The 57,671-nt window shown below is 57.9% G+C and carries 47 protein-coding genes and 2 pseudogenes (2 of these 49 running past the window's edge); 29 read left to right on the top strand and 20 right to left on the bottom strand.

Annotation, left to right across the window (positions count from 1 at the left end; all coding sequences use genetic code 11):
- The 5 genes from recD to RHM56_RS19795 form a co-directional block, all read left to right on the top strand.
- A protein-coding gene (gene recD / locus RHM56_RS19815; RefSeq protein WP_322235229.1) for an exodeoxyribonuclease V subunit alpha crosses the window boundary here: on the top strand, positions 1-1,411 show its 3' portion. Its footprint begins 674 nt before the window's first position; only the last 1,411 of its 2,085 coding nucleotides appear in the window; the start codon falls outside the window, past its left edge; its stop codon occupies positions 1,409-1,411.
- Between the two features lie 159 nt (positions 1,412-1,570).
- Positions 1,571-2,143, top strand: coding sequence for a YfiR family protein (locus RHM56_RS19810; protein WP_322235227.1), 573 nt, complete (start codon positions 1,571-1,573; stop codon positions 2,141-2,143).
- Complete coding sequence (locus RHM56_RS19805; RefSeq protein ID WP_322235225.1) at positions 2,140-3,396, top strand: diguanylate cyclase domain-containing protein; 1,257 nt, start codon at positions 2,140-2,142, stop codon at positions 3,394-3,396. Before RHM56_RS19810 ends, RHM56_RS19805 begins: the two co-directional genes overlap by 4 nt.
- A gap of 20 nt (positions 3,397-3,416) precedes the next feature.
- Positions 3,417-3,923, top strand: coding sequence for an OmpA family protein (locus RHM56_RS19800; protein ID WP_322235223.1), 507 nt, complete (start codon positions 3,417-3,419; stop codon positions 3,921-3,923).
- A 448-nt stretch (positions 3,924-4,371) separates the two neighbouring features.
- Positions 4,372-4,815 (top strand): hypothetical protein, encoded by a 444-nt coding sequence (locus RHM56_RS19795; RefSeq protein ID WP_322235221.1) that lies wholly within the window; start codon positions 4,372-4,374, stop codon positions 4,813-4,815.
- 209 nt (positions 4,816-5,024) lie between these two features.
- Here RHM56_RS19795 and RHM56_RS19790 read toward each other — a convergent pair whose 3' ends face one another.
- From RHM56_RS19790 to RHM56_RS19780, 3 genes are all read right to left on the bottom strand, one after another.
- Positions 5,025-5,426: a Rap1a/Tai family immunity protein gene (locus tag RHM56_RS19790; protein WP_322235219.1), complete on the bottom strand. Its 402-nt coding sequence runs from the start codon at positions 5,424-5,426 to the stop codon at positions 5,025-5,027.
- A 298-nt stretch (positions 5,427-5,724) separates the two neighbouring features.
- Positions 5,725-6,498 carry an MltR family transcriptional regulator gene (locus RHM56_RS19785; RefSeq protein ID WP_322235217.1) on the bottom strand — a complete coding sequence of 258 codons (774 nt, stop codon included), beginning with the start codon at positions 6,496-6,498 and terminating at the stop codon, positions 5,725-5,727.
- A gap of 270 nt (positions 6,499-6,768) precedes the next feature.
- The gene (locus tag RHM56_RS19780; protein ID WP_322235214.1) at positions 6,769-7,716 is read right to left on the bottom strand and encodes a LysR family transcriptional regulator; all 948 of its coding nucleotides are present in this window, start codon (positions 7,714-7,716) and stop codon (positions 6,769-6,771) included.
- 129 nt (positions 7,717-7,845) lie between these two features.
- On the opposite strand from RHM56_RS19780, the gene RHM56_RS19775 reads away from it, so the two are divergent.
- Positions 7,846-9,360 carry a CoA-acylating methylmalonate-semialdehyde dehydrogenase gene (locus tag RHM56_RS19775; RefSeq protein WP_322235211.1) on the top strand — a complete coding sequence of 505 codons (1,515 nt, stop codon included), beginning with the start codon at positions 7,846-7,848 and terminating at the stop codon, positions 9,358-9,360.
- A gap of 10 nt (positions 9,361-9,370) precedes the next feature.
- Complete coding sequence (mmsB, locus tag RHM56_RS19770; protein WP_322235208.1) at positions 9,371-10,258, top strand: 3-hydroxyisobutyrate dehydrogenase; 888 nt, start codon at positions 9,371-9,373, stop codon at positions 10,256-10,258.
- A gap of 53 nt (positions 10,259-10,311) precedes the next feature.
- Here the strand turns inward: mmsB and RHM56_RS19765 are convergent, their stop codons facing one another.
- From RHM56_RS19765 to RHM56_RS19755, 3 genes are all read right to left on the bottom strand, one after another.
- Positions 10,312-10,656 carry a cupin domain-containing protein gene (locus tag RHM56_RS19765; protein ID WP_016783536.1) on the bottom strand — a complete coding sequence of 115 codons (345 nt, stop codon included), beginning with the start codon at positions 10,654-10,656 and terminating at the stop codon, positions 10,312-10,314.
- Between the two features lie 164 nt (positions 10,657-10,820).
- Positions 10,821-12,224 carry an amino acid permease gene (locus RHM56_RS19760; RefSeq protein ID WP_322235207.1) on the bottom strand — a complete coding sequence of 468 codons (1,404 nt, stop codon included), beginning with the start codon at positions 12,222-12,224 and terminating at the stop codon, positions 10,821-10,823.
- 138 nt (positions 12,225-12,362) lie between these two features.
- Positions 12,363-13,247 carry a LysR substrate-binding domain-containing protein gene (locus tag RHM56_RS19755; RefSeq protein ID WP_322235205.1) on the bottom strand — a complete coding sequence of 295 codons (885 nt, stop codon included), beginning with the start codon at positions 13,245-13,247 and terminating at the stop codon, positions 12,363-12,365.
- 179 nt (positions 13,248-13,426) lie between these two features.
- Here RHM56_RS19755 and RHM56_RS19750 point away from each other — a divergent pair, with 179 nt between their 5' ends.
- The 5 genes from RHM56_RS19750 (at position 13,427) to RHM56_RS19730 (ending at position 19,302) form a co-directional block, all read left to right on the top strand.
- Positions 13,427-14,191, top strand: a complete 765-nt coding sequence (locus tag RHM56_RS19750) for a sulfite exporter TauE/SafE family protein (protein WP_322235201.1) — start codon at positions 13,427-13,429, stop codon at positions 14,189-14,191.
- Positions 14,192-14,360: 169 nt separating this feature from the next.
- Complete coding sequence (locus tag RHM56_RS19745) at positions 14,361-14,951, top strand: NAD(P)H-dependent oxidoreductase (protein ID WP_322241818.1); 591 nt, start codon at positions 14,361-14,363, stop codon at positions 14,949-14,951.
- Positions 14,952-15,021: 70 nt separating this feature from the next.
- Complete coding sequence (locus RHM56_RS19740; RefSeq protein WP_322235198.1) at positions 15,022-15,933, top strand: LysR family transcriptional regulator; 912 nt, start codon at positions 15,022-15,024, stop codon at positions 15,931-15,933.
- A gap of 116 nt (positions 15,934-16,049) precedes the next feature.
- Entirely contained in the window at positions 16,050-17,717 is a 1,668-nt protein-coding gene (ggt, locus tag RHM56_RS19735; protein WP_322235196.1) for a gamma-glutamyltransferase, read from the top strand.
- 142 nt (positions 17,718-17,859) lie between these two features.
- Positions 17,860-19,302 carry a SulP family inorganic anion transporter gene (locus RHM56_RS19730; RefSeq protein ID WP_322235193.1) on the top strand — a complete coding sequence of 481 codons (1,443 nt, stop codon included), beginning with the start codon at positions 17,860-17,862 and terminating at the stop codon, positions 19,300-19,302.
- A gap of 132 nt (positions 19,303-19,434) precedes the next feature.
- Here RHM56_RS19730 and RHM56_RS26000 read toward each other — a convergent pair whose 3' ends face one another.
- Both RHM56_RS26000 and RHM56_RS25995 read right to left on the bottom strand, forming a co-directional pair.
- On the bottom strand, positions 19,435-20,148 hold the full coding sequence (locus RHM56_RS26000) for a methyl-accepting chemotaxis protein (RefSeq protein WP_416194921.1): 714 nt from the start codon (positions 20,146-20,148) through the stop codon (positions 19,435-19,437).
- 141 nt (positions 20,149-20,289) lie between these two features.
- Positions 20,290-21,222: pseudogene (locus tag RHM56_RS25995) on the bottom strand (methyl-accepting chemotaxis protein); the annotation flags it as partial.
- Between the two features lie 548 nt (positions 21,223-21,770).
- Here RHM56_RS25995 and RHM56_RS19720 point away from each other — a divergent pair.
- Positions 21,771-22,454, top strand: coding sequence for a histidine phosphatase family protein (locus tag RHM56_RS19720; protein WP_322235189.1), 684 nt, complete (start codon positions 21,771-21,773; stop codon positions 22,452-22,454).
- A gap of 177 nt (positions 22,455-22,631) precedes the next feature.
- Here the strand turns inward: RHM56_RS19720 and RHM56_RS19715 are convergent, their stop codons facing one another.
- From RHM56_RS19715 to RHM56_RS19705, 3 genes are all read right to left on the bottom strand, one after another.
- Positions 22,632-23,138 carry a hypothetical protein gene (locus tag RHM56_RS19715; protein WP_322235187.1) on the bottom strand — a complete coding sequence of 169 codons (507 nt, stop codon included), beginning with the start codon at positions 23,136-23,138 and terminating at the stop codon, positions 22,632-22,634.
- Between the two features lie 91 nt (positions 23,139-23,229).
- Entirely contained in the window at positions 23,230-24,696 is a 1,467-nt protein-coding gene (locus RHM56_RS19710) for an ArnT family glycosyltransferase (protein ID WP_322235185.1), read from the bottom strand.
- Positions 24,697-24,875: 179 nt separating this feature from the next.
- Positions 24,876-26,171: a carbohydrate porin gene (locus RHM56_RS19705; RefSeq protein ID WP_322235182.1), complete on the bottom strand. Its 1,296-nt coding sequence runs from the start codon at positions 26,169-26,171 to the stop codon at positions 24,876-24,878.
- A 236-nt stretch (positions 26,172-26,407) separates the two neighbouring features.
- Here RHM56_RS19705 and RHM56_RS19700 point away from each other — a divergent pair, with 236 nt between their 5' ends.
- The 10 genes and pseudogenes from RHM56_RS19700 (at position 26,408) to RHM56_RS19655 (ending at position 34,354) form a co-directional block, all read left to right on the top strand.
- Positions 26,408-27,544 carry a phosphoribosyltransferase domain-containing protein gene (locus RHM56_RS19700; protein ID WP_322235179.1) on the top strand — a complete coding sequence of 379 codons (1,137 nt, stop codon included), beginning with the start codon at positions 26,408-26,410 and terminating at the stop codon, positions 27,542-27,544.
- Positions 27,534-28,292 (top strand): trehalose phosphatase, encoded by a 759-nt coding sequence (locus tag RHM56_RS19695; RefSeq protein ID WP_322235177.1) that lies wholly within the window; start codon positions 27,534-27,536, stop codon positions 28,290-28,292. The genes RHM56_RS19700 and RHM56_RS19695 overlap by 11 nt, the downstream gene beginning before the upstream one ends.
- Complete coding sequence (locus tag RHM56_RS19690; protein WP_322235174.1) at positions 28,285-29,391, top strand: cysteine protease StiP domain-containing protein; 1,107 nt, start codon at positions 28,285-28,287, stop codon at positions 29,389-29,391. Before RHM56_RS19695 ends, RHM56_RS19690 begins: the two co-directional genes overlap by 8 nt.
- On the top strand, positions 29,391-30,350 hold the full coding sequence (locus RHM56_RS19685) for an HpcH/HpaI aldolase/citrate lyase family protein (RefSeq protein ID WP_322235171.1): 960 nt from the start codon (positions 29,391-29,393) through the stop codon (positions 30,348-30,350). Before RHM56_RS19690 ends, RHM56_RS19685 begins: the two co-directional genes overlap by 1 nt.
- Complete coding sequence (locus RHM56_RS19680; protein WP_322235169.1) at positions 30,347-31,021, top strand: HAD-IB family phosphatase; 675 nt, start codon at positions 30,347-30,349, stop codon at positions 31,019-31,021. The genes RHM56_RS19685 and RHM56_RS19680 overlap by 4 nt, the downstream gene beginning before the upstream one ends.
- Positions 31,022-31,101: 80 nt before the next feature.
- Entirely contained in the window at positions 31,102-31,248 is a 147-nt protein-coding gene (locus tag RHM56_RS19675; protein ID WP_322235166.1) for a hypothetical protein, read from the top strand.
- Complete coding sequence (locus tag RHM56_RS19670; RefSeq protein WP_322235164.1) at positions 31,245-32,414, top strand: TerD family protein; 1,170 nt, start codon at positions 31,245-31,247, stop codon at positions 32,412-32,414. Before RHM56_RS19675 ends, RHM56_RS19670 begins: the two co-directional genes overlap by 4 nt.
- Positions 32,415-32,441: 27 nt before the next feature.
- Positions 32,442-32,567: pseudogene (locus tag RHM56_RS19665) on the top strand (TerB family tellurite resistance protein); the annotation flags it as partial.
- 7 nt (positions 32,568-32,574) lie between these two features.
- A complete protein-coding gene (locus RHM56_RS19660; protein ID WP_322235161.1) occupies positions 32,575-33,618 on the top strand; it encodes a TerC/Alx family metal homeostasis membrane protein in 1,044 nt (347 codons plus the stop codon).
- Between the two features lie 157 nt (positions 33,619-33,775).
- Positions 33,776-34,354 carry a TerD family protein gene (locus tag RHM56_RS19655; protein ID WP_322235159.1) on the top strand — a complete coding sequence of 193 codons (579 nt, stop codon included), beginning with the start codon at positions 33,776-33,778 and terminating at the stop codon, positions 34,352-34,354.
- 129 nt (positions 34,355-34,483) lie between these two features.
- On the opposite strand, the gene RHM56_RS19650 is transcribed toward RHM56_RS19655, so the two are convergent.
- The 4 genes from RHM56_RS19650 to tnpA form a co-directional block, all read right to left on the bottom strand.
- On the bottom strand, positions 34,484-37,453 hold the full coding sequence (locus tag RHM56_RS19650) for an autotransporter outer membrane beta-barrel domain-containing protein (RefSeq protein WP_322235156.1): 2,970 nt from the start codon (positions 37,451-37,453) through the stop codon (positions 34,484-34,486).
- A 283-nt stretch (positions 37,454-37,736) separates the two neighbouring features.
- Complete coding sequence (tnpC, locus tag RHM56_RS19645) at positions 37,737-39,263, bottom strand: IS66 family transposase (protein WP_322235154.1); 1,527 nt, start codon at positions 39,261-39,263, stop codon at positions 37,737-37,739.
- 62 nt (positions 39,264-39,325) lie between these two features.
- Positions 39,326-39,661, bottom strand: a complete 336-nt coding sequence (tnpB, locus tag RHM56_RS19640; protein ID WP_322235152.1) for an IS66 family insertion sequence element accessory protein TnpB — start codon at positions 39,659-39,661, stop codon at positions 39,326-39,328.
- Positions 39,658-39,984 carry an IS66-like element accessory protein TnpA gene (gene tnpA / locus RHM56_RS19635; RefSeq protein WP_322235150.1) on the bottom strand — a complete coding sequence of 109 codons (327 nt, stop codon included), beginning with the start codon at positions 39,982-39,984 and terminating at the stop codon, positions 39,658-39,660. Before tnpA ends, tnpB begins: the two co-directional genes overlap by 4 nt.
- Before the next feature lie 403 nt (positions 39,985-40,387).
- On the opposite strand from tnpA, the gene RHM56_RS19630 reads away from it, so the two are divergent.
- From RHM56_RS19630 to garD, 6 genes are all read left to right on the top strand, one after another.
- The gene (locus tag RHM56_RS19630; RefSeq protein ID WP_322235147.1) at positions 40,388-40,906 is read left to right on the top strand and encodes an Hcp family type VI secretion system effector; all 519 of its coding nucleotides are present in this window, start codon (positions 40,388-40,390) and stop codon (positions 40,904-40,906) included.
- Positions 40,907-40,974: 68 nt separating this feature from the next.
- Complete coding sequence (locus RHM56_RS19625) at positions 40,975-41,871, top strand: DUF4123 domain-containing protein (protein WP_322235145.1); 897 nt, start codon at positions 40,975-40,977, stop codon at positions 41,869-41,871.
- Positions 41,871-45,515 (top strand): toxin VasX, encoded by a 3,645-nt coding sequence (locus RHM56_RS19620; protein WP_322235143.1) that lies wholly within the window; start codon positions 41,871-41,873, stop codon positions 45,513-45,515. Before RHM56_RS19625 ends, RHM56_RS19620 begins: the two co-directional genes overlap by 1 nt.
- A gap of 311 nt (positions 45,516-45,826) precedes the next feature.
- Positions 45,827-46,624 carry a hypothetical protein gene (locus RHM56_RS19615; protein WP_322235140.1) on the top strand — a complete coding sequence of 266 codons (798 nt, stop codon included), beginning with the start codon at positions 45,827-45,829 and terminating at the stop codon, positions 46,622-46,624.
- Positions 46,625-46,918: 294 nt separating this feature from the next.
- Complete coding sequence (kdgD, locus tag RHM56_RS19610; protein ID WP_322235138.1) at positions 46,919-47,830, top strand: 5-dehydro-4-deoxyglucarate dehydratase; 912 nt, start codon at positions 46,919-46,921, stop codon at positions 47,828-47,830.
- Positions 47,831-47,942: 112 nt separating this feature from the next.
- Positions 47,943-49,496, top strand: a complete 1,554-nt coding sequence (garD, locus tag RHM56_RS19605; RefSeq protein ID WP_322235135.1) for a galactarate dehydratase — start codon at positions 47,943-47,945, stop codon at positions 49,494-49,496.
- 147 nt (positions 49,497-49,643) lie between these two features.
- Here the strand turns inward: garD and cobA are convergent, their stop codons facing one another.
- From cobA to RHM56_RS19580, 5 genes are all read right to left on the bottom strand, one after another.
- The gene (gene cobA, locus RHM56_RS19600) at positions 49,644-50,393 is read right to left on the bottom strand and encodes a uroporphyrinogen-III C-methyltransferase (RefSeq protein ID WP_322235133.1); all 750 of its coding nucleotides are present in this window, start codon (positions 50,391-50,393) and stop codon (positions 49,644-49,646) included.
- Positions 50,394-50,403: 10 nt separating this feature from the next.
- Positions 50,404-53,121 (bottom strand): molybdopterin-dependent oxidoreductase, encoded by a 2,718-nt coding sequence (locus tag RHM56_RS19595; protein ID WP_322235131.1) that lies wholly within the window; start codon positions 53,119-53,121, stop codon positions 50,404-50,406.
- Positions 53,121-53,438, bottom strand: a complete 318-nt coding sequence (gene nirD, locus RHM56_RS19590; protein ID WP_322235130.1) for a nitrite reductase small subunit NirD — start codon at positions 53,436-53,438, stop codon at positions 53,121-53,123. The genes RHM56_RS19595 and nirD overlap by 1 nt, the downstream gene beginning before the upstream one ends.
- Entirely contained in the window at positions 53,435-55,888 is a 2,454-nt protein-coding gene (gene nirB, locus RHM56_RS19585; RefSeq protein WP_322235128.1) for a nitrite reductase large subunit NirB, read from the bottom strand. The genes nirD and nirB overlap by 4 nt, the downstream gene beginning before the upstream one ends.
- A 347-nt stretch (positions 55,889-56,235) precedes the next feature.
- Positions 56,236-57,671 carry the 3' portion of a bifunctional protein-serine/threonine kinase/phosphatase gene (locus RHM56_RS19580; protein WP_322235125.1) on the bottom strand. It continues 235 nt past the right edge of the window, so the window shows 1,436 of its 1,671 coding nt (coding positions 236-1,671); its start codon lies off the right edge, out of view; it ends in the stop codon at positions 56,236-56,238.

The following is a 57,671-nucleotide window of genomic DNA, read 5'->3' as shown; positions in this document are numbered from 1 at the left end:
CGGCACCGGTAAAACCACCACCGTGGTGCGTCTGCTCGCGCTGCTCCAGGCCCCGGCCGTCGAAGCGGGCGCGCCTTTGCGCATCCGTCTGGCGGCGCCCACGGGCAAAGCCGCCGCCCGCTTGACCGAATCCATCAGCCTGCAAGTCAAATCATTGGAAGTGGATGACAAGGTTCGGCAAAAAATCCCCAGTGACGTAACCACCGTTCACCGGTTGCTCGGCAGCCGTCCTGGCACGCGCCACTTTCGTCATCACGCGGGCAATCGTCTGCCGCTCGACGTCTTGGTGGTCGACGAGGCATCGATGATCGACCTCGAAATGATGGCTAACTTGCTCGACGCGCTGCCCGACCATGCGCGGCTGGTATTGCTGGGTGATAAGGACCAGCTAGCGTCGGTAGAGGCGGGCGCCGTGCTGGGTGATTTGTGCCGCGATGCCGAGGCGGGCTGGTACAGCCCGCAAACACGTGAATGGCTTGAGCACGTCAGTGGCGAAAGCCTCGCCGCCAGTGGTTTGCAACAAGACCTGGACGGCACCCATCCGCTGGCCCAGCAAGTGGTTATGTTGCGCCACTCACGGCGTTTTGGTGAGGGCAGCGGCATCGGCAAACTGTCGCGGCTGGTCAACCAACAACAGTCGCAAGAAGCGCGCGTGTTATTGGCTGCCGGTACTCATACCGACCTCTTCACGCTGCCACTCAAGGGCGAGCAAGACCGTGCCTTCGAGCGCTTGGCACTGGAGGGGCGAGGCGCCGATGCCAAAGGCTACCGGCATTATCTTGAAGTCTTGCGCGATCAGCGCCCGCAGGCCTACGCAGGGCTTGAAGACCCTTGTTGGGCTGATTGGGCGGGCAAGGTGCTGGAAGCGTTTGAAGCGTTCCAGGTGCTCTGCGCCGTGCGCAAAGGGCCTTGGGGTGTGGAAGGGTTGAATGAACGTATTACCCGGTCTTTGTTCGCCCGCAAGCTGATCGACAGCGACCAGCACTGGTACGAAGGGCGACCGGTCTTGATGACCCGCAACGACTACGGCCTGGGCCTGATGAACGGGGACATTGGCATCGCCCTCAAGCTTCCTGAGCGTGACGGCCAGACTCAACGCCACGTGTTGCGCGTTGCTTTTGCCCGTAATGATGGGCAAGGCGGCATCCGTTTTGTGCTGCCCAGTCGTCTCAATGATGTCGAAACGGTCTACGCCATGACCGTGCACAAATCCCAGGGCTCAGAGTTTTCCCACACCGCACTGGTGCTGCCCGAAGCGCTCAACCCGGTACTGACCAAAGAACTGATCTACACCGGCATCACTCGGGCCAAACACTGGTTCAGTCTGGTCGAGCCGCGAGCGGGCGTGTTTGAAGAGGCCGTGCAGCGCAAGGTTAAACGCTTGAGCGGCTTGATGCTTGGGCTGGGGTAGTGCGTAGCAGGCCCCAGCTTATCTGTGGAGGCTGGCAAGCCAGACCTCCCACGAAGTCGTAACCAGAACATTGGAATACTGTGACTCAAGTCACAGTCCTGGCAGGGGCTGTGGTATCGTTTGGCTATTATTCCTACAACGATTACCGAGATCTCCTGCATGGATGTGGCTGTCTCCTCGACAGAGCAGGGTTTTGGGTGGCTGCGACGCCTGTCCCTTTGCCTGTTGCTGTTGAGCACTCCCTGCCTGGCCCAACCTGAAGCCCCCATTAACGTGGCTGATCAGCGCGCCAAGGCTGTGACCCAAGTGGTCCTTGGCATCCTCAGCTATGCACGTTGGCCCGCCGAGCCTGCGCAGTTAAAACTGTGTGTTATCGGCCCTACCGAATACACCGACGACCTGCTTAAAGGCGCAACTCAGTCCAGTGGACGACCGGTACATGTCTCTCGTTTGCTGGTAAATAATCCGAGAATTGCCAGCGCCTGCAATGCGGTATACCTGGGCAAATTAGGCGCGCAAGAGCGCAGCGAGTTGTATGACTCCTTGGCTGGCCAAGCCGTGCTAAGCATCAGCGAAGATGGCAATCAATGCACCGTTGGCAGTTTGTTTTGCCTGCACGTCAAGGATGAGCACGTGGCGTTTGAGGTGAATCTCGACTCTGTTGCCCGCAGCGGAGTTCGCATTCACCCAAGCGTGTTGCAATTGTCACGCCGCCGGGTGGTACAGCCATGAGCCCGAGCAACCCACAGTACAACCGGCGCAGGCTGCGCTCGGTGCTGCGCCGTGGCCACCTGAGCGTGGCGTTGGTCGCCGTGGTGCTGGCCAGCACATCCTTGACGCTATTGGGTGTACTTGCACTCAAGGTGTACGCCGATCACAACCTGCATTTGATTGCCCGGGCCATCAACTACACCGTCGAAGCGGCGGTGGTGTTTGATGACAAGAGCGCTGCGTCCGAAGCCCTGGATTTGATCGCGTCCACAGAAGCGGTGGCCGAGGCCGAGGTCTACACCGTCGATGGAGAGTTGCTGGCGCACTGGCGACGCCCGGAGAGTGGCCTGTTGTCGAACGTCGAAATGGTATTGGCCGACAGCTTGCTCAAACAGCCGATCACAGTGCCGATTGAGCATCAGGGCCAGCACGTTGGCATCGTGGTTGTGCGTGGGCATGGCGCCCATATGCTGCGCTTTTTACTCAGCGGGCTGTTTGGGGTCATCGTGTGCACAGCGCTCAGCGCCTGGAGTGCGCTCTATCTTTCGCGGCGCTTGCTCACGGGCATCACCGGGCCTTTGCAGCAACTGGCTGAAGTGGCCCATGCCGCACGCGCAGAGCGTGCCTTCGACCGCCGGGTGCCGGCTGCACACATTGCCGAACTGGACAGTTTGGGTAACGACTTCAATGCGTTGCTGGATGAGTTGGAGTCATGGCAAAACCATCTGCAAACCGAAAACCAGGCGCTGGCGCATCAGGCCAGCCACGATTCGCTCACCGACCTGCCTAACCGCGCCTACTTTGCCGCGCGACTGGCGCGCACGTTGCGCACGTTGGGTCAGCGCACCGATAAAGTCGCCGTGTTGTTTCTTGATAGCGACCGCTTTAAAAACATCAACGACACCTACGGCCATGCCGCAGGCGATGCGGTGCTGGTCGCAGTGGCCACCCGCATACGCGCCCAGTTGCGCGAAGGCGACGTGGTCGCGCGTTTGGGCGGCGACGAATTTGCGATCATGCTCGCCCCGCTGCACAAAGTCGAAGACGCGCAACGTATCGCCGACAAGATCATTGCCAGCATGCATGAACCGATTGAGCTGCCAGGGCACACCTGTGTCGTGACCTCGCTCAGTATCGGCATCGCCGTTTACCCCGAACATGGTGCGACCCCGGACTTGCTGTTGTGTGCAGCGGACGCGGCGATGTACCAGGCCAAACGCCTCGCCCGAGGCGGACAACACGTTGCCGAGTCGGAGTACTCCGCAACCCAGTAACCATCAGGAGCTTAACCCCCATGCATACAGTGACTCGTCGTTATCAACAATTTTTCGGCGTTGTCTGGATACTGGCAGCGCTGGTGTTGACCGGCTGCCAGACGCCTGCCCCCCAGAAAGGCCTGACGGCGGCGCAGATTGCCGTACTTAAGCAACAAGGTTTTGAACTGACCGACGAAGGCTGGGCGTTTGGCTTGTCGGGCAAAGTACTGTTTGGCAGCGACCTGGAAGTGCTCAATACCCAAAGCCAGGCAATCGTTGAGCGAATTGGTACTGCCTTGCTGGCAGTCGACATCCAGCGCGTGCGGGTCGACGGCCACACCGACTCCTCGGGGCAGGACGCCTACAACGAACAACTGTCCGTGCGCCGCGCCAACAGCGTGGTCAAGGTACTGACCAAAGTCGGCATGCGTCCTGAAAATATTGAAGTACGCGGGCTGGGCAGCAGCCAGCCAGTGGCGTCCAACAAAACCCGCGCCGGTCGCACAGAAAATCGCCGCGTATCAATCGTCGTCATTGCGGATTAAAGGTCAGCCATATTGATTTGGGAGATTCTATGTTGCGCCGCAAGCAGGCTTTGTAGCAGTTGCCGTAGGCTACGTCCGATTGCGAAGCGATCGTAAATTCAGAGCGCTCGGTTTTTCTGATAAACCGCGCTAGATGGTCATACGATGCAGACACAGCTTGGCGGGCTTAGCCGCTGCAAGTTTTATGAGCGACATAGATCCCCTGTAGCCGCTGCCGAGGGACGAGGCTGCGATCGGTCGCACAGCGGCCGTAAAATCTGAGCACTCGTATTACCTGTTACGCCGAGGCGCCTGATTCATGACGGCTGAGTCGTTTATGGTATCCATGTAGGTGTTTTCTTGTTTTTGAAGGTTATGGTTATTGTTGCTGTATTAGCAGTAAAAGGCCGTATAGGTTGACTAACCTTACAGAGCCCCACTGGACTGGGCAGATCTAGGCAGGTGACTAATGACAACAAAAGATACAAAAATTGTTGAGGTATGGAGGCAGGCTACGATTCCTGTCGTTTTCAAGCGGGAAAAGTCTCCACTTCTAATTAAGCTGCCCTTTGCCAAAGATAATTTTGATTGGCTGCGCAACAGCAGTCGGAATAAACCCGAATGGAGCGCGCAGTACAAATCGTGGCAGGTTCCAGCCGCTTGGTTCGAGGACTCCGTGAAGCGTCTGCTCGGGCGCTTCAAGAAAGTCTATGTGATTCAGCTTTACCGTGAGTACCAGGTGTGCGCGCCAGCTTGTTGGAATGCTCACGGTTTGCATTGTGAATGCTCATGCATGGGTGCTAACCACGGTACAGGGCAACCTGCGGGAAAATGGTACGAAGTATCCGAGACGTTTGCAGCGCAATGGGGTCCCAAAAAATACGCTTGCCGTTTAATGGTATCGACGGTTTGAGTTTGAGACTTTTATGAGCCCAAACTTATTTATGGTTCCGCTTGGACCTTTCTGACTAACGCCGGATTTTGTTGCTTGATAACACTAGCTTTCACTCCAGAACTTCAGGCAACGCCCCACCTTACTTTTCAGGCTGAAAATCCAAACTCGTAAAAGACGAGGCCATTTTTACGGCGGGAATTTGAGTTTCGATAGGTAAACGGCCTTTATCATTTCTTGCAGGGGTATACCGTATGGAAGGCGAGCATTGTTAGCACGCTGCTGTCGAGGGCAAGTGTTTCTGGATGTGCATTCAAGTAGTTAACCACGGTTCGTACTTGTGGGCCGACCTTGATTTCAGTGACTGGGAAACACGTCTTCATGGTTTCGTTGAGCGATCCGTTGAGGCTTTCCATGGTCGTCTTCACGCCACCGACTATCCCTATGCACTGTCCCATTTCCAAGAGATTGTCTGCGTCACTGGGCTTCCCGTCCGCGATGTCGAGAAATGATTTGCAGGCAGTCAGAAGGGTGTTGCCATCGTTTATCAGTTGAGGTCCTGTTGCTGCATTGCATGGTGAGGCTAATGCACCAAGTAGTGCCAACGCCGCCGCTATCCCTGCTGTCTTCATGCTGGTTCTCTTTGTGTGTGGTGTCAAAAACTGAAATGAGCCCGCCAAGAGCATGCTTGAATTCAGTGAGAAACGGGTCAGTTGATCAGAAGTACTCGCACTGGCCTATATATTCGTGATGATGACTATGCGGTGTGTGAGGACCTGTGTGTCACTGCACTCCGCAGTTTGGCTATCCACCGTGTCATCTACCGTTTTCTTGGCCTCTGGTCGAAGGCTTCGGGAATGTCGTGTGCGTTCTACTCGGTGGCTGTGTTTAGTTACCTGCTGGGGGGTGTGCCCTGTTCGGTATGCGGCGTTATGCGGACAACTGTGCAACCCTCTGATTCAACTGTTCAATAAGCTCCGAAATCTCTCGATGGTAGGCTGAATGCGCCGACTGCCTTGTGATTACTTCAAGCCTCTGAGACCAAACGATCACTCTGGAGATATAGAAAGACCTCTCGTCTCCCTTCGCGGTCATTAATTTCTTCTCCACTTCATCAAGTGCAGATCTTGCAGCCTGAATCTGCTGAGCGGCATCATCGCCGTGTATGCCGGTAATAAGACCACTCGCAATGAGTCGGGCAGAGCGTTGTTCTTCAAGAACTCGATTGGTGCTTACTTGCAGCTCAAGAAGCAGAGAGGGCAATGAGCTGCGTAATTTAAGAAGCGGCGTAGTCGGGTAATCGTCATCCAAGGTGCTGAAATTGAGCGCTCTGATGTGACCCGCGACCGATGGATCATCAAGACTGATGGGACGCCACGTATGGGAGAAGGAGTTTCGGATTTTTCGCAGATGCTCCAAGTCAGTAAATTGATCCTTCGTTATTAGACCGAGTGCATATGTAGCTTTTATCCGCGCTGAAAAGGTGCCGAGTGGGGCGTTGAAGCCAGTGAGCAATTGTTGCGAAGCATCATGGGGCAATAGGAAAGTCCGTAATAAATTCCCCAGCGTATCTTCGGCGAACGCAGCGACCGTAAGTATCAGCGCTCGGGCATCCAGTTCAGACAAAGAGGCGTTCATCTCGTTGTAGTCTGAAAATCCTGAAGGCTGATTGGTTTTGTCCCTTCTTCTGTCGATTTTTATCATCTCGGTCCTGAGCAGATTGGCATAAGGGCAAAGCATAGCCTGAGGGGCAGCCCTTGAGAATCTGATAGAAAAATCTGAGTGACCACCTCAGTACACGAATGTGCAGGCGTCCCCGCCATGGTTGCCCTCGCGTAGTCTTTATCCCATGCCTGTGCGTCTCTGAATGTCGACGTCGGGGTGTTACAAATTGAGTACCAAGTCCTGTTACAAACCGTTGGAAAAGGCTTGCCGACCTCGTTACGATTCCGCCACCTGATTCCTTGAAAACTGTCAGTCTGCAAACCTCATCCCCCGCGTTTCCCCGAGCAGCAGCGGCGCATTAAGCTCCGTCACGCTTCGGATGTAGTCCCACAGCAACGTAATCCGTTTCAACTTTCTCAAGTCCTCCCGGCAGTACATCCAGAATTGCCGCGTCAGGTTGATTTCATCCGGCAGTACCGGCAATAAACGCGGGTCTTGAGCGGCCAGAAAGCACGGAAGGATCGCCAACGAACGCCCTTGCTGCGCTGCCACGAATTGCGCAATGACGCTGGTGCTGCGCAAGTTGGCGCTGGCGCCGGGCAGCACATTGGCCAGGTACAGCAGCTCGGAACTGAACGCCAGATCGTCGACGTAACTGATAAACGGATGCTCAGCCAGGTCACTGGCTCGACGAATGGGCGGGTGCTGATCCAGGTAGTCCTGGGTCGCGTACAGCTGCAAACGGTAGTCGCATAACTTGCAGCACACATAAGGCCCGTGTTCCGGGCGTTCCAGGGCGATGACAATGTCGGCTTCGCGTTTGGACAGGCTGATGAAGTGCGGCAGCGGCAGAATATCCACCGAAATGGCCGGGTAGGTGTCCACGAAGTGGCTCAGTTGCGGGGTGATGAAAAAGCTGCCGAAACCCTCGGTGCAGCCCATGCGCACGTGCCCCGACAACGCTACGCCAGAGCCCGAGACTTGCTCGCAGGCCATGTGCAACGTGCTTTCAATGGACTCGGCATACCCCAGTAAACGCTGGCCTTCGTTGGTCAGGGTGAAGCCATTGGTGCGCGACTTTTCGAACAGCAAGGTGCCGAGTGCGGCTTCCAGTGAGCTGATACGTCGCGACACGGTCGTGTAGTCCACCGCTAGGCGTTTGGCCGCGCTGCTGGCCTTGCGGGTACGGGCCACCTCGAGAAAAAACTTCAGGTCGTCCCAGTTCAATGCGCTTAACGATGTGATGTTTTTTTGCATGTTAGACCGGCTTTTATGTGCGTTCTTATTAGAAGAACGCACACCTATACTCCAAAAACAGTCCTGCGACCAATCTGGACGTCCGCCCACGTCGTTTACGGGCTCATAAAAATAAATTCGGAGACTTCCATGAACGTTTCTACCACCCCGTACCAAAATGCTCGCCTGCTGATTGATGGCGAATGGGTCGAGTCGCAGACCACCGAGTGGCACGACATCGTTAACCCCGCCACTCAGCAGGTGTTGGCCAAAGTCCCGTTTGCCACCCCTGATGAAGTCAACGCCGCCATCGCTGCCGCGCAACGAGCTTTCCAGACCTGGAAGCTGACGCCGATCGGCGCGCGGATGCGCATCATGCTCAAGTTGCAGGCGCTGATTCGCGAACATTCCAAGCGCATTGCCACCGTCCTCAGTGCTGAACAAGGCAAAACCATTGCCGACGCCGAGGGCGATATTTTCCGTGGCCTGGAAGTGGTCGAACACGCGTGCTCCATCGGCACCTTACAAATGGGCGAATTCGCTGAAAACGTTGCTGGCGGGGTTGATACCTACACCCTGCGCCAACCGATCGGTGTGTGCGCGGGGATTACGCCTTTCAACTTCCCAGCCATGATTCCGCTGTGGATGTTCCCGATGGCGATTGCTTGCGGTAACACCTTCGTCCTCAAACCTTCCGAACAAGACCCCCTGTCGACCCTGATGCTGGTCGAGCTGGCGCTGGAAGCCGGGGTTCCGCCGGGCGTGTTGAACGTCGTGCACGGCGGCAAAGACGTGGTAGACGCCCTGTGCACCCACACGGACATCAAGGCCGTGTCGTTCGTCGGCTCAACCGCTGTAGGGACTCACGTGTATGACTTGGCCGGTCGCCATGGCAAGCGCGTGCAATCGATGATGGGCGCCAAAAACCACGCCGTGGTACTGCCTGACGCCAACCGTCAGCAAACCCTCAATGCACTGGTCGGCGCTGGTTTTGGTGCTGCGGGCCAGCGCTGCATGGCCACCTCAGTGGTGGTGTTGGTGGGTGCGGCCAAGCAATGGCTGCCAGACCTCAAGGCGCTGGCGCAAAAACTCAAGGTCAATGCGGGCAGCGAGGCGGGTACTGATGTAGGTCCGGTGATTTCCAAACGTGCGAAAGAGCGCGTGCTGGGGCTGATTGAAAGCGGGATTAAAGAAGGCGCAGTCCTGGAACTCGACGGTCGCGACATCAAGGTTCCAGGTTTTGAACACGGCAACTTTGTCGGCCCGACTCTGTTTTCGGGTGTGACCACTGATATGCAAATCTACACCCAGGAAATCTTCGGCCCCGTGCTGGTAGTGATCGAGGTCGACACGCTGGATCAGGCTATCGCGCTGGTCAACGCCAACCCGTTTGGCAATGGCACGGGCCTGTTTACCCAAAGTGGCGCCGCTGCGCGTAAGTTCCAGACCGAAATCGATGTAGGTCAGGTCGGCATCAACATCCCGATCCCGGTGCCCGTTCCGTTCTTCAGCTTCACGGGTTCGCGTGGCTCCAAACTGGGCGATCTGGGGCCGTACGGCAAACAAGTCGTGCAGTTCTATACGCAGACCAAGACCGTCACCAGTCGTTGGTTCGACGATGACAGCGTGAATGATGGCGTTAACACCACCATCAATCTTCGTTGAGGGCACGACCATGAAAATCGCATTTATCGGCCTGGGTAACATGGGTGCTCCGATGGCGCGCAACCTGCTCAAGGCCGGGCATTCGTTGAACCTGTTTGACCTGAACCAAGACATCCTCGCCGACCTGGCGGAGCAAGGCGGGCATATCAGCGCGTCCCCGCGGGATGCCGCACACGGTGCTGAACTGGTGATCACCATGCTTCCGGCGGCCGCACATGTGCGCAGCGTGTGGCTGGGTGAAAACGGCGTGTTGGCCGGTATCGCCAAAGGCGTCCCGGCGGTGGATTGCAGCACCATTGACCCACAAACCGTGCGTGACGTGGCAGCAGCAGCGGCCAAACAAGGCGTGCACATGGCCGATGCCCCAGTGTCCGGCGGCACGGGCGGTGCGCAAGCGGGCACCCTGACTTTTATGGTCGGCGCCACTCAAGCACTGTTCGACACCCTGCACCCGGTGCTTTCGCAAATGGGTCGCAACATAGTCCATTGCGGGGATGTGGGCACGGGCCAAGTGGCTAAAATCTGCAACAACCTGCTGCTCGGGATCTCCATGGTGGGCGTCAGTGAAGCCATGGCCTTGGGCGCGGCGTTGGGGATCGACAGCCACGTGCTGGCGGGTGTGATCAACAGCTCCACCGGGCGCTGCTGGAGTTCCGAGGTGTACAACCCGTGGCCGGGCATTGTTGAAACGGCCCCGGCATCACGCGGCTATACCGGCGGTTTTGGTGCTGAACTAATGCTTAAGGACTTGGGGTTGGCCACTGAAGCGGCACGTCAGGCGCACCAGCCAGTGGTGCTGGGCGCCGTGGCGCAACAGTTGTATCAAGCCATGAGCTTGCGTGGAGAAGGTGGGCAGGACTTCTCGGCCATCATCAACAGCTATCGCAAACCCGAATAGGGTTTTTCCGGGAATCCGCGTCGGGCGGATTCCCGGTTTTTTGCTGGGCGGGATCAGGCAAAAACGAAATACTTGCGCACGGTTTCAACCACTTCCCAGGTGCCTTTCATGCCGGGCTCCACCACAAAAATGTCGCCCGCGCGCAGGTGAATCGGCTCTTTGCCCTCCGGGGTGATGATGCAATAGCCTTCACGGAAATCGCAGTATTCCCACTTCACGTACTCCACGTACCACTTGCCGGGCGTGCAAATCCACGTGCCCATGATTTTGCTGCCGTCTTCGCTGGTATAGGCGTTGAGGTTGACGGTGTGCGGGTCGCCTTCCAGCTTTTCCCATTTGCAGGCATCCAGCACGGGCAAAGGATGCGTGTCGCGAAGTACGGTAATAGGCGCAGACATAAGAACTCCGTTGAGTGTGTGAGACACAAACCTCACCCTAACGGGCCTCGCGCGTTGGCAGATGCCTGGTTCCGACACTCAACGGCTCGAATACGCACCCCCATATACGCAAAAGCCCCGGCGCTTGATGGCAAGTGCTGGGGCTTTTCAGTGACGCGTCAAGGTTAGCGGCGGTTAACCAACGCTCTACCGGTGCGCAGGCGCACCTGGTAAAACACGTAAATCACCAGCAACCAGATCGGTATTGCATACACCGAGGCGCGAACGTCAGGGATCATCCAGATAACCGCGACGATCACCGCCATAAACACCAGGCACAGGATGTTGCTCAAAGGTGACCAGAACGCTTTGAACGAAGGCTCCACACCTTGGAGGGTCATCGCTTTGCGAAACCGCAGGTGAGTCAGGCTGATCAGCGCCCAGTTAATCATCAGCGAGGCAACCACCAGTGCGAACAGCAACTCCAGTGCCTTGTGCGGCGCCACGTAGTTGACCACTACACACAGCAACGTCACCAGCGCGGACACGCCCAGCGCCCGCAGTGGCACGCCGTTTTTGGTCAGTTTCATCAGCGCTTTGGGGGCATCGCCCTGTTCGGCGAGGCCGAAGAGCATACGGCTGTTGCAGTACACGCCGCTGTTGTAGACCGACAGCGCGGCGGTCAACACCACAAAGTTAAGGATCTGTGCGGCGGTGTCGCTGCCGATCAAGGCGAAAATCTGTACAAAGGGGCTGCTGCCGTAGGCATCGCCACCGGCGCCCAGCGTGACCAGCAACTGGTCCCACGGGTACAGCGCCAACAGCACCGTCAGTGCGCCCACGTAGAAAATCAGAATCCGGTACACCACCTGGTTGATGGCCTTGGGAATGACTTTTTTCGGCTCGCTGGCTTCAGCTGCCGTGATGCCCACCAGCTCCAGGCCGCCAAAGGAAAACATGATGAAGGCCATCGCCATCAGCAGGCCGGTGCCGCCATTGGGGAAGAAACCGCCGTGGCTCCACAGGTTACTGATCGACGCTTGCGGGCCGCCGGTGCCGCTGAACAGCAGGTAGCAACCAAGCACGATCATGCCGACAATCGCCACCACTTTGATGATCGCGAACCAGAACTCCATCTCGCCAAAAACTTTAACGTTCAGCGTGTTGATCAGGTTGACCAGCACAAAGAACACCACCGCACTGACCCACGTGGGCACCTCGGGCCACCAAAACTGGATGTACTTGCCGACGGCGGTCAGCTCGGCCATGCCCACCAGCACGTACAGCACCCAGTAGTTCCAGCCCGACAGAAAGCCTGCGTAGCCGCCCCAGTATTTATGCGCGAAGTGACTAAAAGAACCGGCCACCGGCTCTTCGACGATCATCTCGCCCAGCTGGCGCATGATCAAAAACGCGATAAAGCCGGCAATCGCATAACCGAGAATCATCGACGGCCCTGCGGACTTGAGCACGCCAGCCGAGCCCAGGAACAGCCCTGTACCAATCGCGCCGCCCAAGGCAATCAGCTGAATATGGCGGTTTTTTAATCCGCGTTTGAGTGTGACCGGGGGGGAGTTAGCGTCAGCCATCGGTTGCCCTGTTGGTGGTTGTTTTCAGTGTGTGATGAAGCCACCCCTGTAACCCGGGTGTCATGAAGCCCCGGATATTACTCCCGGGGTAAATTCAGGCATACAGGCGAAGGCCACTCTGCGACATTTCTTACAGCTTTAATCGGCTGAAAGGGCCTCCAGTAGTGCGTTCGCGTAGGCTGGTAACTGATCAAACGAACGGGCACACAACAACAGCTTGCGTGCGGCCCACGGCTCGCTCAGCGGCACCACTTTAAATGTGGGCGTCGTTTGCCAGCGTTCAATCGTGGCGTTGGGCACGATACCCAGCCCGGCCCCGCGAGCGACCATGCGCAATACGCTGTCAAAACCTTCGGCGCGAATGCGTACTTGCATGCGCGTGCCGCTGCGCAGCGCCTGTTCCTCCAGATACACCGCCAGCGCGCTGTTCTGCGAAAGTCCGACATAGTCATGGCTTAGCGTGTCAGTGAACGTCAGCGTTGGGTGCTGAATCAGCGCATGCCCCTGTGGGATCACCAGCATGAGCGGGTCGTCACGAAAGGGCAGGGTTTGTAGGTCGTGGGTGTCGACAGCGTTGGAAATTATCCCAATATCGGCCGCGTCCTGACGCAAGGCATGGGTGATGCGCAGGCTGGTCAGCTCTTGCTGATCAATGCTGATATTAGGGTGCTGGCAGACAAAATCGGCCAACAACTCGGGCAAGTACTCAGTCAGGGCCGTGGTGTTGCACAGCAGGCGCACCTGGCCTTTAAAGCCTTGGGCGTACTCGGCCATGTCGTGTTTCATGCGTTCCACCTGTTGCAGCAATAGTCGCGCATGCTGCGCTAACGCCTGCCCGGCCGGTGTCGGGCTGATGCCACGGCGGCTGCGCTGCAAACACTCGACCCCCAGCGACGCCTCCATCGCACGAATCCGTGCACTGGCGGCGGCCAGCGACAAATGGCTGACACTGGCGCCCGCCGTGATATTGCCCGCCTGCACCACATTCAAATACAAGCGCAGATCAATCAGGTCGACATGCATGGTTGGAGTTATCTCAGGTCATGTAGGAGCGAGCTTGCCTCGCGATCTTTTAAACGATCAAAAGATCGCGAGGCAAGCTCGCTCCTACAAAGGGGGGATTTTTAGTCTATTGCTAAACAAGAGGCTGACTCAGTGTATGACGCATTTTCAACGCTGTCGCCGTGGCTCAGCATGGCCCCATGAAAACATTAATCGAGTTCTACCAACACTTGGGCTGGGCCTTGTCACTGCTGGTGATGATGACCTTTCTGCTGGCCGGTACGGTCAAAGGCATGATCGGCCTGGGTTTACCCACGGTTGCCATGGGCATGCTCGGGCTGGCTATCGCTCCGGCGCAGGCTGCGGCATTGCTGATCATCCCTTCCATTGTCACCAATGCCTGGCAATTGGCCGCAGGCGGGCAACTGCGGGCACTGATAAAACGCCTGTGGCCCATGCAACTGGGGATCTTTCTCGGCACCGGCCTAGGCGTGCTGTGGCTGAGCGTTGATGGCGGCAGCGAAGTCGTACGTGCATTGGGCGCGGCATTATTGCTCTACGCCCTGAGCGGCCTGTTGCTGCCCACCTTGCGCGTGCCCGCATCGGCCGAGCGCTGGGCAGGCCCGGTGTGTGGGCTGATCACTGGGGTCATCACCTCGGCGACCGGCGTTTTTGTGATCCCCGCAGTGCCGTATCTGCAAGCCTTGGGCTTGAGTAAAAATCAGCTGGTGCAGGCCTTGGGATTGTCCTTCAGCGTCTCTACATTAGCCCTTGCAGCCGGGCTCTACTGGCGCGGTAATCTGGGCGGCGGTGAACTCAATGCCTCGTTGCTGGCGCTGCTGCCTGCCATGCTCGGCATGTGGCTGGGCCAATGTTTGCGCGAGCGCATCAGCGCCACGCTGTTCAAACGGGTGTTCTTTATTGGCATGGCGCTGCTGGGCACGCATTTGTTGATCAGTGGTTGAAACCCTTGAGCAACAATCAAATTGCTATTCGTGAATTTTAAGCAAAAGCCATTTGCCTCAGCGCGGGTGTTTCTTGAAGGAGGGGCTCTATATTCTGGCCCCCTGTTTTAAACCTTCAACGCCCTGTGCTGCTCACCAGCGCTGAGGGCTGACCCTGATGAGGCTGATGATGAAAAAAATTCTGTTACTTAACGGCGCTAAAAAATTTGCTCACTCCGATGGTCGCTACAACCTGACGATGCACGACACCGCACTGGCGTTTTTTGATCGCCAGGGTTTTGAAGTCAAAGTGACCCACATCGACGAAGGCTATGACATCGCCGAAGAAGTCGAAAAATTCCTGTGGGCCGACGTGATCATTTACCAAATGCCGGGCTGGTGGATGGGCGCGCCGTGGATCGTTAAAAAATACATCGACGAAGTGTTCACCCAAGGTCACGGCAAGCTCTACGCCAGTGACGGCCGCACCCGTTCCGATGCGTCGCAGCGCTATGGCAGCGGCGGCCTGATTCACGACAAAAAATACATGTTGTCGCTGACCTGGAACGCACCGCAGCAAGCGTTTGACGACCCGGCTGACTTCTTTGAAGGCAAGGGTGTGGACGCGGTGTACTTCCCGTTCCACAAAGCCAACCAGTTTCTGGGCATGACTGGCCTGCCGACCTTCTTGTGTGTTGACGTGATGAAGCGCCCGCAACCTGAAGTCGACGCCGCGCGTTATGAACAGCACCTGGCTGAAGTCTTCGGCCTCGACGTGTAATCGCAGACTCGCTCTGCTCGTCAGCGGCGACTAGCGGCTACTATGCAGTCGTTACCAATGAGGGGCACGCGTGAAAGCCAGATCTGATGAGCTGCAAATTTTTGTTTCGGTGATTGAGTGCGGCTCGATCTCCGCCGCCGCCGAACAGGCCGGGCAAACGCCTTCAGCCGTCAGCCGCACGCTGTCGCGGCTGGAGGCCAAGCTCGAAACCACGCTGATCAACCGCACGACGCGGCGCATGGACCTGACCGAAGAAGGCAAGTTCTTCTTCGAGCAGGCCAAGCTGATCCTTGAGCAAATGGACGAGCTTGAAGAGCGTCTGATCTCGCACCAGCGCACGCCGTCCGGGCGCCTGCGCATCAACGCCGCTTCGCCGTTCATGCTGCACGCCATCGTGCCGTACCTCCCCGAATTCCGGGCGCTCTATCCCGACATTCAACTGGAACTGAACAGCAACGACCTGATCATCGACTTGCTCGAACAAAGCACCGACATTGCGATTCGTATCGGCCCTCTGGCCGACTCCACCTTGCACGCCCGCTCACTGGGTTGCAGCCCGCTGAACATCCTCGCCAGCCCAGAATACATCGCGCAGCACGGCGCCCCGAGCAGCGTGGCCGATCTGGCCAACCACACCTTGATCGGCTTCACCCAAAACGATGGCCTTAATCAATGGCCGCTGCGTTATGCACAGGGTGATCGTTGGCCCATCCAGCCGGCCATCAGCGCCTCCAGCGGCGAAACCGTTCGCCACTTGGCGCTGCAAGGGCAGGGCATTGCCTGTTTGTCACATTTCATGACGTGTGAAGACATCAATGCCGGGCGTTTGCAGGTGGTGCTGGGCGAATTCAACAGCGGCTACCGTCAGCCGATTCATGCCGTGTACTACCGCAACTCGCAATTGGCACTGCGGATTCAATGTTTCCTGGACTTTATCCAGACCAAACTGGCGAGCTATGCGGCGCCGTATTTCAAAGACTGACGGGCTAATGCCTACAGGGTGTGCGGCGCCCCGCAGTTTTCCTGTTGCTGTTTGAAATTTTTGACGAAATCAGACAAGGTTCGGCAATAGTTGATAACAATAAAAGGATGTAGCGAATGCGTATTGTGTGGTTCAAAACCCTGGCCTTGACGGCTGCCATTGCGGCGAGCACTTCGGCGTATGCCATCACTCTGGAAGGCGGCGCAGTGGCTGCGCCCGATCAATACGGCGCGGAAGTCGCCGCGCAGATTCTCAAAAAAGGTGGCAACGCGGTCGACGCCGCTGTCGCAACGGCGTTCACTCTGGCCGTGACCTACCCCGAGGCCGGCAACATCGGCGGCGGTGGTTTCATGACCCTGTTCATCGATGGCAAACCCTACTTCCTTGACTATCGCGAAACGGCGCCTAAAGCGGCCAGCCGCGATATGTACCTCAATGAAAAAGGCGAAATCATTGAAAACCTGAGCCTGGTCGGCTCGCGTGCGGCGGGCGTGCCGGGCACGGTGATGGGCTTGTGGGAGGCGCACCAGCGCTTTGGCAAATTGCCATGGGCTGAGCTGATCACCCCGGCCGTGGGTTATGCAAAAAATGGTTTCAAGGTGGCCGACCAGCAATTCCAGTACCGCGAAGATGCGCTGGCGCTGTTTAACGGCACCACCAACTTCGGCGATTACTTCGGCACCATGAAGCCCGGCGAAACCTTCAAGCAGCCGGAGCTGGCCAAGACTCTGGAGCGCATCGCCGACCAAGGCGCCAAAGAGTTCTACCACGGCGAAACAGCCGACCTGCTGATCGCGCAGATGCAAAAAGACAAAGGCTTGATCACCAAAGAAGACCTCAACGACTACAAGGTCAGCTGGCGTGAGCCGATGCGCGTCGACTTCCGTGGCAACACCTTGTACACCGCGCCATTGCCAAGCTCGGGCGGCATTGCGCTGGCGCAACTGATCGGCATCAAAGAAGACCGGGCAGCGGACTTCAAAGGCGTCGAGCTGAACTCGGCCCCGTACATTCACCTGTTGGCCGAGATCGAAAAACGCGTTTTTGCTGACCGCGCCGATTATTTGGGCGACCCGGACTTCGGCAAAATGCCGGTGGCCGAACTGACCGACCCGGCGTACATCGCCAAACGTGCGAAAGAGGTCAATCCGAAAGCGATTTCTGAAACCGCCAACGTCAAGCCCGGTCTTGAACCGCATCAGACCACGCACTTCTCCATCGTCGATAAAGACGGCAACGCTGTCAGCAACACCTACACCCTAAACTGGGATTACGGCAGCGGCGTTGTCGTCAAAGGCGCGGGTTTTTTGCTCAACGATGAAATGGACGACTTCAGCTCCAAGCCGGGGGTGGCCAATGCCTTTGGCGTGGTGGGCGGCAATGCCAACGCCATCGAGCCGGGCAAACGCATGCTGTCGTCGATGAGCCCAAGCCTGGTGACACGCGATGGCCAGGTGACGCTGGTGCTCGGCACGCCGGGTGGTTCGCGGATCTTCACCTCGATTTTCCAGGTGCTGAACAACCTCTACGACTACAACCTGCCGCTGGAAAAAGCCGTGTCTGCCCAGCGCGTGCATCACCAGTTGCTGCCTAAAGACACCATTTACTACGACGCTTACGCGCCACTGACTGGCAAAGTCGCCGATGACCTCAAAGCCATGGGTTACACCCTGGAAGATCAGGGCTGGAACATGGGCGACATCCAGGCCATCCGCGTTAACGGCACTCAACTGGAAACCGCCTCCGACCCACGGGGTCGTGGCGTTGGCAAAGTGGTGAAGTAACCCCCGCATAGCCTCGCGATCTTTTGATCTTTTAAAAGATCGCGAGGCAAGCTCGCTCCTACAGGTGTCTTACCTTCCGCGCAATTTGTTACCATCCGTTTCGTCGTATCCCCCTTCGTTTGTCCCGTCTTTTAGGTAAACCATGAAATTCTCACGTCTGCGCGCTGATGTCCTGGCCGGGCTCACGACGTCATTTGCCCTGCTGCCCGAGTGCATTGCGTTCGCGCTGGTCGCCCACCTCAACCCGCTGATGGGCCTGTATGGCGCGTTCATTATTTGCACAATCACGGCGCTCTTCGGTGGTCGGCCGGGCATGGTCTCGGGTGCCGCCGGCTCGATGGCGGTGGTGATCGTCGCACTGGTGGTGCAACACGGCGTGCAGTATTTGCTGGCCACCGTCTTGCTGGGCGGGTTGATCATGCTGGCGTTCGGTCTGCTCAAGCTGGGCAAGCTGGTGCGCATGGTGCCGCACCCGGTGATGCTCGGATTCGTCAACGGGCTGGCGATTGTCATTGCCATGGCCCAGTTGGATCACTTTAAAGAAGGGGACAAGTGGCTCAGTGGTACGCCGTTGTACCTGATGGTCGGCCTTGTGGCGCTGACCATGGCCATCGTCTACGTGTTGCCGCGTCTGACTCGCGCCGCGCCGCCCGCGCTGGTGGCGATTTTGAGTGTGGGGCTGGCGGTGTATTTTCTCGGTTTGCCGACCCGCACCTTGGGCGACATGGCGCACATCGCGGGGGGCTTGCCGACATTTGCCCTGCCGGACATTCCATGGAACCTTGAAACCCTGCGCATCATCGCGCCGTACGCGATGGTGATGGCGGTGGTTGGCTTGCTGGAAACCCTGCTGACGTTGAACCTGACGGACGAAATCACCGAGTCGCGTGGCTACCCGGATCGTGAATGCGTGGCGCTGGGTGCGGCGAACATGGTCTCGGGCGTGTTCGGCGGCATGGGCGGCTGCGCGATGATCGGGCAAACCGTGGTCAACCTCAGCTCGGGCGGGCGCGGCCGCCTGTCGGGCGTGACTGCCGGGGTCATGATCGTGCTGTTCGTGTTGTTTTTGTCGCCATTCATTGAGCGCATCCCGCTGGCAGCGCTGGTCGGCGTGATGTTTGTGGTCTCGCAACAGACCTTCGCCTGGGCCTCTTTGCGGGTGCTCAATAAAGTGCCGCTGAACGATGTGCTGGTGATTATTGCGGTCACGATCATCACCGTTTTTACCGACCTGGCCGTTGCGGTGATGTGCGGCGTCATCATTGCGGCGCTCAACTTCGCGTGGCAGCAGGCGCGTCAGCTGTACGCCGACACGTATGTAGAAAGCGACGGCAGCAAGCTGTACCGCGCCCATGGCACGTTGTTTTTTGCCTCCACCACGGCGTTTCTCAAGCTGTTTGACCCGGCTGATGACCCGGCCACTGTGACCCTGGATTGCAGTCATCTGGGCTTTGCGGACTACTCGGCCATTGCTGCGCTGGAAACCTTGCGCGAGCGCTACCGTAAAGCGGGCAAGCACCTGCGGGTTGTGCACTTGTCGGAGCGCAGTAAAAAACTGCTCAAACGTGCGCGCGTGCATCACTAGGAAAACCCATGCGCGACAACATGCTGATGTGGCAGCTGGCTTGCCTGCGATTCAGGCGGCGTGGTCTTTTTAAATAGACCGCGTCGATATCATCGCAGGCAAGCCAGCTCCCACATCAGTTGAGGTTGCGGACTACACCTTAAAGTGGCTGACCATTTCTTGCAGTTGAGTGCCCAGGCGTGCCAGTTCAACGCTGGATTTGGCCGTCTCATCGCTCGCGGCCGCTGTCTGTTCCGACACGTCGCGCACGTTGATGATGCTGCGGCTGATTTCTTCTGCCACGGCACTTTGTTGTTCGGCCGCTGCCGCTATTTGTTGGTTCATGGACTGAATATTCGACACGGTGCGGGTAATGCCTTGCAACGAAGTGCCCGCCTGACGGGTCAGGTTCACGCTGCTGTCGGTCAGGGTGCGGCTGTTGTTCATGACCATGGCCACGTGCTGGGTGCCGCTGTGAAGCGCGGCCACCAGGGTCTGAATTTCTTCGGTGGACTTTTGCGTGCGCAGGGCCAGCGCTCGGACTTCATCGGCGACCACGGCAAAACCACGCCCTGCGTCGCCCGCACGGGCGGCTTCGATGGCAGCGTTAAGCGCCAGCAGGTTGGTCTGCTCGGCCACCGCCTTGATCACGTCCATCACGCTGCCGATCTTGTCGCTTTCTGTTTGCAGCACGGCCATGGCTTCGGTCGAGCGGCCCACTTCAACGGCCAGACGTTCAATCTGATCAATCGCCTGATTCACCACGTTGTCGCCTTCGCGCGCTTCGCCGTCAGCGGCGGCAGCGGCTTGTGAGGCTTGCTCTGCATTGCGTGCTACTTCTTGCACGGTGGCGGTCATTTCATGCATGGCGGTGGCCACCTGATCGGTTTCGACCTTCTGGCTGTTAACCCCGGCGCTGGTTTGTTCGGTGACCGCAGACAGCTCTTCGGCCGCGCTGGCGATTTGGGTCACGCCGTCGCGAATGCCGCTGATCAACTCACGCAAAGTGGTGCCCATGCGCGCAATACCTTGTTGCAGTACACCCAAGTCATCGCGGCGGGTGACGCGCAGGTTGTGGCTCAGATCACCGCTGGCAATGCGCTCGACCACGTCCAGGGTTTCACGCAGCGGTCGGGTGATTTGGCGGGTGATGATCACCGCAGCGCAGACCCCAAAGAGCAACACCAGCAAGGTGCTGATTAATTGCAGGCGATTGGCGCTGACACTTTCGGCATCACGACGCTCAAGTTGAATGCTGTAAAGCTCGTTGCTGCGATTGACGATGCCGTTGCCGTAGTCGGTCATCTCTTTGCGCATGTCGATGATGGTGTTGTTGGTGCCCGTGAATACCTGCAATGCCTGAGTGTATTGGGCCATTGCAGCGCTCAGGGCCTGCAAGGTGTCGCTGCTGGTGGTGCCGAAATGGTTGTTCAGCCCTTCAAGGCTGGCGGTTGCGGCACTCAGTTGTGCACGTGCTGCTTCCTCGTTCTGCACCGTGGGGGAAGACGTGAACGCCCGTGCCAGATCACGCGCGAGCAAGAACTGTTCGCGAACCTTGGTCACGGCCTGGTATTGCTCAAAACGACCTTCTTCGCCAGCAGGACGTTGCAGGGCGAGGGTGTCGAGGGTGTCAATGTGTGCGAGCGCTGCTTTGGCGCTGCTGTCCATGTGCTCACGCGACACGGCAGACTCAATGTACGCCTTGCGCATCGTGACCAGGGCGCGCTGGTAACGGGTGATGAAATCGTGCTGCTCGTTCAGCAGCTTGAGGTTTTCTGGGCTTTTGAAGATGCCGAGCAATTGCTTTTGCTGAGCTTCAAAGGCATCCAGATTGGTTTGCACGTTTTGTGCAGCGGTTTCGTCGCCATTGGTCAGCATGTACTGCAAACGCGCGACCCGCAGGTTGGTCAGCGCGCTGTTGAGTCGTGTGATGTCGCTCATCCAGTTACTGCGGGCAATCAGGGTATCCAGACTGAACCAACTGCCGATGGCCATCAGGCACGTGAGGGCCAAAACCAGGCCGAAGCCCAAGGCCAGTTTCAAGTTAACGCTGATGTTGCTCAGCCAACTGTTCATTTAAATCTCCAGGAACGGTGCGCGCAGGATCGAGTTTCGCTGGAGGGTTTTGTTTTTTTGGCCCAGCAGAGTGCTTGTGTTGGGCTGTATCGGCGGCAGACGGCAGAGCTGAAACGTTTTTTGATGCGTCATGAACAATGGGCTAACAACCATTTGTAACGCTGCGGTTAAGTCCCCGGTTTCAAGGTTTTTTTCACATTCGTTTCACTCGCTCCTGACGCCCCTGTTTTTAGACTGCGTTCAGTTGGGAAAAAGGCTTGTCATGCAAGACTACTTTCTTACGCCGCAGTGGGATTGCTCAACCATCCATTGTCATATTCAAGTTATAGGGTGGCGGCAACTGTCGTTCACAGGCTGTCATAGGGGCGTTCTACGTGATTTTGAGTCTTCGACTAGCTGGGGCTAAACGCGCAATGTTGCGCAAGGCACTGGCACGTTATCGAAATGCACTGGTCGTGATCGGCGTCAGCGTTCTGACTGTTTTTATCACCGTGCAACTGCTGTCGCCGTCACCTGCGCCTAACCTGGCGAAACTCAACAATGCCAGTCGCGTGTTGACCCTGAACCAAAGCTGGGCCCACGGCGATGTGATTGCACTGGTGCGTCATGTGGAACGTTGTGATCGCACGAATGCAGCCTGTCTTGGGCCACAGGACGGTGTCACGGTGCTGGGTGAAACCGTTGCGCAGGGCTTGGGGAATGAGTTCAGGCAGCTAGGGCTCAAAGACGTCGATATTTATAGCAGCGACCTGACGCGGGCACGGCAAACAGCCGAGGCGATGTTTGCTCGCACCGTTGAAGCACACAGCTGGATATTCAACTGCCGGGGCACGATGTTGCGCGATGTGCTCAAGCACAAAGTACCGGGTCGCAATCTGGTGCTGGTCACCCACAGCGAATGCATGGACGATCTTGAAGCGGGCATGAATGTGCCCACTGACACCACATTCGGTTACGGTGCCTCATTGTTTATCAAAGCCGATGGCACCAGCGCTCAGCCGCAGATGCTCGGGTACATCGAAACCAAAGATTGGGGGAGCATTGTGCCGCACACGGCCTTGCCCGTCAGCCACGGGTTTGAAGCGTCGAGATTGTGATGCGGCCGCTTTGACCTGAACCGCTCCAATGAAAACGCCCGGCCACTCCAGCCGGGCGTTTTCATTGGGGCAGGGATCGCCCTCTGTGGAAGTCTGGCTTGCCAGCGATTGTCTCTGCGCGGTCTAACGATTAAAGCCGTATCGCCTGCATCGCTGGCAAGCCAGGCTCCCACACTATCAGGCAGGCTTGAGCACGCGGTTCCAGTTTTGCTCGCTCGGTAGCGGCAGATCGCTGAGTTCACGGGCCACCGCATTTTCAATGTCGTCGGCGCTGAGCACTTTTTCGTCAAGCCACGGCCACGTTGCATCCGCATCGCGAAAGTTAAGCTGGTTGTTCAGTTGCTGACACGCGAGCGCGAGTGCATGCATGAGCGCCCACTGGCTGGTGATGTACGGCTTTTGTGACGCAGGGATGCGGCTAAGCAAGGCTGCAACATGGGGCAGGTCGGGGCTGGGCGAGACGCTGCTAAGCAGGTTCCACACAATCGTCCCGTTGTTCGAGAGGGTCTGGTTGGCCAGTGCCGGGTCTGTGCAGACCTCGACACTGAGCTTGACGTGCTGCTGCTCAAGCTGGTCAATCAAATAGTTGGCGAGATCCGATTGGCGCAGATACGCCGTGGCTGTCTTATAAGCCAACTGCGCGTCGTAATCGCTCAGGGTCTGGCTGTTAATGCGGATGGTCATGGCAGGCTCCTTGACTGGGAAACGTCCAGCACTGGGAGCGTAGCCAAAACCGGTTATTCGGCCACAGTCACTGCGACTCTGTTGCCGCACGTCATGTTTGCGGGCTCACAGTACTCAGTGACACAAAGTAAAAGCTGCGATGCCCCACGGTAACGGTGGCTAATACGTTCAGTGGCTGGCCGGCCACATCCGGCTTTTCAACGATGGCCACGTTATCAGGCGATGCCTGCAAAAAGGCCAGTAACTGCTCTTTGGTTTGCAGCGCCTGTTGCAGTTGCTGGCTGTAGAACACCACCGAGGCCAGGCGCTCGTCAGGTTGCATCAAGGCGAGATGCTTGCCGCTGGCCTGCAAGCTCAAGGCCTGTGCCGATACCGGTTGAAAGGACACGGCGCGGTCAGCTCGCGGCGCCAGGAAGGCGGCCACCAGGTAGCAACTGACGATGACGGCCAGCAGGGTTATCGCGAGGCCGCGATGATGGTCGCTGATGCGCTTGGCCAGTGCTGAGGTCTGACTTTTGTGCCGCAGCCAGTCCAGTATCACCCCGGCATATTCCGCCGCAATCACCGCAGCAGCAGGGGCGAGCGACATCAGGTACACCGTGCGTTTGCTGGAAGCGAGGGTCAGCAGCATGAATTGCGCCAGCAGCCAGACGCAGAAAAACAGCAGGTAACGGTTTTGCAGCAACTGCTTGCGAAAGTGCCAGAGGCCCAGATACGTCAGCAGGTTCCAGGGCAAAAAGGCTTCGGGCAACTTGGCCAGGTAATAGTAGAAAGGTTCGTAGTGCCCGGCCTCGACAAACGAGCCGCTGAAGCGCCCGATACTGTTGGCCCACAGCACTTCACCCACTGCCGCAAGCCCGCCGCGCTGGTACAGCAGGGCCAGCCAGATCAGCAACGGGATCAGCCCGAGCAACGTCAGCAGTGCCGGGCGCAGCCAGTTTTTCAGGGTAAAACGCTTGTCGATCAGGCTTTCGCACAGCAGATAGGCAAAAATCACCACGCCTGGCAGCGCCAGTCCCAGCACGCCTTTGCTGAGCGTCGCAATGGCAATGCCGCAGGCAAACAACAGCCAACTACCGAGGGCAAAACGGGGTTGGCGGCTGGCGTGATAGAACGCCAACAGCGCCATCGTCACCCCCAGGGTGAGCAAGGCATCTTCACCCACCTGGCGGCTATTGCTCCAAAAACTGGCCATGGTGGCGAGCATGGCGGCGGCAGTCCAGGCGAGTGCTGTCGGGCGTGCGAGCTTGCGCAGCATGACGTACAGCAACAGCACACAGAATAAACCGGCAAAGGCCGACGCCAGCCGCACGCTCAAGGGCTCACCGCCAAACAGACGAATGGCTCCGGCATCCAGCCACAGACTCAAGGGTGGTTTTTCCAGAAAAGGTTCGCCGAGCAAAGAGGGGGTTACCCAGTCATTGCTCAGGTGCATCTCCATCGCAATGCCCGCCACCCGAGATTCGGTTGAGCCTTGTAACTGATGATTGCCCAGCGCAAAAAACAACAGCAAACAACCGAGCAGCACTAACAGCAGAGCGGGACGAGTCAGACGCATTGGGCTACCAGGCAGAAGTCGAGTAAAGAGTGCGCTGGAGTATAGGAGGCGAATGTTTAACAAATTGTGAAAAACGTGCGCGATAGCCAGAGGCTTGCGCCGATTTTTCAGCGCTCGCTGATCCAGGGTGCGCGACAACCCGAAGCCGTCGCCGCGCACTCTGAAAAGGTTCACAGGCTTTAGAACGTCGCTTTAACCTGCAACCCCGCGACCAGTGCATTGCCGCGGCTTTTGCCGTAGAACGCACCCGGTTCGATGATGTATTGCACGTCCGGACGCAGCAGCAACCATGGAGTCACTTGCGCCCCATAGTTGAGTTCCAGCAACTGCTCGCCGCTGTCGAGGTTGGCGATCATGTTGGCTTGCTCGGGGTTGGCTGCCGCAGCTTCTTGCACGTCCCGCGAACGTGAATTGAACACGGCGCGGCCATAAGCGAAGGCGATGCTGTCTTTCGGGCGGCTGGCAAACGGCTTTTGTTTGACCAGACCCACCGAGTACCAACGGTGCATGGCGGAGGTCGCCGCATTGCTGGTGGCGGCCTGGCCGAAGGCGCGCAATACGCTTTCGGGGTCTTGTTCATCGCGCCAGATCGCCTGGTCGACCAGTACGTAAGCGCCTGTGCGATTGTTGGTTTTTTCAGTGCTGCCAATTTTTGTGGTGTTGGAGGTGTCGTAGTACCAGCCCACTTTGTATTGGCCGTTGAGGAAGGCGTTGTTATTGAAGATCGCTTCCAGCGGCAGGATCGCGCCGGTGGTGCCGCGCGTGGTCATGCTGAACGCTTCGGAGGACCGGCTGTTGTACTCCGGGTTGACCTGGAACACGGCCGTTTGCAGGGTCAGCGACGGGTTGACGGTGTAACGCAATTCGCCGCCCCAGTGTGGCGTTGGGTAGTTGCTCCAGCCACTGCCATTGGACATGGTCAGCGGGTGCGCGCAGAAACCGGCGTTAACAAAACTGGTCAACAACGGCATGCCGCCAAAGTCATTGCCCATCGGCAAGAAACCGAGTTTGGTGGTCAGCGCAGGGCTAAACAGCGTGCGCTCATAGCTGAACTCGGACAGCCGCGTGTACTGGCCGCCATAGTTTTCCTGTACCGGCAAACGGTTGCCCACCAAGTCTTCGGAGGCGCTGTGGCCGCGGCGGTCGTTGACGGTGATTTGCACATACCCCGCGTCTGGGGTGTCGAGCAATTTGCTCAAGTCAAACTGGGCACCGACCCGTACTTGTTGTGAGTAACGCGTGCCGTGCTTGATCCCGCCATGCAGGTTGGAAAACGTTTCGGAGTTGTAATCGCCGGTCAGTTTGATGCCCTTGTCGGCCAGCTTCTGACGCTCGCCGCCCCAGTTGCCGGTCAAGGTCGAGCGGTTCATCAGGTCGTCGGTGGTGTCGGCCAGCGTGGCGGTGGAGGTCAGGGCCAAGAGAGACAAGCCGCTGCACAGGCTGGAGGTCAGCAGGGCGCGGGAAGAGAAAAACATCTGGAAAGTGCTCCTTCGTAGGCAGTGTCGCAGAGCAGGGGAGCGACACGATGTCGCACAGTATGAACTAGTTAGTTCATAAAATTAATATTTTGTCATATGTGTCCACATGGCGAGTACAGGCCAGGCGACTCGATCACGGCCATGTCCAGTAATCATTTTTCTCTTGTTTAAAGGGGGCCACTCGCGAATCTTGCCACCCCTCTTTTTTGCGTATTCCCAGGTAATAGACTCTGATGAGCAGCGGCAAACCCATGACCGAAGCCCAGGCTTTGTGCGCAAACCTTAGGCGTGGCCGACTGGAGGTTGAAGTCAATGCATCGACGTTTGATCCACAGGCGCTGTTCAGTTTTGCTGAACGGCGTAACCCCAAGCGCGCCTTTCTGTTCGTTTCGCGCGTGCTGGGTCGGCACATTCCGGCCCGTCCGTCGCTGATGGCCGAAAGCTTCAATGCGCTGGCCGCTAAAATTCCAACCGACTTGCCCGGCCCCGTGCTCGTGATTGGCATGGCTGAAACGGCCATTGGCCTGGGCGCTGGCGTGCACCGCGCACTCAGTCAGACCCGCAATGACTGCGTGTATCTGTGCAGCACCCGTCACCCCACGGGCAGCGAGTTGCTTGCCCGTTTTGAAGAAACACACAGCCATGCCAGCACGCATTTGCTGCACGTGCCGCAGGACACTCGTACCCGCGAATGGCTGTTCAAGGCCCGTTCGTTGGTGCTGGTGGATGATGAAGCATCGACCGGCAATACCTTTATTAATGTCTCCAAAGCCTTGGCCGAGGCGGGCCTTGTTTCGATTGAGCGCATTGTCACAGCGACGCTGACAGACTGGTCCCAAGACGCGGTGCACACGGCGCTGGGCGATCACGTCAGCAGCGTCTCATTGCTTGAGGGGAGCTACACCTTCACCGAAGACCTCAGCGCCGACCTGCCCGATATGCCCCACGTGGGGAGCGTTGCCCAAGGCGACTGGCCGTTAGACCCCCTTCGTGACTGGGGGCGCATGGGGGTGTGCGAACACCGTGACACGCTGGCCCCAGGCTTGCAGGTGCAGCCCGGTGAACGGGTCGTGGTGGTGGGCACTGGCGAGTTTGTCTGGCCCCCGTTTTTGCTGGCCGAACGCTTGGAGCACGCCGGGGCCGATGTGCATTTCAGCGCCACCAGCCGCTCGCCCATTGCCGTGGGGCATGCCATCGAACATGCGCTGTCGTTCAGCGATAACTATGGTCTGGGGATCCCGAACTTCCTGTACAACGTCGCTCCCGGCCAGTTTGACCGCGTGCTGATTTGCAGCGAAACCCCGGCTGCTGCACTTGATCCGGCGTTGCTCAGTGCGTTGAATGCGCAGGTCATCGGCCATGACCACTAATCGTGCGCTGGTGTTCGTTGACCTCGACGACACGCTGTTTCAAACCGCCCGAAAAATGGGCGATGAGCCTCGTTATACCGCCACTCTGGATGTGGACGGCCAGCCCAATGGTTTTATGAGCGCCTCGCAGAAAAGCGTTGTCGAGTGGCTGCTGGCCACCGCTGACGTTGTGCCCGTGACGGCCCGCAGCGTTGAGGCCTATCAGCGAGTGCAGTTGCCGTTTGTGCACGGCGCTGTGTGTGCTCACGGCGGGGTCATCCTCAAGGCTGACGGCTCGCTGGACCGCGACTGGCAGGCACGCATGTGCAACGCGCTGGCGCATGAGCAGAACCGTCTTCGTCGTCTAAGCGAACACACGCTGGCCATTGGCGCCGAACTGGGTTTCTCGCTACGCGGGTGGGTGGTTGAAGAACAAGGACTGGCCCATTACGTGGTCACCAAGCACAACAACGCAACCGATCAGGTGCTGCTCCGTGTGCTGGCCGAGGTCAAGGCAAGGGGGTTGCTCGACGGGCTGTACGTTCACGGCAACGGCAACAATCTGGCGTTCCTGCCGCTGGCGCTGCAAAAGCGTGAAGCGGTGCGCGAGTGGATTCGCCGCGACCAGGCGCTTAATGGCAAACGCCCGTTGCTCGGTTTTGGTGACAGCTTGTCGGACCTGGGCTTTATGGCCGAGTGCGACTGGTGGGGCACGCCCAAGCACGGCCAGTTGGCCAGCCATGTGTTGGCGAGTGTTGATCATGAATAAGGCATTTGCAGCGCTGAATACTCTCGGCAGCGGCAGTTACGGCGCCGATGATGTGCACTTTTTACTGCGCGTCTTGGCAATTGAAACCACCGATGTGCAGCAAAGTGTGGAGGAAAAAGAGCGGCTGATTCAGACCCGCCAGCGTCATTACTCCGAAATGATCAGCCAGGAGCATCCGCCCTCCAATCCCCACAAAGCCCTGTATCAACAGGCGCTGGCGCGAAACGGTGCGCGCATGGCGGCCGATGTTCAGGCGTTGGCCCTCGCACTGCATGAGCGTTATAACGGGGCATCGATTGCGTTGGTATCGTTTGTGCGCGCCGGGCTGCCGTTGGGTGTTTTGCTGCGTCGGGCGCTGGTTGAGCGGGGGCGTAATGTCCGGCATTACGGGATCAGCATTATTCGTGACCGTGGAATCGACAACGTGGCCCTCGAAGCTATCATCAAGGCCCACGGTGCCGAGAACATTGTGTTTGTTGATGGCTGGACCGGTAAAGGCGCGATCAGCGGGCAGATTCGCGACAGCTTGGCGGGCGACTCGCGTTTTCCATCCGAGCCGCGTCTGGTGGTGTTGGCCGACCCTTGTGGGCGTGCCTGGCTGGCGGCATCGGCCGAAGACTGGTTGATCCCATCAGGTATTTTGGGGGCGACGGTGTCAGGTCTGGTATCACGCTCAATCTGGCCACTTGAGCCCGGTTTGCACGGGTGCGTGGTGTATGACCACTTGGCTGCGCATGACGAGACCATGAACTTTATCCACAGCATCGAAATCGAGCGTGCCCACTTACCGCCGCAGGTCGCGGCACACCCCTGGACGCCGACACAGGCCTTGGCATTGCAGCAGCGAGCCGAGGCGGCGGTCGAACGTGTCTCGACGCGCTTTTCGGTGTCCAGCCCCAATCGGGTCAAACCCGGTATTGCCGAGGCCACCCGTGCGGTGATGCGCCGCGTGCCCGACCACGTGTTGGTGCGCAGTCGTGCGGATCAGAACGTCCAACTGCTGATGCACCTGAGCCGTCAGGCCAATATCGAGGTCGAAGAAGTCGGCGACGAACTGGGACCGTATCGCGCTGTGACTGTGATCAGGAGTGTTCGCTGATGATCAGGCATTCCGCTTATGCCCTGGGCGCTACGCTTTACATGCCGGCGACCCGTGCTGACATTTTGGAGGTGGTGTACGGCGAGAAAATCCAGGGTTTGCGTTCGCTGGTGGTGTGCCTTGAAGACGCAGTGGCCGTCACCGATGTGCAGCAGGCGCTGAGCAATCTCAGAAACCTCTTGTTGGCGATTGATGCACGCGGTGGCAGAGCGTCCGGCGGTCCGATTCTGTTTGTCCGGCCGCGTGACTCAGCGATGGCAGCGGTGCTCAATGAATGGTCATTGATGCGTTATGTCGATGGTTTTGTCGTACCCAAGCTCAGCCTGCACAACATCAGCGAGTGGCAACAGGCCGTTACCCGCAGCGATTTGATGCTGATGCCCACTCTTGAAACCCTTGAGGTGTTTGATTCGGGCGCCATGATTGAGTTGCGCAGTGCCCTGCTGGAGCAACTGCCGGGGCGAATAATCGCCTTGCGCATTGGCGGTAATGATCTGATGAGTTGCCTGAGCTTGCGCCGTACCCCGACGATGACGCTGTACAACACGCCCATGAATTACGTGATTTCGATGTTATGCGCGATCATGGGCTCTGCGGGCTTTGCCCTGACCGCGCCGGTGTTCGAACAGCTCAATGCGCCGCAACTGCTGGAGCAGGAACTGGCGTTGGATATTGCCCACGGGCTTATAGGTAAAACCGCGATACATCCGTCGCAAATTGCAGTTATCCACAGGGCGTTGCAAGTCCCCCTTGAAGATCTCAACAGTGCACGTCAAATACTCAGTGAGACGGCGCCTGCGGTGTTCAAATTCAACGACGCCATGTGTGAACCCGCGACCCATTACAAATGGGCGCAAATGATTATTGAACGAGCGCATTGGCAAGGGGTTCGCTCCGAAATAGCCAGCTCGATGGACACTTTTGGAGGCAGCCAGCGATTGGCTGAAGTAGTCGGTTGAATGAAGTTTTGAATACACCAGAGAAGGGCAAACCGGTCCTGTCGGCTTTCGATTTTGATGGCACGCTGACCTATCACGACAGTTTTGTCCCCTTCTTGCGCTTTGCCTTTGGCAATCGACTGTTCGCAATGCGTTTGTTGCGGATGATCCCGTCAACCGCTTCTTATTTGCTGGGCAGGATCAGCCGAAACGATTTGAAAGAAAAGCTGATTACGGTCTACCTCACGGGAGCCAAGGAAGCGTGGGTCGCAGAGCGTGCCGACGCATTTTGTGACGCTTCGTTCCAGCGGTTGATGCGACCTTTGGGCTTACTATCGGTCGCCGATCAGCTGGAGCAAAAAGCAATCGTGACCATCTGTTCGGCATCGCCTGAGCTGGTGCTCAGGCCTTTTGCTGAAAAGCTGGGCATCGGGCTCATCGGTACGCGCCTGCAATCGGTTGATGGCGTACTCACCGGCGAAATTGACGGCACCAACTGTCGATGCGAACAGAAAGTCCTCCGGCTAGAGGCGCAGTACGGTCCTTTGGACCAATACACATTGCGCGCCTGGGGCGACACCCGGGGTGATGAACAGATGCTGGGTGCCGCACAAGAACCCCATTGGCGCGAGTTTCATGCACTGTGGCGCCGCAAGCGCCCCTTGGATGTGTGTTTGCGTGATCCGTTGTAAGCCTGGCGCAAGCAAAGCAGGTCAATAATTAGCAATCACTTACGGCACCTCGTGCCTCCGTGCAAACAAGGAGACACTACATGGCTATTGGGCTGTCCCAGATTCAAACTGTTTTCCTGGATAAAAAAGCCGGAACCGGTCTTGAAACAAACCGTTTGGGCCTGACAGCCAATGCCAGGAATGTATCCTCCTTGACCCTCGATGCTGTACAGGCGTTGTACGCATGACCACGCTAACGCCGGGTGCAAACACTGCCGTTAATCCAGGCGCCTTGAGCGTGACTGTCAGCTACAGCCCTGTGGCGGGTGCCGACCTGGACGTTTCGGCGTTCCTGCTGAGCGAGTCGGGCAAGGTGCGTGGCGACAACGACCTGTGTTTCTTCGGCCAGCAGAGTGTCAGCCATGGCGCCGTGAAGCTGGTTGAGTCTGCACCCGGCCGTGCAGTGTTCAGTCTCAACCTTGAGGCGATTGATACGGCCATCGAAAAAGTCGCATTGACGGCGACCATTTACGAAAACAAAGCCCAATTCTCTTCATTCGCCCCGCTCAATGTCGCGGTGACCGGAGGCATTGAAGCGCCGATCCCGACGCAAGGCATGCAGGAAACCGCGCTGATCCTCGGTGAGTTCTATCGCCGTCAGGGCGTATGGAAATTTCGCTGCGTCGCACAAGGATTTGCCGGTGGCCTGGCGCCGTTGGCCGAACACTTCGGCGTTGAAATTGCCGCCGCCGCTCCCGCAGCGAATCCAGTTCCCGCCGTCGCGCCAACGCCCTCTGTCAATTTGTCGAAGGTCACTCTCGACAAGCAGCGCCCGACTATCAGCCTCGATAAAAAAGACGGCGATTTCGGCGAGATTAAAATCAACCTCAACTGGAACCGTGCTGCGCAGAAGAGCAGTGGTGGGTTCTTTGCTTCGCTGCTCGGCAAGTCAGGTGGTATCGATTTGGATGTGGGTTGCCTGTACGAAATGGAAAACGGCCGCAAGGGCGCAGTCCAGGCTTTGGGCAACGCGTTTGGCGATTTTGGTGACGCGCCGTTCATTCAATTGATGGGCGATGACCGGACCGGGTCGGTGAGTGACGGCGAGTGGCTGCGGGTCAATGGCAAGGAGTGGCGCAAAATACGCCGGGTATTGGTGTACGCGTACATTTACGAAGGTGCGCCGAACTGGCAAGCCACTGACGGCGTTATCACGCTGTACATCCCGGGCGAGCCGCCGATTGAAGTGCGCCTGAGCGAAGAGGGCGGCAACAAGGGCATGTGCGCCATCGCCTTGCTCGAAAACGTCGGCGGCAGCGTCAAGGTGAATCGCAAGGTTGAGTTCTTCAAGGGGCACTCGGACATGGACAAGGCCTTTGGCTGGGGTATGCGCTGGGCTGCGGGGTCCAAGTAAACACGGTGTAAAAAAGAAGAGGCTGCTCGCCTGCAGGTGCATGTTTGTTGTGCCATCGTCAGTGCGGACGGCAACTTCGACGAAAGTGAGCGGGCTGCTTGCCGCGCTATGTGTAATGAGCTGGGGCTAAGCCCTGGCGATTTTGATCTCTGAGGGCATCATGGAAAACACGGCAATTGGCTTTCCGCCAACGACCATCGCTGTATTTGTGGCTCTGGCGGTCATTGCTCTGGCAATCGACCTGTTCACCCACAAAAGCGATAAACCGGTCACTTTGACCAACGCGGCCATCTGGTCGATTTTTTGGGTGCTGATCTCGCTCGCCTTTGCAGGCTATCTGTACTACGCGCATGGCCCAAGTGTGGCCAGCCTGTTTGTCACCGGTTATGCGCTGGAAAAAGTCCTTAGCGTCGACAACTTGTTCGTGTTCATGGCGATCTTTGCCTGGTTCAAGATCCCGGATGTGCTGCGTCACCGCGTGCTGTACTGGGGCATCATCGGCGCCATCGTATTCCGCTTGATCTTTGTGGCCATCGGTACTGGCCTGCTGGCGTTTGGCCCATGGGTCGAGGTGCTGTTTGCAGTGATCGTCGCCTGGACTGCGATCATGATGTTGCGCGGCAACGAAGAAGATAAAGACGAGGATTACTCAAAGCACATCGCCTATCGGTTTGCGAAAAAGCTGTTTCCGGTTTGGCCAAAGCTGCACGGACATCACTTTTTTGTCTCGCGCAAAGAGCTTGAAACAGAGATCACCAAACCTGAAAACAAAGGCATGACGCTGGTCGGAAAAGGCGCCTTGTTCGCGACCCCGCTGTTTCTGTGCGTGGTGGTGGTTGAAGTGTCCGACATCCTGTTTGCCTTCGACTCCGTGCCCGCCGTTATTGCCGTGAGCCGTGAACCGTTGATTGTGTACTCGGCCATGATGTTTGCGATTCTCGGCCTGCGGACCATGTACTTCGTACTCGAAGCCCTTAAGCGCTACTTGGTGCACCTGGAAAAATCGGTGGTCGCGTTGTTGTTCTTTATCGCTGCCAAGCTGGCGCTGAATGCAACCAACCACCTGTTTGGCCATGGCATCAGCATTGAGCCAAACACCAGCCTGTTGGTGGTGTTGGTGGTATTGGCCATCGGTATCGTGGCCAGCGTTATTTTCCCAGGTAAAGAAGAGCCATCGGACGTCAAAAAAGACACGAATGCTTGATCACGCGTTAGTAGGGAAGTGACTGATGGCACTTCCCCGTTCTAAAGACAACAACCAGGAGGCAAACAGTTAAATCGCGCGTTATGGCGTGGCAGAACGCTACGGCCTGACATTTTAATCGGCACCCATTTAACTATTCATATAAGGGTTCATGAACATGGCAGTAAGTTTGAGTAAAGGCGGCAACGTCTCCTTGACCAAAGAAGCGCCGGGTCTGACAGAAGTGATTGTCGGTCTGGGTTGGGATCCGCGTGTAACGGATGGAGCCGAGTTCGATCTGGATGCCTCGGTGTTTATTGTTGGCGAGAGCGGCAAAGTGCTGAATGACGGCAGTTTTGTGTTCTACAACAACAAAACTTCACCGGACGGCAACGTCGTGCACCAGGGCGACAACCGCTCGGGCGCAGGCGAGGGTGACGATGAGCAAGTCAACGTCAACCTCGCGGGCTTTGCTCCTGAAACCAAACGGCTGGTGTTTGCGGTGACCATCCACGAAGCGGACAGTCGCAAGCAAAGCTTTGGTCAGGTCTCAAATGCTTACATGCGTGTCGTGAACAAGGCAGACGGCAAAGAGCTGGCGCGCTTTGACCTGAGTGAAGATGCTTCAACTGAAACCGCCATGATCTTCGGCGAGCTGTACAGCCACAATGGCGAGTGGAAGTTCAAGGCCATCGGCCAAGGCTTTGCGGGTGGCCTGGGTCCGCTGGCTAAAGATTACGGCGTAAACCTGGGGTAAGCCCCCGGCGTCAATGAAAAGGCCCTCCCCGGTGTTATCGGGGAGGGCCTTTTTTTGGGCTTCAATTCAAGTGTCGGAGCGGGCACAAATCACTTAAGTGAACAGCATTGCGCTCCGACGGGGGATCAATCAAAAGCTCAGTTGCCATTGCCCCATCAGCCCATGATTGCGGCTGTTGCTGCCAATATCACCGGTGTAGCCCACGGCCAGTGTTTGATGAGCAGAAACGCCGATATCAAGGCCCGCTTCCAGCACCAGACTGTCACGATCCAGTGCAGTACCCTCGACACTGAACGCGCTGCCGCCCAGCACAAAAGCCTGCTGAATCGAGCTGCTGACATCGCCATAGGTGTGTTTCCAGCCTGCGCTCAGGCGTGGGGTGAGGCTAATGCCGTTTTCCAACTGACTCAGGTGCGCCAGCCGAATACCCAGCGTGCTGTTGAAGTTGTCTTGCGTTTGCGCGTCGACCTGCAAGGCCGCAGCGCCGCCTTTTTCGGTGTAACGATCACGGTGATAACGCTGATAACCGAGGTTGGCAAACGGCTCGGCACTCACGCGGCCGCTGCCCATGGCATAGCCCAGTTCAGCAAAGGCTTGCTGGCTGTTGGCGTGGTAGTCGCCCTTGGGTTGATCGGCAAAGCTGTTAAATGCCACGCTGCGTTTAGTGTCGCCGTTATGCCCGCTGTAGGCCGCGCCCAGACGTAATGCCAGTGGGCCGCTTTGGCGAATGGCATACGCGCCCGCGTGCCAGCTGTTGACGGTGCCATCCATGCCGCTGCTGTCCACATCGGTTTTCGAATAGCCCCCGAGCATGCCCATGCGCCAGTCTTGTGTCAGTGCCCAATCGGCGCCCAGCAAACCGCCCTTGGTGCGCTGAGTCAGGTCACTGCTGCCGTGGTCACCGTCCAGTCGTCCATAACTGCCCAGGCCTTGCAGCCAGAGTCGACCCTGAGCGTTTGGGTCATTGAGGTTACGCAGCCCGGCCGGGACACCGGTGGCGGCGAGTACCGGCGTATTACGAATGTCTGCCGCGACCTGTAAACCTGCCCCGGCACCCAGCGATTGCATGGCCGCCAACATACTGCTGCCCACTTGCTGAGTGGCGGCCAGGGTTGCGCGGCTCAAGCCTGCGTTGCCGCTGCCCGCCAGTTGCTCGATGGCCGCGCCCGCTGTTTGGGTATTGGTGTTGAGCAGTGCGTTGTACAACGCATTACCAGCCTTGAGCTGGCTCAGGCCACGGGCAGCGCTGCCGCCGTTGGCGCTGGTGGCGTAGTCGGCAAACGCCACGTCATTGCGTGCATACGTCAGCTCGACGCTGGTCGGTTTGTAGCTGAGCGTCGGGGTGAGGAACGCGTAATCACTGGTCACCGTGCCAAAGGTGCCATTGATAGAGCCTGCGTTCAGCACGGTGTATTGGCTCAGCCATGGGTAAGTGCCGCTGCCGGCATTGATTGCCAAGGTGGCGCCATTCAGCGTGGCAGTGCCGCCGACCTGCACCGGGGCGCTGCTGCCATCGGCATTCACGCCATACGCCAGGGTGGCGCCGCTGCTGAAGGTCAGGTCATGGTTGATGGTTGCGGTGCCCAGTTGCGAGTTGGTTTGCAGCGTACCGTTGACCAGCAAGTTGCCGACGCTGCCGCCGCCTGCGTAAACACCGCCATTATCGACCGTCATGGTGCCGATAATGGCGCCTTGGTTGATCAGACGCGCGCCGCTGAAAATCTCGCCGCCGTCGCTGAAGTCGTTCTGGCTGGTGAGTGTCCAACTGCCGGACTTCACGTCCAGCCATTCAAAGTTCTGGCTGTTACCGAAGCTGCCACCGGCCGGGTCATCGAAAATCACCCGGTCATCACCGCTGCCGCCGTCAACCAGACCGTTGAAGCGGCTGGCACTGCCCAGTGTCAGCGTGTCATTGCCGCCACCCAGATCCAGCGCCAGGCCGTTGCTACCGCTGATCAAACCGTTGTTGATCACCACATCGTCGAACGCGCCCACGAACTTCACGCCAAAACCGTCCAGCCCCTGAATGGTGCCGTTGTTCACCAGCGTGGTGGCGGCGACGCCTGGGCCATCGCTGCCGTCATCCACCAGCACGGCATTGTTGGCGCCACTGACCAGCGCGCCCTTGGCGTTAAAGACGTAGCCGCCGCCCAGTGCAATACCTTCACTGCCGTTGGCAAAGCCGTTTTTGTCGACGCCACCGGCGCCCGTGCCCTGAATCACCCCGTAGTTTTCAATATGGGCGATGAAATCGATGTCGACGCCATCGCCATCACCGTTGGGCTTGAGCCCGGAGTAGGCGCCCGTGATGGTGCCGTAGTTGATCACCGTGCCGTCGCCGTCCGAGCCGAAGCCTGAGCCGTTGCGCCCGGTCACTTCGCCATAGTTGAGCAGGGACGCGCCCAAGTCCGTGGTGATGCCGTGGCGCCCGCCAGAAATGATGCCGTAGTTAGTCACCGTGACCCCGGTCGCCGAGTCGATATCGACACCGTCGTACTTGGTGCTGTCGGACACGGCATCGCCTGAAGAAATCTCGCCGTAGTTGATAATCGTGGCGTTGGAGCCGGTCTTGATACCGTCGTTGAAGTCGCCGCGAATCAACCCGCCGAGCCGGTTGATCAGCGTGGTTTTGACCCCCTCGCTGCGCACCGAATCGAGGTCGATGGCCTGACCGCCGTTGGTGGAGCGAATGGTCCCGCTGTTATCAATCAGCACGCTGCCGCTGGTGAAGTTGGTGTCGATGCGCAGCGCATCGTTATCACCCTGAATCGTCCCGCCGCTGCGGTTGAAAATACTGTAGTTACGCGCTGTGCTTGCGCTGCCGCTGCTGTCTATCGCACGCCCGCCCGTTGAAATCAGACTGCCTGCGTTGTCGATCACCACGCCTGTCGCACTGGTTGCATCCTTGAGCGTGACCGCCACCTTGGCGGTGGTCAGGCTACCGTCTGGATTGACCGTCAGCGTATCGCTGGCGTTCAGATTAAGGCCGCTGGTGCTGGGAGAACTCAGCACAGTGTCTTTGGCGATGGCCAATGAGCTAAAGCCGCTTGCACTCAATAGCGCAATCGCGAGCGCAAGGCGCTGGGGTGAGGCGGGCATGACGGACGACCTTTTTTGTAATAACCGGGCTGCCTTGTATAGCGGTTAGTTTTTACAAAATGATGTATCCGGATACCGCATTCGCTACCTTGTAGCCGCTACCGCAGGCTGCGATAAGGGCCGAAGGACCTTCGTTTTTGGGGCGCTGCGCCTTCACGTGTGAGCCGCCTCCGTGTCTCCTTAGCGCTTACACGGTATAGCTGTCAAAGAGAGTGGCTAAACGTGTGAAGTTGTATTTTTTGCTTAAGTACTGTAAGCGCCTGCCAAAGTCACCTTGCGTGACTCAGGCAGATACCCACTGATGTGGAAGTAACTGCTCAATCTCACTCGCTCGTTGCGTCGGCAGTCGCGTCAGCACATCTTTGAGATAAGCATACGGATCATGCCCATTCATACGCGCCGACTGAATTAGGCTCATGATCGCAGCCGCCCGTTTACCGCTGCGAAGCGATCCGGCAAACAACCAGTTGGAACGTCCAAGCGCCCACGGGCGGATCTGATTTTCGACCGGATTATTGTCTATGGGCACAGCCCCATCTTCCAGGTAGCGCGTCAGCGCTATCCAGCGTTTAAGGCTGTAATCCAAGGCTTTGGCCGTTGCTGATCCGTTGGGCACAAGATCGCGATGAGTCAGCATCCACTCGTGCAGTGCTTTCGCTAACGGCGCGGCTTTTTCCTGCCGTATTCGGCGGCGATCTTCATCACTCATCTCTCGCGTCTGACGCTCAATTTCGTACAAGCCGCCAATTGAGTGCAGTGCCTGTTCGGCTAACTGGCTTTTATTGGCCACGTGCAGATCGAAAAACTTGCGGCGCGCATGGGCCATGCAGCCGATTTCGATCATGCCTTTCTCGAAGCCGGCTTTGTAGCCAGCAAAGTCATCGCACACCAGCTTGCCGTTCCATGTACCGAGGAAATTACGCGCGTGCTCACCCGCACGGCTCGGGCTGAAGTCATAAACCACCGCCTTAAGCGCCGAGAACGGCGTAGTGCAGTAAGCCCAGACATACGCGCGATGTGTTTTCTTCTCGCCGGGCGCAAGCATCTGCACCGGCGTCTCGTCGGCGTGGACAACTCGTTGCGCTAAAACTGCTTCTCGCAAGGCATCGACCAGTGCCTGAAGCTGTACACCGGTCTGTCCAACCCATTGGGCCAGTGTTGAACGTGGGATCGCTAAACCGGCACGTCCAAAGATTTTCTCCTGCCGGTATAACGGCAAGTGGTCAGCGAACTTCGCCACCATCACATGAGCCAGCAGGCCTGCGGTCGGAATACCTTTGTCGATCACTTGGGCCGGAACTGGCGCCTGGATCAGTGTTTCGCACTGGCGGCAGGCCCACTTGCCACGCACATGTTGCTCGACGGTGAACACGCCCGGCGTGTAATCCAACTTCTCGCTCACGTCCTCGCCGATGCGCTGAAGCTGGCAGCCGCAAGAGCACTGCGTGTTTTCCGGTTCGTGATGAATCACGGTGCGTGGAAACTGCGCTGGCAGCGGTGCACGCTTGGGTTTTTGACGTGTTTGCTCTTGAGCCGGGGCTCGCAGGAGTGCGCTCAATTCGGCGTCGATAGCCTCAAGATCAGTATTGAGCAAGTCGTCGAGCAAGTTGCCTTGCTCCGGGCTGATCTGCTCACTGCGCTTGGCAAACCGGTGTCGCTTGAGGACGGCGATTTCATGAGTCAGCTGTTCGATGAGGGTCTGATCGTGATGGATCTTCCTGCCCATGGTGTCGACCTTCGACATCAACTGCGCGGCTAAAGCACGCAGCTGGTCGGGGGACATTTGGTCGAGGTCGGGTAAGGAATTCATGCCTTGGATTTTACCAAAGCAAACCACCTAAGGCAGCAGGCTCTGAATTTAATGACCGATTTTTAAAGGATCGTAATTACACCGCCAACGCCAACACGCTGCCAAGGCAGGCCGAGCACCAAGGCCTGAAGTTGTTCGGCATCCAGCTCCAACTCGCTACCTTGTCGAATGCCTGGCCAGTGGAACTTGCCTTGATTCAACCGTCGTGCGGCTAACCAAACACCGAGCCCGTCGTGAACCAGGACTTTCATGCGAGTAGCGCGACGATTGGCAAACAGATAAGCGCAGTGCGGCTTCGCCGCACCGAAAACCGCAATCACCCTCGCCAAAGCCGTCTCGGTGCCAGCACGCATATCCATGGGCTCGGTGGCAAGCCAGATGCTGTCGATGCGGATCATAGGGCAAATCCACGGACAAACAGAGCGCAGCCCTCAGGGTCGGAAGCAGGCCATTTCACGGTGATGGTTTGCTCGCCAAATGGCAGTTCAATAAGCGCCGACGTTTGAGCCTTTGGCTTGGGATTGACCGGCGTGAGGTTCACGGGAACAAACGCTGGCAGCACGACTGCCTGCTGATCACGAAAAAGCGGTAACCAGCGGCGCACGACATTAGCGTTGATGCCGTGACTCATTGCGATGGCCGCCACGGAAACGCCGGGCTGTTGGCATTCTTGAACCACTTGGGCTTTAAAGGATTTTGAGTAGGACTTACGTTCACGCATGGCGATCCTGATATTAAGGGTAATTGCGTCCGCTTAAATTACGCGGACACAATCGACCTTAATGCTGGGATTCGGTAGGTGTGTTTGCCGGCCCCTTACTAAGTACTAACTGCGCAACTATTTGCGCAGTTAAATAAAGATTTATCTGTGGATAACGCGCTATAGGCTATAGCAGTAGAGGGTTGTAGAGCGGTGCGCAAGAAGTTGCGCAGCAGTGCGCAACTTCTTGCGCATTTTTAGCTGTTATTGAGTGCTATTGGGGTGTCACTGAACTTTCTGTAAGCGTGCAGCCCTTGGTTTATAAGGTTTTGATTTAAGTTGGCATAACTCTTGAACTCTTGTTGGCGTACTGCAGCGTTTTTGTTTGCAGCGTTATCACATTTTTTGTGCAAGGAGAGCTTCAATGGCTACGCCAGCGTATATGTCCGTTACCGGTGAGAAACAGGGCCTGATCACGAAGGGTGCATTCACTGCAGAGTCAGTGGGTAACAGCTATCAGGAAGGCCACGAAGACCAGTTCATGGTTCAGGGCTTCAGCCACGAAATGATCATTCCACGTGATCCTCAGTCGGGTCAGCCTACCGGTCAGCGTATTCACAAACCTCTGTGCATCACTAAGGTTTTTGACAAGTCTTCGCCTTTGTTGCTTGCAGCATTGACGAGTGGTGAGCGTATGAGCGAAGTTGTCATTCAGTGGTTTCGGACTTCGTCTACCGGCACACAAGAGCATTACTACACCACGAAACTTGAAGACGCGATCATCGTCGACATCAAGGACTATATGCACAACTGTCAGGATCCGGCAAACAGCCACTTCACTCATCTGCAAGACGTGCAGTTCACTTATCGAAAAATCACTTGGACCCACGAAGTTGGTGGTACTTCAGGCTCTGATGACTGGCGCAAGGAAACTGCTGTTTAAGATCCACATACTCACAACACTTCATCGGCCCGCTTATGCGGGCTGATGCCGTTCACGGAGGGCATTGTATGGTTGAGCGTGAAGGTTTGTTGTCGGCAGGTTTTCCTCCCGAACTCGATTGGCAAGGGGGCAGCGGTTTATTACTGGATGCCGTTCGCTTGACCAGCCTGTCTCAGCATCTGGACCAATGGACCCATCCCTGGGTGTTTGAGCACCTGTACACAGGTCCGCAAATGGCCGGTCTTGAAGACGTGTCGCCGCGTGTGATGAACGTCGAAGACCCGCAACACCCGGTGCTGCAACAGTTCTTGGCCAAGGCCGATGAAGAGTGGGGCTACTTGCTGTTCCGCGATGGCCCGTGGCAGTCCTTGGTTGAACACCTGCGCTGGCTGAGCGTGGTGCGCATGCCTCACGAGCAGAAAGTTTTTTTGCGCGTGGCCGACCCTTCGGTGATGCATGCATTGTTCAACCTCGCGATCGAGGCGCGTGATCCCACCCTGTTTGGCCCTTGCCATCACATTTTGATCGCTGACGGCGCACGTGATAGTTGGCATCTTTTACAGCGCCCTGGCCCTGCGCCAGTTGCCCAATATGCCGCGCCTTACCTGCTCTCGACGCAAGAGGCGAGCGCGTTGGATGACGTGAGTTTTCGCAACGTGGTGCTGCGCCTCGACCAGCATCTGCGCCACTATTTTCCCGCGTACCAGGCCAACCTCTCGGTGACCCAGCGTTGGGCGCAGATGCAGGCACTGGCGACCTCGGCGTACGACCGTGGTTTTAACAGCGAACTCGACATCACGCTCTACGCCAACATCCATGGCTACTTGGGTGAGGACGCCCTGCAACACCATCCCGATCTTCAGCACCTCCTGATCACAGCCTCGTCGCTCACTCCAGCGCAACGCGTCGAGAAAGCGGCAGAAATCGCCCGATGCCGAGCCCTGCACCTGCGAGAGCCCTACTAATGTCGACTGTCTTCAGGCCCAAAAACCCCAACAACGTCAACCTCTCACGAGACGATGCGCGAAACAGCATGGGCACCTGCCCATTGATGAAAACCACCGTGCAACTGATCCCGCTGCGTTACGGGATGGTCGATAACCCAGCGCTGGACCCCTCGGGCGAAATTCCGATGCCCTACAGCCTTGGCGCTCGGCCACTAGGGATACGCCTGCTGCGCGATGGCTGGTTGTACGTGATTGAAAGTCGCAGTGGCACCTTGTCGGAGTACCGCATTGACGACGGGCTGGTCAGCGCCATGCTGTGGCAGGGGCTGGCGGTATTTGATGACGACCGCGACGAGCCGATCTACGAGCCGAACCTGATTTTCCTCAAAACCAGTACCTTGTACGTCGCTTACACCGAAGTGCCGTGGACCGCGAAAAAGTGCCAGCAAGTGCTGAATTCGCCTTCCGAGCGTAACCACTTCATGCAAGCGGTTGATCTGCGCAAGGCCAACTGCGACACCGGCGGGCCGCACTTGCTGACCCCGGACATGGCCGAGCATTGGCTGGCTGAAGTGGCGACCGAGAAGATCGAGGCGCAGCAGCAGGCACCCGCAACAACCCTGGCTGAACATGCCCAACACACGCAACAACGTCTGGACATCGAACTGCCCGAGCACGAGCGTAAGCCGTATCTGTGGGAAAAACCTGCGCGCTTCAATGAAATCTCCATGAACCGCCTGACCGGTTGCATTCATCCTCAGTACCGCCATGACGTGCTGTACCTGGTGCTGGACGACACGCTGGGCGTGCTGCGCGACCTGGCCAATTATCAGGATGAGGTCGTGGGTTGGATCGACGACTGGAGCAATGGCGGGCCGAAAAAGGGCAATAACGAGCGCGACTATTTACTGGCGTGTTACATCGAATCCCTGAGCCAGCTCAATGCGCCGAATGTTCATACGCTGCTCGGTGACAGCTCTGACCCGGCGCAAAAAGCCCTGCTCGATGATTTGCTGTGCATGGCTGAGCCGCAGCAAGGGGTGACGGGCGCGGCGATCATTGAGTACCTCGAAAAGGGCGGCTTGATGACCCCGCCTGCGGGGAGCCCGGTGCCGGATGAGTTGGAGGTGCTGCGCCAGCGGGCGCAAATGCTGGCCAATGAGGAGCGTTTGAAAGGCGCTGGCGTGGCTTCGGGGGCACGAAGCGCTGCTGAAGACGTCGATCGCCGTTTCTACACGCGCGAGCATTTTCAGGTGTCCCCGGCGGCGTTTGTCGACCAGCATTTCGAAACACTGATTAGCCTGGGCAAGCATCGATTCAACCAAGTGGATGATGTGTTGTACGGCGCGAAATTTGGGCAGCACGGCGTCAATGAATTGATCGACCGCGAAGCGATGGATCGTGAACTGTTTGCTCATCGTGCCGGGCTTGCACGCTGGAACCGCCAACTCGACCTCATCACTGCCGACCGCACAGACTTGATCTGCTCCGGCGCGTTTCACAAAGCCGCTTGGTACTTTGATCCGATGGACATCGGGCAGACGGGGCATGCCTTTACCCTCGAATACGCCTGCCTAAAAGACATTTGCCGCAGCGACGATGCCTGTGACCAACTGCTGGCTTATTGCGAGCGCGAGCCGCAATTCAGTCGCCCGCTGTACCACACCTTGCCCTACAGCGACCAAACCTCGCTTTGGGTGCAATACGCCTTTTTGCTGGCGGCGGGCATGGTTCTGTTCAACAACAGCCCTGAACTTTTGGCCCGTTTGCGCACGATTGAACAGAGCCGTTTACCAGCGCTGGACGACCTGCCGCAGAGCACCCGCACAGTGGCCAATGCCGCGCTCAACGCCCTGACCCCGGCGCTTAATCGTGGGTTGGAAAAAGCACTGCTCAACTTTGACGAATTCTTCAAAAACAATGCCATGCCGGACGTTGAAGAACTGCTGCGCAAACTGCCCACGGCTTTGAAGTCGCGAATACTGCAAGCGTCTAAAACCGAAGGCGTGACGTTTCACTTTTCTACCCCGCAAGAACAGGCCGCGCTACGAGAGGCGCTGCAAGAGACGTTGAAGCTGCGTACCCAAATAGCCCTGCTTAAAAAAAAGCGCGCCCAGTCCAATCGTAAGAACGGCCACAAATCGGCCACTTCTCGCGAATTGTTGGAACAGATCGATTACGACAACCAGCGACTGGACCTGGAGCAAAGGCGGCTGGCTGCGAGTATTAGCCCAATCCCGGAACTGCCGGATGAACATGCGCGGCTTTTTGGCTCTACACAGGGCAAAGCAGGGCTGACGGTGATCTTCTCCAATCAAGGCAAACGGCAAGTGGCCGGGCTGATGGAGGATTTTCGTCAAGGTGTGAGCCGTGCGCCTGTGTTGAATGTGTTGGGGGACGGGGCGGCGCTGTTGCTGTTTGTGGCGCAGGCGGTGAATTTGGTGCAGGTGCTTAAAGAGACAAGAGCCCAGACTCAAAATGGTCGTGATTGGGTGCCTTTTATGAGTGCGTTTGCTGCCACTGGCGCCGCCGGGTTTGCTGCTGCTCAAGGCGTATTTGACACGGCGCTAAGTGCTCAGGTTAAAAGTCTAGGCGATGGTTTGGCTCGGACTGCGCTCAGTCGACTTCAAGTCACGATCGGCAAGTTGCATGTTGGATTGGGTTTTTTTAATTACGCCTTTGGGGTTATTGCTGCGGTTGCTAGTCTCAACAGCTATCACAGTAATTGGCTGCAAGCAGTTCGTAGTGGAAATCGAAGCGCTCAAAACGCTGCGATGGTGACTATGATTGCGGCAGGCGGTCTGGCGGCCAGTAATGCTTATGGATTTATTAATACAGTACAAGCAGGGTTAGATGTATTGAGGGCTGCCAAGGGCGCCGCACGGGAGGCGGCGTGGAAGGTTGCTGGCACTCGTCTAAGCAGTGTGTTTTTTCGTTTTAACCTGGCGGGTGCGTTCTTTACGGTACTGGAATTAGCGGGTACCTGGCTTTACAACCGCTACAACACCAGTGCCCATGATTGGTGGCTGCAAAGCACTCCGTGGGGTCTTGATGTAGACAAACGCAAAGAATTAACCCTGCAAGAGTTTCAATATTACTTAGAGGTGCTGCAGCAAACGCCCTTTGTAGAAGTCAAGGGCTCCGGGGAGGAGTCGTTTTGGCAAAGCATGCTGCCCAATACCAAGCCGGGTGAGATTTGCATAATCCTTCCTGGGCGGGCTGTCTGCGACTATCACGTCACGCTGGAGGGGAGGGCCAGTCATGCTCTTAAGATCGGCGCTCAGCGCATCACTACGTCTTTGCGAGGTGATCGAGGCATTCCCATGGAACATCGCGAGTTCGTTACCGAACAGGTGCAGGCCGGGTTGTACCGTGTGGCAAGCAAGCTAGAAAAAGAACAAAAGGGTCCGGCACCCCTGTTGTTAAAGCTCACTTATCCACGCAACCCTGAGCCTGGGTTCGGCAAAGTGTCTGAGGAGTTATTGATTGAGCTTGAGCTCCATTCATTGGATGACAAAGGGCAACTGGTTCAGCGCACCTACCGCATTCGTTTTGATCCTGTTAAGGGCGGGCGCTTTATGCCGGCGCAGCAGCACTTCGAATCAAGCGCTGAGATGCCTTTATTGATGATTGAAGTAGATGCATTGGAGTTGCTGTCATGACCAAGGCCAAAGCTATGTCACTTCAATCACCCATAAATGGGATGCAAAAAAAAGCAGGTGACCTAGAGCTGTTTCCTGGTGGGCGGCAGACCTATTTAGCTCCGTTACCCCTACCCACCGAAGCAGAACCATGTTGCCCCTATATCAGTGATTACAACGATATCTGCTTGGACTTTGGAGGAGGGCGGCCTAATGTTTATTCGTATCAAATATGGTTGGGTGGACCGTTTACTTTTACTTGTCTAATGGGTTTCGGTGCTCCATTGACTGCCGGGCTGGGTTTTGCATTTTTGGGCAGTAATTCTGAGGAAGTGTGGTATGCAATCGCAGACTCATTCTCCGCGGCACTGCCCATCGCGCTGGGAGGGTGGTTCGCTGCATCAGCCGTGTGTCTTTACGTCTGGTTCCAAGCCCACAAACTCTTCACCACCGTCATCCCCACCCGTTTCAACCGCCAGCGCCGCGAAGTCTGCTTCATGCCCGACGGCGCCACTGAACCTTTATTCGTCCCATGGGAATCGCTCTCTGCCTGGATCGTCCAAGGCCAGAGCGCCAGCCAATACGGCGTCACTCGCCACTACGGAATGGGCATGGGGTTTGAGCATGAGGGCGAGTTGGTTCGTGTCGAATTCCAATGCGGCGCCTTGCAACTGGCAATCGCCAATTGGGAGGCGGTGCGCGGTTACATGGAATACGAACTCAACGACCTGCAAGCCATTCAAGACCCGCTGGAGCTGCATGAACCCGGCGACCCTTCCCACGAAGGCTTGCACACCTTCCGCAATGCCCGCGCCAGTTTGCATCGGCGAATTCGCGAGGAAGAAGTGGGCTGGATCTATGGCTTTTTTTGGTACGTCTACCACGTGATGACGTTATGGACCTTGCCCAATCATCTGGTGGAGTGGGAGATAAAACGCATTGCCAAAGTCGGCCGCCGAGCGCTGCCGCAGGCGATGCGCGAATGGTCCGAACCCTTGCCGCCTGAACAGTGGGCCAAGCCCAGCGCCGAGTTGCTGCGTTTGAGTGCCAAGGTTAAAGCCCTGATCAAACGCTTCCCCCGAAAGCCGATCACCGAGATCTTTGCTGAGGCGTATCGCAGCGATAAATGATGTGTCGCCTCTCGTAGTCGCTGCCGCAGGCTGCGATGAGGCGCACAGTTGCCTTTTTGATTGATTCCTAAGACAACGTATCTCTTTTTAAAAATTATTTGCTATTGCCTTTAGTCAGAATGAAGCCCTTTAAACCGAGGCTCTAGCCGCTGATTACGAATGGCAGGCGAGCGCCAGCTTCTGTGATTTCAAGAAGGGGGATTGACGATAATATTAATAGTTGTACGATGACGTACGACACAGCGAACTGCTGACGTATTTTTCATCACATCAAGCTCCCAGGGTGTTCGAATAATGAATCCACAAGAACTGAAGTCCATCCTCTCGTCCGGCCTACTGTCTTTTCCGCTCACCGATTTCACGGCTCAAGGTGACTTCCACCGCGAGGGTTACATCAAGCGTCTGGAATGGCTGGCCCCATATGGTGCTTCTGCCTTGTTCGCGGCAGGCGGCACCGGTGAGTTCTTCTCCCTGGCGGCCAGCGAGTATTCGCAGGTGATCAAAACCGCTGTCGATACCTGCGCCACCAGCGTGCCGATTCTGGCCGGGGTCGGCGGCTCGACGCGTCAAGCCATCGAGTACGCTCAAGAAGCCGAACGTCTGGGCGCCAAAGGCCTGCTGCTGTTGCCGCATTACCTGACAGAAGCCAGCCAGGACGGCGTTGCTGCCCACGTAGAAGCCGTGTGCAAGTCGGTCAAAATCGGTGTCGTTGTTTACAACCGCAACGTGTGCCGCCTGACCGCGCCGCTGCTGGAGCAACTGGCCGAGCGTTGCCCGAACCTGATCGGTTACAAAGATGGCCTGGGTGACATCGAACTGATGGTCTCGATCCGCCGCCGCCTTGGCGACCGTTTCAGTTACCTGGGCGGTTTGCCGACGGCCGAGGTCTACGCTGCGGCTTACAAAGCGCTGGGCGTGCCTGTTTACTCCTCGGCGGTGTTCAACTTCATCCCGAAAACCGCGATGGACTTCTACCACGCCATTGCCCGCGAAGATCACGCCACGGTCGGCAAGATCATCGATGACTTCTTCCTGCCATACCTGGACATCCGCAACCGCAAAGCCGGTTATGCGGTGAGCATCGTCAAGGCCGGGGCCACCATTTCCGGCTACAGCGCAGGCCCGGTCCGCACCCCGCTGACTGATTTGTTGCCAGAAGAATACGAGGCACTGGCGGCCTTGATCGACAAGCAAGGTCCGCAGTAAATAACACCCAAGGCCGCTGAGCAATCAGCGGCCTTTTGCGTAAGGAAATAGACTCGCTCCGACCGCGCAATCTTTACCCGCACCTAACAATAATTCCTCAAGAGGCGGCGTCATGACGTTAATTGAACATTCCGATTCGCCGCGCACCATCCAACTGCATGCGTTGGATAACGTGGCGGTGGTGGTGAATGACCAGGGCGTACCGGCCGGGACCGAGCTTGCCAATGGCCTTGTAACCCTGGATTTTGTGCCGCAGAGCCACAAGGTCACGCTGGTCGATATCGCCGAAGGCGGCAAAGTCATTCGCTATGGCCAAACCATCGGCTACGCCTTGCAAGCCATCCCCCGCGGCAGTTGGGTCAATGAAGACCAGTTGCGCATGCCCACCGCGCCGCCTCTGGACAGCCTGCCGCTGGCCACCGATATACCGGCCGCGCAGGCGCCGCTTGAAGGCTTCACGTTCGAGGGCTATCGCAACGCCGATGGCACCGTCGGTACGCGCAATATCCTGGGCATCACCACCACCGTGCAATGCGTGACCGGGGTGTTGAACCATGCGGTCAAGCGTATCCGCGATGAACTGCTGCCCAAATACCCGAATGTCGACGACGTCGTGGCGCTGACCCACAGCTATGGCTGTGGCGTGGCGATCAGCGCCACCGACGCCTACATCCCGATTCGCACCGTGCGCAATCTGGCGCGCAACCCTAACTTGGGTGGCGAAGCGCTGGTGATCAGTTTGGGCTGCGAAAAATTGCAGGCCGGGCAAGTGATGCACGACAACGACAGCTCGGTGGACCTCAGCGAGCCTTGGTTGTACCGCTTGCAGGACGCCAGCCACGGCTTTACCGAAATGGTCGAGCAGATCATGGCGCTGGCCGAAATCCGTTTGAAAAAGCTTGATCAGCGTCGCCGCGAAACCGTGCCCGCGAGCGAGCTGATACTGGGCATGCAATGCGGCGGCAGCGATGCGTTTTCCGGGATCACCGCCAACCCGGCACTGGGTTACGCCTCAGACTTGTTGCTGCGGGCCGGAGCGACCGTGATGTTCTCTGAAGTCACTGAAGTGCGCGACGCCATTTACCTGCTGACCTCGCGTGCGCAAAGCCAGGAAGTCGCCCAGCAACTGGTGCGTGAAATGGACTGGTACGACCGTTACCTGGCCAAAGGCGAAGCGGATCGCAGCGCCAACACCACCCCGGGCAACAAAAAAGGCGGGTTGTCGAATATCGTCGAAAAGTCGCTGGGCTCTATCGTTAAATCCGGCAGCAGCGCGATCAATGGCGTGCTCGGCCCGGGCGAGCGATTCACGCGCAAAGGGCTGATTTTTTGTGCGACGCCAGCCAGTGACTTTGTCTGTGGCACGTTGCAACTGGCGGCCGGGATGAACCTGCACGTGTTCACCACCGGGCGTGGTACGCCGTATGGTTTAGCGATGACGCCGGTGGTCAAAGTGTCGACCCGTACCGAACTGGCACAGCGCTGGCCGGACCTGATCGACATTGATGCCGGGCGCATTGCCACCGGGCGGGCAAGCATCGCAGAACTGGGTTGGGAGCTGTTCCACTACTACCTGGACGTGGCTAGCGGCAAAAAACACACCTGGGCCGAACAGCACAAACTGCACAACGACATCACCCTGTTCAACCCGGCACCGATTACCTGATCGGCGGCAACCTGGAATCCGCAACCCGCAACCCGCAACCCGCAATCCGCAATCCGCAGGCAGCGATAGGGACCGCAGCTGCTTCAATGAAACGGGTTGCTCCGCAACCCTTCGCAGCCTTCGGCAGCGACTACGGTTGATTGGGTGCTACGCGTTGATTAAGCCGCGCTCCCACAGGGTTTGTGCCTTGCGGGCCTGCGCCACGTGACCGATGACCAGAATCGCCGGGCTTTTCAGTTGGAAGGCTTCGGCGTCTTGTTCCATTGCGCTCAGGTCACTGCGGCATTCGCGCTGTTGGGGCAGGGATGCGTTTTCGATCATCGCCACCGGCATGTCAGCTGCCATGCCTCCCGCCAGTAACTGGTTGCGGATCTCACTCAGTTTTGCCACGCCCATGTACACCACCAGCGTGGTGCCGCTTTGCGCCAGCGCCTGCCAGTTCAGCGGGCTGTCATCCTGTGTGTGCGCTGTCACCAGTGTCACGCCTCGGGCCACGCCGCGCAGCGTCAGCGATATGTCGCATTGCGTCGCACCTGCCAGTCCGGCAGTGATGCCGTTGACCAACTCCACTTCAACGGCGTGTTCGCGCAACCACTGTGCCTCTTCGCCACCCCGTCCGAAAATGCACGGGTCACCGCCTTTGAGTCGCACCACGCATTTGCCTTGCCGGGCGTAGCGCAGCATCAGGCGCTGTATGAATGCTTGCGGTGTTGAGCGGCAACCTCCTCGTTTGCCCACCGCCACCACTCGCACGCCGGGGCAATGCTCCAGCACGGCCGTATTGACCAAATCGTCAATCAGCACCACATCGGCTTCGCGCAGGGCACGCACGGCCTTAAGCGTCAGTAGCTCCGGATCACCCGGCCCCGCACCCACCAACCAGACTTTTGCACTCATGATGTATTCCTTACGCGATGACGGTGATGGGCTGCGTTTTGGCAACCAATAAGCGCTTGATTTCCGGGACACACGAGCCGCATTGCGTCCCGCAACCCAATGTTTTTTTCAATGCTGGCAAGTCCAGTCCCTGAGCGATGGCGTCACAGATGGCGCCTTGGCTGACGTTTTTGCAGTTACACACAATCTTGTTGCCGCCCGCTGGTGAGCCAGCGTTACCCGGCGGTGCACTCAGCGGGGCCAGTAGCCAGCGCCGTAGCTGTTCGTCGGCGCGGCCTTCCAGCCACAGGTTTTGCAACCAGTGTTGGGCCAGGGTTTCACCCGCCAGCCGAATGGCTGTAATGCGTCCGTGCTCAATGCGTACCCGTTTGCCAATGGCGCGTCGCGGGTCGTCGTAGGCCAATACCGGGCCGTCGTTGAGCCCCAGGCATTGATCGATGTCGCGCAGCAGTTGTGCATCAGGCGCCTTGGCGCTGGCGGCGCGGATCAGCAGCGCGGGGCGTTCACGTCCGGTCAGGCTGAGGCTCACGTAAGAAAAACTCTCGCACAGCGGTCGCAGCGTCTGGAAATGTGATTGAACATCGCCTTCGATCAGCGCGAATAAATGCCACGGCAAGTGCACGGGCTCCAGCCGCACGGCGCTGTGTTTGAGTTCCGGTTGTTTAGACAGCGGGTCGAAGGCGGGCAAGGTCAGGCTATTAACCCCACCCTTGAGAAAGCGGTCGCCCCAATGCATCGGCAAAAACGCTTGACCGGGGCGCACGCTATCGTCGCTGCTGACCGGCAAAACCAGCGCCCCGCGCCGACTTTTAAGGCTGATCAGGTCACCGGGTTGCAGGCGATGGCGGCGCAGTTCGTCCGGGTGCAGGCTCAGCACCGCTTCGCTGACATGACCGAACAGTTGCGCAGCGGTGCCGGTGCGGCTCATGCCGTGCCATTGGTCGCGCAGACGGCCAGTGATCAGCGTCAGCGGGAAGCGGGCGTCGCGTTGCTCCTTGGCGGCGCGATAGGGTTCGTCAATAAACTGGGCGCGGCCGTTGGGCGTCGCAAAGATACCATCCCCGTACAGCCGGGCGGTGCCTTCAACCGCACCCTCGGGAAATGGCCATTGCTGCGGGCCGAGGCGATCAATCAGCGCGTGGCTGATGCCCGACAGATCAAGGTCGCGGCCACGGGTCAGGTGTTTGAATTCGTCGAAGAGCTGCGCCGGGTGATCAAAGGCGAACAGACTGTTGGCGTTAGGGCGCAGATACTTTTCCAGACGCTGTGCGAAATCGACGGTAATGGCCCAGTCCGCACGCGCTTCGCCCGGTGCGACGACTGCTTTGCGAACATGGGAAATGCGCCGCTCAGAATTGGTCACCGTGCCGTCCTTCTCGCCCCAACTGGCGGCAGGCAGCAGCAGGTCAGCGAAGGCTGCCGTTTCGGTGGTGTGAAAGGCTTCTTGTAGCACCACAAACGGGCACGCTTGCAGTGCCGCCCGCACGGCGACTTGATCGGGCAGGGATTGGGCCGGGTTGGTGCAGGCAATCCACAGGGCTTTGATCTTGCCGCTGCCCACGTGCTCAAACAACTCGATGGCGGTCAGGCCGATATTTGCCGGGAGTTGCTCAACCCCCCAATACGCAGCCACTTCGGCGCGATGTTCGGCATTGGCGGCGTCGCGATGGCCGGGCAGCAGGTTGGACAGGCTGCCAGTTTCGCGTCCGCCCATGGCATTTGGCTGACCTGTCAGTGAGAAAGGCCCTGCGCCAGGCCGACCAATTTGCCCGGTGGCCAAATGCAGGTTGATCAGCGCGCTGTTTTTGGCGCTGCCCGCCGTGGACTGGTTGAGCCCCATGCACCACAGCGACAGAAAACTCGGCGAGGTGCCGACCCACTGTGCACATAGCTCCAGTTGCTCGACGCTGATGCCACAGAGCTGCGACACCATCGACGGGGTGTAATCGCGCACTCGTTGTTTGAGCGCAGGCAGACCGTCGGTATGCGCGTTGATAAAGTCGCGGTCGACCCAGTCTTCCCACAGCAGCAGGTGCAAAATCCCGTGGAACAGGGCGACATCGGTGCCGGGAAGAATCGCTAGATGCAGATCGGCCAAATCGCAGGTGTCAGTACGACGTGGGTCGATGACGATCACCTTCATGGCTGGGCGTCGGGCTTTGGCCTCTTCAAGCCGACGAAACAGCACCGGATGGGCGTAGGCCATGTTACTGCCGACGATCATCACGCAGTCGCTCAGTTCGAGGTCTTCATAGTTGCACGGCGGTGCATCGGCCCCGAGGCTGCGCTTGTAGCCGACCACCGCTGATGACATGCACAGCCGCGAATTGCTGTCGATATTGTTGGTGCCAATCAGCGCCCGCGCGAGTTTGTTGAAGGCGTAGTAATCCTCGGTCAGTAGCTGCCCGGACACGTAAAACGCCACGCTGTCAGGGCCGTGCTCTGCGAGGGTGTTGGCAAACACGCTGGCGGCGTGATCGAGGGCGCTGTCCCAGTCGGTGCGACCACGGGCCAGCGCTTTGCCAAGGCGCAGTTGGGGGTACAGCGCACGTGCATTCAGGTCGCCGGTCAGGTGAAGGGTAGAACCCTTGCTACACAGTTTTCCGAAGTTGGCCGGGTGCGCCGGATCGCCGCGCACGCCAAAGATGCGTTCGCCGTCGTGCTCAATCAGCACGCCGCAGCCGACCCCGCAATAGCAGCAGGTCGAGGCGGTGATCTGGCGGTCCATCAGCCTGCGTCCCGCAGGGCCAACTGCACTCGGCCATTTTCGACCCGCGCCAGGTGGTGATGGGCGCAGCCAATGTCCGGGGCCTGAGCTTCGCCGCTTTGCAGGTCGATTTGCCAGTTGTGCAGCGGGCACGCCACGCGCTTGCCGTAGATCAACCCCTGAGACAGAGGGCCACCCTTGTGCGGGCAACGGTCATCAAGGGCGAAGACTTCGTCGTCGCTGGTGCGAAAAATCGCGATGTCGCCTTTTGGACCATTAATGATCCGCGAACCCAGGGCATTGATTTCGTCGAGTGAACAAATATCCAGCCAGTTCATACCAACACCTCCAGGTTCTTCAGCGCGATGACGTCGAATTCCTTTTTCAGCAGTGGCTGCTCCAGACGTTCTTTCCACGGATCTTGTTCAAACGACAAAGAAAACTGCAGGCGGTCATTGAGCGCTTTGCGCCGGTCCGGGTCTTCGAGCACGGCTTTTTTGATGTGCTCCATGCCAACCCGTTGCAGGTAATGCACGGTGCGTTCGAGGTAGAAGGCTTCTTCGCGGTAAAGCTGTAGGAAAGCGCCGTTGTACTCGCGTACTTCTTCGGCGGTTTTGAGTTTGACGAAGAATTCAGCGACCTCGGTTTTGATCCCACCATTACCCCCGATGTACATCTCCCAACCCGAGTCCACGCCGATGATGCCCACGTCCTTGATGCCCGCTTCGGAGCAGTTGCGCGGGCAGCCGGAGACGGCCAGTTTGACCTTGTGCGGCGACCACATATTGAACAAGTCATGTTCCAGCTCGATCCCCAGTTGCGTGGAGTTTTGGGTGCCAAAGCGGCAGAATTCGCTGCCGACGCACGTCTTCACAGTACGGATGGATTTGCCGTAGGCGTGGCCCGATGGCATGTCGAGGTCCTTCCAGACGCCCGGCAGGTCTTGCTTCTTGATCCCTAATAAGTCGATGCGCTGGCCGCCTGTGACCTTGACCATGGGCACGTTGTATTTGTCGGCCACGTCGGCAATGCGCCGCAGTTCGGAAGGGTTTGTCACCCCGCCCCACATGCGCGGCACCACTGAATAGGTGCCATCTTTCTGGATGTTGGCATGGGCGCGCTCGTTGATCAGGCGCGATTGCGGATCGTCGCGGGCCTCGCCCGGCCAGGTGGAAATCAGGTAATAGTTGAGCGCCGGTCGGCAGGTGGCGCAGCCGTTGGGCGTGCGCCAGTTCAAGTAGCTCTGGGTACTTGCGATGGTCAGTAAATGTTGATCGCGAATGGCTTGGCGAATGTGCCCATGGTTGAGGTCGCTGCACCCGCAGATGGCTTTTTCGCTCTTCGGTTTAACGTCGGCGGCACCGCCCACGGTGTTGATCAAAATCTGCTCGACCAGGCCTGCGCAAGAACCACAAGAGCTGGCGGCCTTGGTGTGCTTTTTGACCTCGTCGACGCTGAACAGCCCGTGTGCCTGAATCGCCTTGACGATCGTGCCTTTGCACACGCCATTGCAGCCGCAGACTTCGGCAGTGTCGGCCATGCTCATGGTTTTATCCTGACCTTGATGGCCGACGTCGCCGATAGCATTTTCGCCAAACATCAAGTGATCACGGATCTCACCGATGGCGTGATTCTCACGGATCTGACGGAAGTACCAACCACCGTCGGCGGTATCGCCGTACAAGCACGCGCCGACCAGCACATCGTCCTTGATGACCAGCTTTTTGTAGACCCCGCCAATAGGGTCCGACAGGGTGATGGTTTCGGTGCCTTCGCCGCCCATAAAGTCGCCCGCCGAAAACAGGTCGATGCCGGTGACCTTCAATTTGGTTGACGTCACCGAGCCTTGGTAGCGGGCAAAACCCAGCTGCGCGAGGTGATTGGCGCAGACCTTGGCTTGTTCAAAAAGTGGAGCGACCAGGCCGTAAGCAATACCGCGATGGCTGGCGCATTCGCCGATGGCATAAATACGCGGGTCATAGGTTTGCAGCGTGTCGTTGACCACAATTCCGCGGTTGCACGGGATACCACACTGCTCCGCCAGCTCGGTATTAGGACGAATGCCAGCGGCCATCACCACCAGATCGGCGGGGATAATGTCCCCGTTCTTGAATTCGACCGAGCCGACCCGGCCGTTGCCCGCATCGTGCAGGGCGTGAGTCTGTTCACGCAGGCGAAAATGCAGGCCGCGGGCTTCTAGGGCCGTTTGCAACAACTGGCCACTGATCGGGTCGAGCTGGCGGTCCAGCAGCCATTCACCGATGTGTATCACGGTCACATGCATGCCACGCAGCATCAGGCCGTTGGCGGCTTCCAGACCCAGCAACCCACCGCCGATCACCACGGCATGGGTGTGAGTTTTGGCGGTGTCGATCATGGCCTGCGTGTCGGCAATGTCGCGGTAGCCGATCACCCCGTTCAGGGTGTTGCCGGGGATGGGCAACATAAACGGTGTTGAGCCGGTGGCGATCAACAGCCGATCGTATTCGGCCTCAGTGCCGTCATCGGCGATAACCCGGCGTTTGGCTCGATCGATTTTCACCACTTTGCGGTTAAGCAGCAGCTTTATGTCGTTATCCAGATACCAGTCCAGATCGTTAAGCACGATCTCTTCAAACGTTTGCTCACCGGCCAGCACCGGCGACAGCAAAATCCGGTTGTAATTAGCGTGAGGTTCGGCGCCGAAGACCGTGATGTCGTACAGCTCATTGCTCAACTTAAGCAGTTCTTCCAGGGTCCGAACCCCGGCCATGCCGTTACCGATCATCACCAGTTTTAATTTTTTCATCAGGTTCTCCGCAAGCGTGGACCCGGCTCATCAGGGCATCGGGGCCTTGCTCGACAAATACTGCGCGCACAAAAAAAGGCGTCCCGCCAGTTACCTAGCGAGGACGCCTTTGTCCTTGTCCCGTTCTCTCGGGAAACCCTGTGTTCGTCGTTGAACACAAGGTTTTATGATTGATGGATTAACTAATGCAGTGGTTGTGCCAACTTGCCAGAGCCCGTGTTTATTGGGCTTGAATGGCAAGAGAGTGGTTTTATCTGCACCGAATCAACGCAGGCTGCGCGTTATTGGGGCGCTGCAGATCAAAACCCCGGCAGCGGCAACAGGTAAGGGGCTCATGCGAACAGGCTTCAGTGATGAAACATCAAAAACAACAGCACCAGATTAATCAATAACGACCCCAACGCCACCGCTTGCCAGACCTTCAGCGGCTCACGTTCCAGCAACGGCCTGGGGCGTACCCGCAGGCTCTGCCGCTCGCCCTGTTCCAGTTGCAGCAGCCATTGTTCTGCGGTTTCAAACCGTTGCGCTGGGTCAGCGGCAACACCGCGTTCCAGGCTCTGCACCAGCCATTGCGGGAGGTCGGGCCGGTAACGGCTGGCGCTGACGGGCACACCAAAACGCGGGCGCTGGAAGGCTTCGATTTCGCCGTAGGGGTAATGCCCGGTCAGCAATTGATACAACGTCACCGCCACCGCATACACATCCTGTTGCGCACAGGGCGCGGCGCCGAGAAAGGCTTCTGGGGCGAGGTAGCTGGGCGTGCCGGGCAAGGTCCCAGGCGGGTCTTCAGACAGGCCGGGGCAGTAAGCCAGGCCAAAGTCCAGTAGGCGTAATTCGCCATCGTCCCCCAGCAGCAGATTGTGCGGTTTGATGTCACGGTGAAAAATCTGCCGTCGGTGCAACAGGCCGACCGCCCGCAATAATCGCTCTGCCAGTTCCCGCCATTGTTCGAGCGGCAAGGGGCCCACTTGGTCGAAGAGCGTTTGCAGGGTTAAACCGGGGTATTCGCGCATTACGTAGTACAGGTGCTGGCGCTGACTGGCAGCATGCACCTGTACAAAATGACGGCCAGCCACTCGCTTGAGAAACCATTCTTCGGACAACAGTGCTTGCCCGGCCAGAGGATCGTCATGCAGGTGGAGCGGCAAGGTTTTCAGCAGCCAGGGTTGTTGTTGCTCATCACGCACGCGATACAGCAGCGATTGCTGACTGTGTGTGAGTTGGCATTCAACCTGCCAGCCTTCAAAGGACTGCCCCGGTTTGAGCGTCGGGGGCAACGGCCATTGCTGCAATTGAATCAAGGTATCGCCGATGTTGGTTTCGCCCAGCGCTTGGACCTGCACCAGCAGGGCGCTGGCGTTGTCTTGGCTGCCCGCCAGATGTGCGGCGTTGACCAGCGTGTGTGCGGCGTCTTGCAGTACCGGTTGATCACGCAGGATTGCGGCAATGGCGGTGTCGCTCAAGGTCGACCACACGCCATCACTGAGCAGCACAAATGTTTCGCCCAGATGCAGTTCGCCGTCGAGAAAGTCCACCACCAGATGTTGGTCCAGCCCCAGCGCGCGCTTGAGCACGTGCTGCATGCCGGGCTGCTCCCAGACGTGGTCTTCACTGATGCGCTGCAAGCGTTCGGCATGCCAGCGGTACACCCGGCAATCGCCCACGTGTGCAAGGGTGAAACGCTTGCCGCGCAGCACCAGCGCACTGAGCGTGGTCAGCAGCGGTTGCCCGCCACCATTGGCTTGTAACCAGCGGTTTTGCGCGAGCAGCAGGCGCTCCATGG

The organism is Pseudomonas sp. CCC3.1, assembly GCF_034347405.1.
Lineage (GTDB): Bacteria > Pseudomonadota > Gammaproteobacteria > Pseudomonadales > Pseudomonadaceae > Aquipseudomonas.
This window is presented reverse-complemented; position numbering and strand designations above follow the sequence as displayed.

Coding starts and splice junctions, on each gene's coding strand:
- RHM56_RS19810 (WP_322235227.1), top strand. CDS start 1,571: ATGGATGTGGCTGTCTCCTCGACAGAGCAGGGTTTTGGGTGGCTGCGA.
- RHM56_RS19805 (WP_322235225.1), top strand. CDS start 2,140: ATGAGCCCGAGCAACCCACAGTACAACCGGCGCAGGCTGCGCTCGGTG.
- RHM56_RS19800 (WP_322235223.1), top strand. CDS start 3,417: ATGCATACAGTGACTCGTCGTTATCAACAATTTTTCGGCGTTGTCTGG.
- RHM56_RS19795 (WP_322235221.1), top strand. CDS start 4,372: ATGACAACAAAAGATACAAAAATTGTTGAGGTATGGAGGCAGGCTACG.
- RHM56_RS19790 (WP_322235219.1), bottom strand. CDS start 5,426: ATGAAGACAGCAGGGATAGCGGCGGCGTTGGCACTACTTGGTGCATTA.
- RHM56_RS19785 (WP_322235217.1), bottom strand. CDS start 6,498: ATGATAAAAATCGACAGAAGAAGGGACAAAACCAATCAGCCTTCAGGA.
- RHM56_RS19780 (WP_322235214.1), bottom strand. CDS start 7,716: ATGCAAAAAAACATCACATCGTTAAGCGCATTGAACTGGGACGACCTG.
- RHM56_RS19775 (WP_322235211.1), top strand. CDS start 7,846: ATGAACGTTTCTACCACCCCGTACCAAAATGCTCGCCTGCTGATTGAT.
- mmsB (WP_322235208.1), top strand. CDS start 9,371: ATGAAAATCGCATTTATCGGCCTGGGTAACATGGGTGCTCCGATGGCG.
- RHM56_RS19765 (WP_016783536.1), bottom strand. CDS start 10,656: ATGTCTGCGCCTATTACCGTACTTCGCGACACGCATCCTTTGCCCGTG.
- RHM56_RS19760 (WP_322235207.1), bottom strand. CDS start 12,224: ATGGCTGACGCTAACTCCCCCCCGGTCACACTCAAACGCGGATTAAAA.
- RHM56_RS19755 (WP_322235205.1), bottom strand. CDS start 13,247: ATGCATGTCGACCTGATTGATCTGCGCTTGTATTTGAATGTGGTGCAG.
- RHM56_RS19750 (WP_322235201.1), top strand. CDS start 13,427: ATGAAAACATTAATCGAGTTCTACCAACACTTGGGCTGGGCCTTGTCA.
- RHM56_RS19745 (WP_322241818.1), top strand. CDS start 14,361: ATGAAAAAAATTCTGTTACTTAACGGCGCTAAAAAATTTGCTCACTCC.
- ggt (WP_322235196.1), top strand. CDS start 16,050: ATGCGTATTGTGTGGTTCAAAACCCTGGCCTTGACGGCTGCCATTGCG.
- RHM56_RS19730 (WP_322235193.1), top strand. CDS start 17,860: ATGAAATTCTCACGTCTGCGCGCTGATGTCCTGGCCGGGCTCACGACG.
- RHM56_RS26000 (WP_416194921.1), bottom strand. CDS start 20,148: ATGCATGAAATGACCGCCACCGTGCAAGAAGTAGCACGCAATGCAGAG.
- RHM56_RS19720 (WP_322235189.1), top strand. CDS start 21,771: ATGTTGCGCAAGGCACTGGCACGTTATCGAAATGCACTGGTCGTGATC.
- RHM56_RS19715 (WP_322235187.1), bottom strand. CDS start 23,138: ATGACCATCCGCATTAACAGCCAGACCCTGAGCGATTACGACGCGCAG.
- RHM56_RS19710 (WP_322235185.1), bottom strand. CDS start 24,696: ATGCGTCTGACTCGTCCCGCTCTGCTGTTAGTGCTGCTCGGTTGTTTG.
- RHM56_RS19705 (WP_322235182.1), bottom strand. CDS start 26,171: ATGTTTTTCTCTTCCCGCGCCCTGCTGACCTCCAGCCTGTGCAGCGGC.
- RHM56_RS19700 (WP_322235179.1), top strand. CDS start 26,408: ATGAGCAGCGGCAAACCCATGACCGAAGCCCAGGCTTTGTGCGCAAAC.
- RHM56_RS19695 (WP_322235177.1), top strand. CDS start 27,534: ATGACCACTAATCGTGCGCTGGTGTTCGTTGACCTCGACGACACGCTG.
- RHM56_RS19690 (WP_322235174.1), top strand. CDS start 28,285: ATGAATAAGGCATTTGCAGCGCTGAATACTCTCGGCAGCGGCAGTTAC.
- RHM56_RS19685 (WP_322235171.1), top strand. CDS start 29,391: ATGATCAGGCATTCCGCTTATGCCCTGGGCGCTACGCTTTACATGCCG.
- RHM56_RS19675 (WP_322235166.1), top strand. CDS start 31,102: ATGGCTATTGGGCTGTCCCAGATTCAAACTGTTTTCCTGGATAAAAAA.
- RHM56_RS19670 (WP_322235164.1), top strand. CDS start 31,245: ATGACCACGCTAACGCCGGGTGCAAACACTGCCGTTAATCCAGGCGCC.
- RHM56_RS19660 (WP_322235161.1), top strand. CDS start 32,575: ATGGAAAACACGGCAATTGGCTTTCCGCCAACGACCATCGCTGTATTT.
- RHM56_RS19655 (WP_322235159.1), top strand. CDS start 33,776: ATGGCAGTAAGTTTGAGTAAAGGCGGCAACGTCTCCTTGACCAAAGAA.
- RHM56_RS19650 (WP_322235156.1), bottom strand. CDS start 37,453: ATGCCCGCCTCACCCCAGCGCCTTGCGCTCGCGATTGCGCTATTGAGT.
- tnpC (WP_322235154.1), bottom strand. CDS start 39,263: ATGAATTCCTTACCCGACCTCGACCAAATGTCCCCCGACCAGCTGCGT.
- tnpB (WP_322235152.1), bottom strand. CDS start 39,661: ATGATCCGCATCGACAGCATCTGGCTTGCCACCGAGCCCATGGATATG.
- tnpA (WP_322235150.1), bottom strand. CDS start 39,984: ATGCGTGAACGTAAGTCCTACTCAAAATCCTTTAAAGCCCAAGTGGTT.
- RHM56_RS19630 (WP_322235147.1), top strand. CDS start 40,388: ATGGCTACGCCAGCGTATATGTCCGTTACCGGTGAGAAACAGGGCCTG.
- RHM56_RS19625 (WP_322235145.1), top strand. CDS start 40,975: ATGGTTGAGCGTGAAGGTTTGTTGTCGGCAGGTTTTCCTCCCGAACTC.
- RHM56_RS19620 (WP_322235143.1), top strand. CDS start 41,871: ATGTCGACTGTCTTCAGGCCCAAAAACCCCAACAACGTCAACCTCTCA.
- kdgD (WP_322235138.1), top strand. CDS start 46,919: ATGAATCCACAAGAACTGAAGTCCATCCTCTCGTCCGGCCTACTGTCT.
- garD (WP_322235135.1), top strand. CDS start 47,943: ATGACGTTAATTGAACATTCCGATTCGCCGCGCACCATCCAACTGCAT.
- cobA (WP_322235133.1), bottom strand. CDS start 50,393: ATGAGTGCAAAAGTCTGGTTGGTGGGTGCGGGGCCGGGTGATCCGGAG.
- RHM56_RS19595 (WP_322235131.1), bottom strand. CDS start 53,121: ATGGACCGCCAGATCACCGCCTCGACCTGCTGCTATTGCGGGGTCGGC.
- nirD (WP_322235130.1), bottom strand. CDS start 53,438: ATGAACTGGCTGGATATTTGTTCACTCGACGAAATCAATGCCCTGGGT.
- nirB (WP_322235128.1), bottom strand. CDS start 55,888: ATGAAAAAATTAAAACTGGTGATGATCGGTAACGGCATGGCCGGGGTT.